Here is a 57,671-nt window from a genome sequence, read left to right on the forward strand (position 1 = left end):
ATTTTGTGCTTTGAAAAAATGATTTAATGACCTTTCTAATTTTTTACATTCTTGTTTTTTCACCTCCTTTTTTACGTCCTTTATGTTTTCATAATCTGACATTTTAAAACCCCTTAACTTTTTGTATCATTTTTAATTTCTTTAACTCTATTTCCCACTTTTCAACCATTTTGAAATAAACTGTATTTTCTTCATATTTGGCTTGATCTTGTTGGCTCAAAATACTTTCTAAAATCTCTATTCTATCCGTCATTTTTTACCGCCTTTTTTTTGATTGTAAAAGGGAAATTTTCATTGTCATTAGTATCACTCACAACTTGATTATCTTCTTTGTTGTTTTTTGTTTCTGCTTTAATATCTCTACCATTTTCTTTATAAGAAACACGTAACCCTTTGATGTTTTTTGACCAATCACCTTTTGCGAAAAGGTAAGGGTTTGCTAAATAGACACCTTGTCCAATTCTTTGGAAAATATCTTTTTTTACTAATTGTGTTAAGTAATTACCAATTGAACCAATATTTTTAATTTCTAACTTTGCACATATTCGTTCTTTCATTAATTTATTAACTGTTATTTCACCTTCGTAGTTCATATAGTTTAAAAGCTCAAAGAGAAGGTCTCCTGAGTTCTTTTTGAGGCGATAAAGTAGTTCAATGTCTGATATGTATAGTTTTACGAAAGGTGGTTCAATTTGACGACCTGAGAAGACCTTTACGTCTTCTGTGACGTTTGATTCTCCATTTTTATCTATTGATTCTTTTGTTGTTCTGCTTGTTAGTTTTTGTTTTCTTAAATGTTGATCACCATTGTATTCTTTTCTTGTTGTCATATAGTTACCTTTGAAGTTTGTTGTTAATTTCAAAGTATAGTCATTTTAATTAATGTCAATAGCTCACTAAAAATAATTATTTTTATCTTAAAAACATGAGCTTACCTTTAACTGATACAGTGATAATAGTTAATGTATTTTAATGATTAACTATTTAATATTATTCTTTATCACGCTTTCAGTGATAATTTATAACTCAGCAGGTGATAAGTTATCACTGACACAGTTATATTTTCTTTTATCAACTAAATCGAAAATCATTGGAATTTTAAGGAATTATTAAGATTTACTTAAATTGTTTTCCCTTTAGTTTTTTAAGCGGATAAATTATTGAAAAATATGAAAGGAAGTATTCAAAGATTTTTAAGATCTCAAAATTTATAGAATACTTATATTTTTAAGATCTCTTTATTTCAAAAATCAAAGATTTTTTATGTTATCGCTTCGCTCTACTGTTTGAATTTTTAATGGTGCTTTTTTACTGCTTAACCAATCTATAATTTTTTTATTCCAACCGTTTTGTAAATTATTACTGAAATTTATGACTTGTGAGTATTTCAAATTTTTGAACATTTTAAAATGTGGTTCGTCTCTTTCATACCAATTTATAGCAATAATATATTGATTATTTTCAACTAATAAGTGAATAGTTGTTACGGTTATATCTTCATTAATAATTAGGTTATTGATCGTATAATCTTCCATGATTACTTTTCCCTGAAATCGTTTGATTCACAGTAATTCGCTTTGCTGGGAATTGATAACCACAATTGATGATAGCGCTGCGCACCCGATCTTTTGATTCACGTACCGAGGTTTCTGGTAAACCAACAATATTCAATGCTGGATTATTCCCGTTAAGATTATGTTATGCTACTTAATGAAATAACAATAATCTAAAGAAAGCAACTTTATGGCTACAGCATATTCATACATTAGGTTCTCTAGTGATAAACAAGTCAAAGGCGACTCTTTAAGGCGTCAAGAGAAGCTAATTGCTGACTGGGTCAATAACAATCCTGAGATACCACTATCTTCAACTAGCTACAAGGATCTAGGCATCTCAGGCTATACAGGAAAGCATCTTGACCATGGTTTAGGTAAATTACTTGCAGCTATTAAAAGTGGTTTTATTAGCGCTGGGGACATTATCCTTCTTGAGAGTATCGACCGCGCAGGTAGGCTACCTATAGAAGACATGCTAACTATTTTATTGAGTATTGTTAAAGATGGCATAACGATCATTACCCTTGAAGATGGTGTTGAATATAACAAGAAGAGCATAGCTAATAGTGCTATTTTTATATTGGCAGGTAAGACCCAAGCAGCCCATGCTTACAGTAAACAGCTTTCAAATAGGTTGTTAAAAGCGAGAGCAGAAACACGGAACAATGTAATAGCTGGTAAGTTAAAAAAGATAAGCGTTCATTGCCCTTGGTGGATTAAGTGGGATGATGTTTCAAATGATTGGGTAGCGCTTGAAGATAAAGTTAAGATCGTTCAGCTAATATTTGATCTATATATCAAAGGTGATGGGATAAACAAGATAACTACGTATCTCAACCAACACTACCCTGAAGGTCATTCCACTGCTAAAAGTAACTCTATGGGCAGTTCAGCGAAGCAGAAATTAAATAAAGGTTGGTACAGTTCTGCCGTTAATAGATGCCTTTTTGATAGGCGAGCTATTGGAGAAGTTACTAGTAAAGACGAACAACTCCCTAATTACTATCCAAAAGTTATCAGTATATCAACCTATCAAACTGCTAAAGAAGTTAACTCAGGAAAGGTTTCTATAGCTAGTAGGAGCAATGATAAAGTTAAACCACCATTACATATGTTTCATGACCTTGTTTACTGTACTTGTGGCGAGCTTTGTACGCATCAAAATAAAGGAAGTGGTGTATTCATGTTTACGTGTAAAAAACGTGTGCGTGGACTCTGTAGTGCCTCTTCTAGCCTGAATACGCAACTTATTGATACGCATATCAGACCATTTATTCACGCAATAGAGTTAGACCAACTAGTAAAGAAAACAGCATATTTAAGCAATGAATCAAAGGTTGATGATGAAATTAAGCTAGTTCCTTTAGATAATGTTCTTAGTGAGAAAAAACAAGAATATAGACGTTCCCTTAAAGCCTTTACCTCTGGTCTGGTTATGGAAGAAGATGAAGATGAAGAGCTTGAAAGAATATCAAAGTTAAATTCTGAAATAAGGGATATAGAAGCGCAGCAGAAAGAAACGGTACAGGAGCAGTTTCTTGAACAGGATTTTGATATAAATGACCTCTTGAATACAAAGATATCAGGATTTACCTGTAATCTATTTTTGAAAGTGCAATCTTATCAAATTACCCTGCATGCTAATGGAATTTTTACACTACAGGGTAGCTATACTTTTAATGACGAAAGTATTGAATTGCTACGGATAAAGAAAAAAGGTAAGTCATTAAAAGGAAGTACATCTACAACAATATTCGAAACTAATCCTTATTCCAGTGGTGGTTTATATAACCCTTGTCTTGCTTCTGGTGAAGGTCGTATATTTATTAATGTTGATAACGAAGGAAAGCAATCATTTCATGGTGACTATTTAGTAAATGAGGCAGGCAAGCTAAAAACCTATAGATCGGCATTTACGAAAGAAATCATTTCACCTAGACGTATAGAAGGTTTTACTTATATTGATGGAATTGGTTACAGTAGTTCAGCGCTTCTCCAAAAAGATAAATCAAAGTGAAAATAATACTCACAATATTTTTAGTCTTTATATCACTATCAGTTAACGCTACACCTAACTTTAGTAAAGCTAAAAAGCTCATGTATTCGAAGGTCTTTGATAATAGCGGCACAACTCTTTACTGTGGCTGTACATGGAGCAAGAAAAAGGTAGATTTAAGTAGTTGTGGTTTAGATGGATACTTTCCTAAAAAGCACCGTAAACGTGCCAATAGGACAGAAGTAGAACATATAATCCCTTCATCTTGGTTGCTCAAAGTTAATAATAAAGTAAGACAATGTGTAATTGATTCTAAGCAACATAAATCATCCGCTAGAAAGTATTGCCAGAAGCATGATAAAGGCTTCAAAAAGGCTCATAATGATCTTGTAAATCTTTTCCCTACCGTTGGGCAGATAAATGCAGAACGTTCAAATAAGCCCTTTGTAGACACCTTGAAATCACTAAAGAATTCGTATGGTAAGTGTTCTGCTGAAAGTGGTTCTAAAAGCTTTGTGCCACCTAGCAATAAAAAAGGAGATATAGCTAGAGTTGCATTTTATATGAGTAAAACTTATGGAGTTGTATATTCTAAACGCCAGCAGTTACTATTTGAAAAGTGGGCAAAATTTGATCCTATTTCTGAAGAAGAGCGTGACCATAATAATAAGATTATTGAAGTACAAAAATTTGGTCTTAAACAATAGTATCCTCATATTTCAAAGGTATTTTAACTGTTTAGTTTCTACAGATAAATTCCAGTCATTCAGCAAAGCACTTAATTCTTCTAATTCATCAGGGGTTATTGTGTCATTGATGTTCTTGTCAGAAAGAAACTCCAAACGTTCTGTATCAACATTACTCATAGCCAAAACATTCCATTGTTTATTGATATGAAAAGTATTGTTGATGGATTTGAAATTGTCAAAGTCGGATATTTATTATTCTAATTTTTCAGATTTTTTTATAATTCCAGCATACCACCTTCTCTGTATATATTTTGAGCACCTAAAATTTGAAATTTATATTTGTCAGTGAAGGATGCTAGTGGGGGTCGGAATACCCCTATACCCCAGTATTAATAATTGAATGTTTATTTGTTCCAATGCTACTTCAGGGATGTATTACATATTACGAGTGATCACTTTTGCCACTTTGCGGAAGTTAGCAACAGTAAAGCATTGGAGTATTTTGTTTGTCGCTTTGTGAGCTTAAGAAGACATTACAAAATCACATACGTCGATTAACGCAGCTTTATGAGCCGCATAAAAACTGCTACTGCGTTTGTGGCATTCCCACTATCATGGCGATCAAAAAAGCATCAACCAAACTGGAAGATGCTTCTTGATGATTATCGACAACATTGGCTTACATGGGTTTATGTAGGCATACCGTCGTCGAAATTATATGTAGAATATGAAACGAACTTTTTAAGCTTATTTCTTAAATCGACGTGCTGCTAACCCCATCAAGCCTAATGCGAAAATTAAAACTGTTGACGGCGCAGGAACTTCTACCACCCGGACCAAAGCGATACCTGCTTCACTACTTACATAGCTTACATTAGCATAATAATCGCTGGCAATCTGTGCCTCATCCTCGTTGTTCCGACAACCATCCCGACAATATACATAATCACTACTTATATACACTGCTTTATAATACCCGTCGTCATCTAAATCGCTTCCGTAAAAAGAACTTATTCTACTACAAGTAAAACCACCGGCACCGCTACGTTCGCGGCATCGGCTATTCGTGGTGGTGCCAAATAACTCGATAAATTTGTCCATAGAAGAATCGTCCGTGCGTGCACTAAATGTCCCTCTAGTGTATATATGTCCATCCTCCTGTACCGAACTGCCCCATCCGAAATCCGAAAATAAACCTGCCATCTGGGAATTGCTAGCTAGCATCCATCCTTCACTCGCATACGTACCTAGTGCGCTACTAATAGACTCACCAATCGTTACATCCCATTGGAGCCACTCTGTCCCATTATTTGTTATAATATTGGTATCGGTATTGAGTGAATAATTGTTATGTGAAATAAGCCCTGCTTCTGCTAAACCACTAACTAACAGGAATGTACTAACTATAGTGGTTTTTAATATTCTAAATTTCATTTGATCTTTCCATATTACATAAATTGCGATGCCCCATAGCAGGACAACTTATTCCAGAGGTAAGGACTTCAAATTAGGAAAAACTTTACACGGCAAGTGCTTAGGATTAGAAAATGGGAAGAGACTACTGTCTATTAACGACATAGAAAGCACGATCCATGCCGGAACTTAATTGTTCTTATAATACAATTACCTAAATAATTTCATGTTTATTTAATTTGAAAAGATGTAAATAAACCTGACGATCCGCTTACTGCTAACTAGAGTCGTTCGTTTATTGGTTCGGCTATGACGGCTCTTGGCTAGCACTTGACCTAAAGAACAACCAGTAGCTAACGTCAGGAATGCGCACACAGAAGTCGTTAGCATTGATATGAATTTAGAAGCTCAAATTAAACGTTCATAATCGACATCATTCATGATTTACCAAAGGCAGATATTTATTTTTCAAAATTTGCAATTGTCGGTGAGACTCGTGGGTGGGTCACTTTAATAGGTGCTACCCCCTGTATGAATAATTGAATTTTACTTCTTGTTTAAGTATCTGTACAAGGTAGCAATACCGACACTAGAAGCCTTAGCTGCTTTCTCCTTACTCATTCCTTTTGCTATGTAACCCTCAGCCTCTTTACATTTTAAAACCGTCTTAGGATCAACCTTACGACCTTTAAACTTACCTTGTTCTTTAGCTAAGGTGATTCCAGCAGCTTGACGCTCTAACATAATATCCCTTTCCATTGTAGCAACGCTTGCCATAATGGTTAGTACCATCTTGCCAGTAGCGCTCGTAGAGTCGATCTGTAGGTTCTTAATTAGTACAGCTACACCTTTGCTTTCAAGTTCATCGAATAGCTCAAGAATTGCTTGTGTGTTCCTACCTAGGCGACTTAACTCACGAACAATGATTTTATCGCCAGCAGTTACAGTCTCAATCAATTCTTTAAACTTAGGTCGATCAGTAACATTCTTGCCACTGGCTTTCTCTTCAACAACTTCAGCGTTTGGGTAAGCACTAAGAAGGTCAGCAGTTTGGTGTTCTAAATTTTGTTCTTTAGTACTTACTCTTGAGTAGATGTAATCAGTCATATAAATATCTTTCATTGCCTATCTTAATTGAGCCTAATGATAATCCTATCTTTTGAGTTTGTAAAGTAACTTATGATAGTGCTTGATGTCTTTATCAATTCACCGTGGGTAAACGATAGGTATTCAAACTTCGTGTACAAGCCTTAAAAGGCTACTTTTATATTTGGATAGATAAGGAATAGTGGCCTAGTCAATAAGAATGTATGATATAGTCATTTTACTAAGTCGTTAAGTAAGATACTGATTTTACAAGGAAGTAGCATATGATAAACATATTGAAAATATTATTGGTAACTATGATAGTAATGATAGGTTGGACTGTTCTAACGGATAAATATAATTCTTTTAAAAACAAACCGACTTATTCGAAAAATAACTACGATGGAACATACAATATTGATTACGGTAATATCAAGTGTGGGCGCCTTGGATATCAATTTAAAAAGAAATACGAATATGCTTTTGATGATATGCAAGATGCGGGGCCAATTAGAAAATCGAACTGTAAAAATGTTGATGGCTTTTACCAAGGATACATTTACCCGTCCAATCACGTTTGGAATCTTATCCCGTGGCAAGAATTAAAGGGAGGTAAAGTTGATAAACTACCCCGAAGCGAGATGTAAAGGGAGGTAAATTGATAAACTATTCCGTGATTAATTATTTTTAAAAGCATTGGATCAAATATGAGTTACAACGGCTAAAGCTACTTTGCTCGTTTATACAAAATTATTTGGGTTGAGTTAATTGATAAGAGTATGATTGGCAAGGACAAAGGTTGGCAATTATTAAGAACCTATATAATGAAAAATTATAGCTTTATACTATGACTCTAATGAATAAAATCAATAGGATGCCAACTACAAGGCTTCATAGTGAGTATTTAAGCCATGAAAACTGATGTTCACCACGTGTTGGCAATAAGTACGAGTTAGTCACACAGGGCGACACAGGCAGTGTAAGCGACACATGCCAGCACAGCACAACTATAATCAAACTATACAGTTTTATATTTATTCATTTTAAATTGGTTTTAATTCCGTATTGGTAAATAACCCCCTACTTTTGATTGTAAGAGTTAATACTGTATCAATTACCCCTTATAAATTTTTTCTATCAATCTAATTGCTGTTGGCATTGATTTGTTATACTTCGTATCCTTTTCTTTGAATGCGTAACCACTGAAAACTTCAATATGTTTTATGTCTTCCATTTTAGTTATGATCTTCTTTAAGCCTTGTTTAGTTACTAGTACACCTGAAGAGCCAATGATACTTGAATCTATGCTGAGAACTTCAGCTGAGTCAAGTTGTAGTAGCTTCATGTATAGGGGCAATATAGCTTCCAATGTTGTATTATGTGTTTTTGGGTATGCCTTTTTAAATGCCGTGACATATTCTTGTGCTTTAGGCAGTAGCTCTAATATTGTCAATATCGGCTCAATGGATTTCAGTGAGATTTGTTTATCCTTGTTAAACTTATTAAGCCCTTTTCCTGTTGTCTTATGAACAATCCATTCATGACTATTATCAACTATCAAATTTCCACCTGTATACGACATTATTAACTATACATAATAGGGGTCACTATATCCTTTGTGGATTTATATTTGAACCATCATATTCAACTATCGCTACGCTACCGTCTCTATGATGGTCTTTAAAATTCAATTTGAAGTGTTTTTTGAATCCACACCAAACACAGGTGATTTGTCTATGCCGTTTTATCTGGCTAGCTGGCGAACAAACTATGCTCAATGACCAGACTTATATTCTTTGCAACATTATACTTTATGGATGTGGGTAGCTCGTGGGTACTTTTAGAAATACTACCCCTTATTTACTTTCCAATAAGTGGTCAAGGTATATGAACGTTTAGCTTGCCATACAATCTAAGGTAAAAGTCCAGCAATATTAAATACCGGTAGTCCATTGGCTAAATGCACTTCGACAGTGACAAGGGGAGATTCAAGCCCAACCCGGGCTCTGCTATAAATACAAGCTAAGCTCATAAAAATCCATTTAATTAGCATCCTGTAAGTTAAGTTTAGTCAGGATTTATCTAAAGTGCTAACGCATCATATAACTAAATTATTTATTTCAATTAAAAAACGATAGTAAAAAAACTTGCACTTAATATTAGAGCTATGGTACTAATTTAAATAGGAAGTGCAATAGCCAACAAATTTAAAAGTTTTTCATTTTGTTTTTATAAAGAATCAAGGTAATTGAATAAACATGCAAAAATTTAGTTCAGTGATTATTAACATTCTCGTCGTGGTGATTATTAAATCATCGCGAGGTTGTTTGTTGAGCTAAGAAAAACTAAAGCAAAAAACAAACCCTCGCTCCGAAAGGAACGGGGGTTTTTTTATAGATAAAGATGAAAGTAATGATAGTTAGTTTTAATATCAATATTTTATATCAATAAATCATACCAACTCAGCGCAAAGGAGAAAGCTCAAACTAACGGTTATGCAAAATGTATTCAGTTGGGTGGGTTAAAAAAAAGATGACAAGTGAAAATAAACAAACAGGCGGTTCATTACTTTTTGACGTACTTCAGCAGCACGGTGTTGAGCATGTTTTTGGTTATCCTGGTGGCGCTATAATGCCAATTTATGATGCACTTACCGACAGTGACATCCAACACTTCTTGTGTCGTCATGAGCAAGGTGCGGCATTTTCAGCAGTAGGCTATGCAAGAGCAGCCGGTAAAGTAGGGGTTTGTTTTGCGACTTCTGGACCGGGGGCAACTAATTTAATTACTGGTCTTGCTGACGCCCTTGCCGATTCAATTCCTATTGTTGCCATCACTGGACAAGTTGCTACCTCGGTGATGGGCTCTGATGCTTTTCAGGAAATCGATATTTTTGGTTTATCACTCGCCTGTACTAAGCATTCTTTTCAGGTAACAGATATTAACGATCTGGAAAAAGTTTTACATCAAGCCTTTGCTATAGCATTGGAAGGGAGACAAGGTCCTGTTCTTGTCGATATCCCAAAAGACATTCAAATTGCGCATGTGGTTAGCCAAGGCAGTGTGGTTTCAACCTTGAAAAATAAAGTTAATTTACCACCGGCTAATGTTGGTTCTGCAATCGCTATGCTTTGTCATGCAAAACAGCCTGTTTTGTATGTGGGTGGCGGTGTAGGTATGGCGAATGCGGTCGATGAATTACGCGATTTTATTGATATTACCCATATACCGAGTGTTTCAACACTAAAAGGTTTAGGTTCTATTTCGCCTGATAATGAAAATTATCTTGGCATGTTAGGCATGCACGGCACTAAAGCGGCAAACTTAGCGGTACAAGAAAGTGATTTGTTGGTGGTTGTTGGTGCACGTTTTGATGACCGAGTTACTGGGAAATTAACTGAGTTTGCGCCTCATGCGAAAGTTATTCATTTTGATATAGATACAGCCGAAATTAATAAACGCCGAGCCGCTGATTCAGCGATCTTAGGTGATTTGAAAACTAATCTACCTGCCTTATCGATTCCTTTAGAAATCAAAAGTTGGCAACAAAAATGTCAGCAAATGAAAGCTGATTTTGCTTGGGATTATAATCATCCTGGCAGCACTATTTTTGCACCAGCGGTACTTAAAGAGTTGAGCGATAAAATGCCGCTAAACAGCTGTGTTACCACTGATGTTGGTCAACATCAAATGTGGGCGGCACAGCATATGTCATTTGATCACCCTAGTAACTTTTTAACCAGTGCTGGCATGGGCACCATGGGCTTTGGCTTACCGGCAGCGATCGGTGCACAAGTTAGTCGACCAACAGATTGTATTATTACTGTTTCAGGTGATGGCTCTATCATGATGAATGTGCAAGAACTCTCAACAATAAAGCGTTTTCAGTTACCGGTAAAAATTGTCCTTATTGATAATGCCAAATTAGGTATGGTCCGCCAATGGCAAGATTTATTTTTTGACGGACGTTTAAGTGAAACAGATCTTTCTGATAACCCTGATTTTGTAATGCTTGCAAATGCATTTGACATTAAAGCTAAACAGATAAGCTCTAAGGCAGAGGTTTCTGAGGCGATTGAAGAGATGTTAGCGCATAACGGGCCTTATCTTTTACAAGTTAAAATAGATGCCGCAGATAATGTTTGGCCACTAGTTCCACCCAATACAGCCAATGATAAAATGATGGAGAGTACTTAAGATGAATCATTATCAATTACGTATAAAGGCTGATGATAAGCAAGTGGTGTTAGAGCGTATTTTACAAGTCGCCCGCTACCGGGGCTTCCTAATTGAAGGTATTAAGGCACGAGTTAATACCGGTACAAATATCGGTACTATAGAATTAATGGTGCGAAGTGAACGACCTATTTCACTTTTAGTTGATCAAATTAATAAACTGATTGATATCAAAGACGTCAAGGTAGACAAAAATACCACGCAGTAATGTCGCTCATAACCAGTTATAATAATTGCGCAACAAGCACCCATAAAAATTCAGAGTTGGTTGGGTAAGTAAACTACAGCTAACTCGTTAAAAATATTATAAATTAGGAAGAAAAATGGCTAAAGTAAATGCAGAACTAATTTGGTTTAATGGTGAACTCATGCCTTGGAAAAATGCTACCGTGCATGTAATGAGTCACGCTTTGCATTATGGTTCCTCGGTATTCGAAGGTATCCGTGCTTATGATACTCATAAAGGTACGTGTATTTTTCGCTTAGAAGAACATATTAAACGTTTATTTGATTCAGCAAAAATCTATCGAATGAATATCCCTTTTACCCAAGAAGAAATTGTTCAAGCCTGTAAAGATGCCGTTGCTGAAAATGGTTTAGCTTCTGCTTACTTACGTCCGTTGGCTTTTTTGGGTGATATCGGTATGGGTTTACGTCCACCTATTGATGCAAAAGCTGATGTAATGATTGCTGCATTTAGTTGGGAAGCTTACCTAGGTGCTGATGCTATTGAGAATGGTGTAGAAGTTGGAGTGTCAAGTTGGAATCGATTAGCACCTAACACTATGCCAACAGCAGCAAAAGCCGGCGGTAATTACCTTTCATCACAACTGATTTCAGCTGAAGCTGCTCGTCATGGTTATGCTGAAGGTGTCGCACTTGATATCAATAATATGGTCAGTGAAGGAGCCGGTCAAAACTTATTTTTGATCCGCAAAGGTATTCTTTATACCCCTCCTGGAACGGCTTCTATTTTACAAGGTTTAACCCGTGATACTGTCTTTTTCCTTGCAGAAAAATTGGGCTATGAAGTACGTGAAGAGCCAATTTCTCGTGAGTCATTGTACTTAGTTGATGAGTTCTTTATGTGTGGCACAGCAACGGAAGTTGTACCGGTAAAATCAGTGGACGGAATGCTCGTCGGTAATGGTACCCGTGGACCGATCACTAAAGCTATTCAAGAAGCATTTTTTGGTATTTTCAACGGAACGACTACTGTTCCAGATAATTGGTTAGACCCCGTTAAATAGCGGTAATAAAAGCAACTCGTTGTCATTATCACTTTATCGGTATCGGCAATACTCGCTTATTGCGACAAGCTCGGTACGTCCTCTTTGTTAAAGTGGCAAATGTTGAAGAGTTGCTATCACCGTAAATTATAAATAAAACCGATAAGGTTTTATTTTAAGAGCTTCTTGGAACAGTGGCTTTCAAAATAAAATTTTTCACAATATTAATTCACATTATTAATTGGAATGTAAATATCATGCCTAAATTAAGATCTGCAACTTCTACTCAAGGCCGTAATATGGCTGGGGCTCGTGCTTTATGGCGCGCAACAGGAATGACGGATAATGATTTTGGCAAACCAATTATTGCGGTTGTTAACTCTTTTACTCAGTTTGTACCCGGTCACGTACATTTAAAAGATATGGGGCAGCTGGTTGCTGGCGCTATTGAAAAAGCGGGTGGTGTCGCTAAAGAATTTAATACTATTGCGGTTGATGATGGTATTGCCATGGGACACAGCGGTATGCTTTACAGCTTACCTTCACGTGATTTAATTGCCGACTCGGTTGAATATATGGTTAATGCGCATTGTGCCGATGCTATGGTCTGTATTTCAAACTGTGACAAAATCACGCCGGGCATGTTAATGGCGGCTATGCGCTTAAATATTCCAGTGATTTTTGTTTCCGGTGGCCCAATGGAAGCCGGTAAAACTAAGCTTTCTAACCAAATTATCAAACTTGACCTTGTTGATGCGATGATCCAAGGTGCTGACCCAAAAATCTCTGACGCGCAAAGTGACCAAGTTGAACGTTCGGCTTGTCCTACTTGTGGTTCCTGTTCGGGTATGTTTACCGCTAATTCAATGAACTGTTTAGCAGAAGCGTTAGGTTTAGCACAACCGGGTAACGGTTCAATGCTTGCAACCCATGCTGACCGTGAACAACTGTTTTTAAACGCGGGTAAAGAAATAGTTAAATTAACTAAGCGCTACTATCAAGAAAATGACGAGTCGGCGTTGCCACGCAATATTGCTAACAAAGCGGCGTTCGAAAATGCCACTTGTTTAGATATTGCTATGGGTGGTTCAACAAATACCGTGTTGCATTTAATCGCCGCTGCGCAAGAAGCTGATATTGATTTCACCATGAAAGATATGGATCGCTTATCAAGAATTGTCCCGCAGTTATGTAAAGTTGCTCCTTCTACACCTAAATACCATATGGAAGATGTACATCGCGCTGGTGGTGTTATTGCAATTTTAGGTGAATTGGCTCGCGCTAATTTATTAACCATGGACATCAAAAACGTACTGGGTTTAACACTTGATGAAATGCTAGAAAAATACGATATAACGTTAACTAAAGACCAAAGCGTGATCGACTTTTTCCGAGCAGGCCCTGCAGGTATTCGCACCACTAAAGCTTTTAGTCAAAATTGTCGTTGGGATACTGTTGATGATGATCGTGAAAACGGTTGTATACGTTCACTTGAACACGCGTATTCATTAGAGGGTGGCTTAGCGGTATTAGCCGGTAATATTGCCCCTGATGGTTGTGTTGTTAAAACGGCGGGTGTATCAGATGATAATTTAGTCTTTACCGGCCCAGCTCATGTTTTTGAAAGCCAAGATGATGCGGTTTCAGGTATTTTAGCGGGCAAGGTTGTTGCTGGCGAAGTGGTTGTTATTCGTTACGAAGGCCCTAAAGGAGGCCCCGGTATGCAAGAAATGCTTTACCCAACTACGTACTTAAAATCTATGGGGTTAGGTAAAGAATGTGCTTTATTAACCGATGGTCGTTTCTCTGGTGGCACTTCTGGTTTATCTATTGGCCATGTTTCTCCTGAAGCCGGCAGTGGCGGTATGATTGCCTTAGTTGAGCAAGGTGACATTATTCATATCGATATCCCTAATCGCGATATTACATTAAACGTCAGCGAAGCAGTTTTAGCTGAGCGTCGCGTTAACATGGAAGCAAAAGGCAAGGATGCTTGGAAACCGCTTAATCGTGTACGCCCAATTAGCTATGCGTTGAAAAATTACGCGATGTTAGCAACAAGTGCTGACAAAGGTGCTGTACGTAACCGTGATTTACTTGACGGTTTAGTTGAGGCGTAAGGTGAATTTCTTGATGACCTTTTGGAAAAAATATAATGACTGAAGCTGAACAGCAAGCTTTAGTGCTTGCGAAAGAAACTCAAGAACAAGGGCTCGACTATTTACGAAGAATTTTATTGGCACCCGTTTATGATGTTGCTATAGAAAGTGAATTAACACCATTAACTAAGTTGTCATCACGTTTAGGTAATCAAATTTTCCTTAAACGTGAAGACCAACAACCGGTTCATTCTTTTAAGATACGTGGTGCTTATAATAAGCTTGTTAATTTAACTGAAGAGCAGTGTATTCATGGGGTGATTGCCGCTTCTGCCGGTAATCATGCTCAGGGCTTGGCACTTGCAGCAAATAAGCTTGGTATTAAAGCCACGATTGTTATGCCAATAACAACACCTGATATAAAAGTTGATAATGTACGTCGTTTTGGCGCAGAAGTGCGTTTAGTCGGTAAAAGTTTCAATGAAGCACAAGTTGCTTCATTAGATTTTGCCCGTGATGAAAATAAAACAATAGTTCCTCCTTTTGATGATATCGATATTATCGCTGGACAAGGCACGGTTGCCAAAGAACTTTTACAGCAGCACCCAAAAATGGACGTTGTTTTTGTTCCTGTCGGTGGCGGCGGTTTACTAGCAGGTATGTCGGTTTATTTAAAGCAACTACGACCCAATATAAAAGTCATCGGTGTTGAAGCAGAAGACTCTGCTTGCTTGAAAGCCGCGATGGAAGCCGGCAAACCGGTCGACTTAGAACAAGTGGGACTGTTTGCTGACGGGGTTGCCGTAAAAAGGATTGGTGAAAACACCTTCAATGTCATTAAACATTATTGTGATGACGTGATCACGGTAACAACCGATGAAATTTGTACTTCTATCAAAGACATCTTTGAACAGACGCGTGTTATTTCAGAACCGGCTGGTGCATTGTCATTGGCGGGTTTACAGAAGTATTGTAAAACCAGCGCTGGAGATGAAGCATTAGTTGCTATCCTTTCTGGTGCTAATATGAATTTTCATACGTTACGATATATTTCAGAACGCTGTGAATTAGGTGAGCAAAAAGAAGCGGTGCTTGCAGTAAAAATTCCAGAAAAGAAAGGTAGTTTTAGAACATTCTGTCATGCCTTAGATGGACGAGTGATCACTGAATTTAATTACCGTTATGCAAAAAAAGCCAATGGCAGCCATAAAAGTGCTAATATTTTTGTGGGTGTTAGAACCAGTGGTGAGGATGATCGAAATCACTTACTGTCACAGTTAACTAAAAAAGATTATCGAGCAACAGATTTTACTGATAACGAATTAGCTAAGCTTCATGTCCGTTATATGATCGGTGGCCAAAATTCTTCACCGACGCCAGAGCGTATTTTTCGTTTTCAGTTTCCTGAATATCCAGGTGCATTGGAAAAGTTCTTAGATACTTTAGGTGAGCATTGGAATATAACTTTATTTCATTACCGTAATCATGGTGCGGCTTTTGGTCAAGTATTAGCTGGCTTTGAAGTGAAAAATGATGATCAGCTTGCCTTTTTCAATCATCTAAAAGATTTAGGTTATGAGTGGCAAGAAGAAACCGAAAATAAAGCCTACCAAGCATTTTTAAATTAAATCGAGAAATTATTTAAATAACCTTTACTGATCATAGACTAAAGCCACTTTAATTGAAGTGGCTTCTTATATTTTATACTTTTCAATTACAGAAAAATTAGTTTATTCTATATCCATAAAAACTATATGGACATTTCATGATGCAAGTAAGCCAAGAAGATGAATCAGTAATCCCCCCCCCTAAGTTAAAACCCTTAGATAAACATAAACGTGTTGATGCCTTAGATATTTTACGTGGCCTAGCTCTCGTTGGTATTTTATTGATGAATATTGAATGGTTTAACCGTGCAATTATTTCTTTAGGTAGCCACGATACAACATTAACCGGTATTGACCATGCGGTTGGTTGGTTAATTCGTTGTTTTGTTGAAGGTAAATTTTATAAATTATTTGCCCTTATCTTTGGAATGGGCTTTGCTGTTATGTTGTTACGTGCCAAAGATGCCGGTCGACCCTTTGGTGCTTGGTTTGTTCGTCGTATGTTGGTATTGCTGCTCATCGGTATAGCCCATATGATTTTTTTATGGGGCGGTGATATTTTACACCAGTACGCTATCGCGGGTCTAATTCTATTAGCTTGGGTTACCTATAAAAAAACAGAAGACCCAAAAGCTTATTTAAAATTAGCCTTAATGTGGCTAATGATCCCTCTTTTTCTGGTGAGTTTTTTGGGTTCTATATTGGGCATGGTTTTTAACGAGTCTAAGTATCAAGAAATATGGCAAAACGAACTTGATATATATACAGCAGTTGAACAGCAATTACTGATAAATACTGATGTTATATTAGAAAAGAACGATGCTATTGATAGTGAAGAGTCTAGTGCTGAAGAAGCTATACTTACCGATGAAGAACTGAGAGAAATCACTATTGCTGAAACTATTGAACAACGTAAAGCATTACAGGCGGATATTGCTGAAGAAGATAGTGCCTTTATGCAAAATAGTTATTGGCAAGCTACAGAATACCGGCTTGGCTTTCTGGGATTTATGTTGATGTTTACGCCTATTATGTCGTTGGTCGTTTTAATACCAATATTTATCTTAGGTTTTTGGCTAGTGGTGACAGAAAAAATAACCAAACACCAAGAGCATCATAAATTTTTTAGTCTCTTGGCTAAAGTCGGTTTATGTGTTGGTATTCCATTAAATGTTGCTAGCATCTTAATTATTCAACACCCTGCCACAGCTATTTCAGTTGTACTGCAAGGTGTTGGGCAAACACTTTTTTATATCGGCCAATATTTACTATCAGCAGGATATTTAGGTCTTGTTGTTTGTGCCTTGAATAAACAAATATGGAAAAAATTCTTTGCTGCATTTTCACCCATGGGGCAAATGGCATTAACCAATTATCTAATGCATTCAGTTATTTTAACGAGTATCTTTTATGGTTATGCGGGAGGGCAATACGGTGAGATATCAAGAGCACCACAAATGCTTATTGTTATAGCCATTATAGTGACTCAAATAATATTATCTAAATGGTGGTTAAACCGCTACCGCTTTGGTCCCATGGAATGGTTATGGCGTAGCCTAACCTATAAACAAATGCAGCCAATGAAGTTGTAACCTGCGGTAAATTGAAGTGAGTTTACCTTTAAAAGTTAACAAGCAGCCATTGGCTGCTTGTTACCTAAAGAAGATAGATTAACTTTTTTATTATTGACTTTAATGAACGATAATTCTCTTTGTTTAGCCGAAGTAGACAAGCAAAGAAGAGCCACCGGGTAATATAAGTTTACTTAGTAAAACTCTCAGGTATAGTAATTTATAATTAAGTTTTACTAATTCGAGTGAGTTTTATATGACCAAAAAAAGATTGCTCGTTGTTGAGGACAGTAAGTCTACTGCGTTAGTCATTGAAAAGATTGCTGTTTCCTTAGGGTATTCCGTGACCATCGCTCACACCTTTGCTCATGTTAAAGTGTTGCTTGCCCAAGAACATAGTTTTTTCTTAGCGACGCTTGATTATGGTTTACCTGATGCGCCTAATGGTGAAGTTGTTCCCTATATTGTTCAGCACAATATTCCCAGTATTATCATGACGGGCCGAATTGATGACGCTACGCATAAGAAATTACTTAACCAACCCATTATTGATTACATTACAAAAACGAATGCTCAGGCTTATCATTACTTACTTCGAATCCTTCATGGCCAACTGCATAACCCAAAAATTGGTGTTTTAGTCGTTGATGACTCTTTAGCCTCAAGAAATCATGTTTGTCAGCTACTTAAACGAAGAAACTTCACAGTTTATGATGTTGAAGATGGTACCAAAGCCATTAAAAAGCTTGAGGAGCAACCAGATATAAAAATTGTGATCCTTGAGCAAGATTTAACCGGGGTGAGTGGTTTAGAATTAGTGCATAAAATTAGAGCCAAAAACCCGATTAATGAGTTAATCATTATAGCGGTAGCGAGTTTAGAAAAGAGTTTTCAATCAGCACGATTCATTAAAAATGGTGCCGATGATTTTCTACGAAAACCTTTTTGTCCCGAAGAATTCTATTGTCGCGTTATGCTAAATATTGAGAAGCTACAATATATTGAGAAACTAAAAGATATCAATTAAATTAAGTTTATCCTTAAAATAAAAAAGCAGCCGGTGGCTGCTTTTTTATGGGTAACCAATGACAATAAACATTTATGTCAAATAACCTTAACAACATTTCTATATTCAACAATATTCTTAAATATTCACCTTTATATTATTGCAGGAATAACCAAGAATAAGTCTGCTGTCGACGGCATTTTAATACTTAATCTAAAAAGGAAAAGCAAATGACGCTTGGTGAACAGTTAAAAAACTTAGAAATGAAAAAGCATTAAGTCAGCCTGATTTAGCTGATTTAACGGGAATAGAGCAATCTTATTTATCAAAGTTAGAAAAATGATAAGTCAATGCCATCAAATGATATTTTTAGAAGGTTATTAGCCGCTTATGAGTTATCTTTAGCTGATTTTATAGCTGCATTCGACAGACATTACGCTGAGACTCAGCTCAAGCAAATACCTGATATAGAGCATTGGTTAAGGCAGCAACAGCAATCACAAATGTTAAATCAAAGGTGTTATCTTTATATATGCAGTGCACTGATTGTCCTTGCGCTTACTTTATTCTATGTCGGGCAAAGTAAAATATTGTTTCCAGAGGTACAGTTTGGATATTATTCTCAAGGCGTTGTTTTAGTGGGAGAGCCAAAAGATATATTTGATTATTGTGAGAAGATGATCCCGCGAGAAAATGTAAAAAACCAGCTTTACTATAAAAAGAAGATGGAGATGACACAACGTAAGGATGAAAATTCATATTGTCTGAGAAATTCTTAGGGAAAAACTACGTCGTAACATTACCAAAAGGGCTTCGGCTTTATCGTGCTGATAGTGAAAAAATGATTGCTCAGCCAATAAATGCATGGCTACGAATAGCGGGTGTATTCTTGTTTTTCATGGGAATTATGGGCTTTATTTTAGAGCGACGTGTCTATAAAATAGTCACTTAGTCTACTCTTCGAAGCGATAAGTTAGTTGTACCGATAATAACTTATCGCTATTTATGGCTTTATTCAGCTAACTTAGCTTCGATTTCAGTGAGCTTATTTTCTAACTCAGCCAGTTTTTGACGCGTTTTTAATAATACTTGTGTTTGTACATCAAACTCTTCACGAGAAACTACGTCAAGCTGTGTTAATTTTCGTTGTAACACCACTTTGGTTTTTTCTTCAATATCTGCAGCTATATCTTTGAATTTAAGTGGAATTGCATCGGAAACTTGTTTGGCGATTTCTTCAATCTTTTTAGCGTTAAACATAATAATTATCCTTAGTTCATCAATGAGCTCATTGTAATGTATTTAATGGTTTTGCCAATGGCTAATTTATTAACTCTAAGATATTTAACAATGTAGAGTTTGACCTGTGCGCGGGTATATACGATATAGAGCAAACAAGGTAAAATCATCGCCCTGAAAATCTAATTATCTGAAAAACTGAACACTATGAAACTTAACCCCGGACAAAATGAAGCGGTAAAATATGTTACTGGCCCCTGCTTAGTCTTAGCCGGCGCGGGTAGTGGTAAAACAGGGGTTATCTGTAAGAAAATTGCTTATCTTATTGAAAAATGTGATTACAAAGCCCGTAATATTGCGGCAGTAACCTTTACCAATAAAGCCGCACGAGAAATGAAAGAACGTGTGATTAAGATGATGGACAAAAGTTTAACGCGAGGTCTCACTGTTTCGACTTTTCACTCGCTGGGTCTTGATATTATTCGTAAAGAAATTAAAACCTTAGGTTATAAACCCGGTTTTACCTTATTTGACGACCAAGACACGTTATCTTTATTAAAAGAATTAACACATGATGAGCTTGATGGTGATAAAGATTTACTGAGTAAATTACAGAGCATGATTTCCAATTGGAAAAATGACTTAATGTTACCTGACTCCGCGATAAAAATGGCTGGTGATGCAGACACCACGATGTTTGCTGAATTCTACCAGCTCTATCAAAAACATATGAAGGCTTATAACGCGCTTGATTTCGATGACTTAATCTTAATCCCTACCTTGTTATTAAAAAACTTTCCTGACGTTAAAACACGCTGGCAGAAAAAAATTCAATACTTACTGGTTGATGAATATCAAGATACCAATGCCAGCCAATATGAGTTAGTAAAATTAATTGCGGGTGAACGGGCCTTGTTAACGGTTGTTGGCGATGACGATCAATCTATATATTCATGGCGTGGTGCAAAACCGCAAAATCTTGTTTTACTCGGAGAAGATTTTCCGCAACTTAAGTTGATTAAGTTAGAACAAAATTACCGCTCAAGTGGTCGTATTCTTAAGTGTGCCAATACATTAATCGCGAACAATCCTCATGTTTACGACAAAGCGTTGTTTAGTGAGTTGGCTTACGGCGTTGAACTGCGCGTTATTCAAGCGAAAAATGAAGAGCATGAAATTGAGCGAGTGGTCGGTGAATTAATTGGTCATAAGTTCTTAAATAAAAGTAAATTTAAAAATTATGCGATCTTGTATCGTGGTAATCATCAATCACGCTTATTAGAAAAAGCATTAATGCTTAACCGTATTCCTTATAAGATCAGCGGCGGGACTTCATTCTTCTCACGCAGCGAAATTAAAGACATGATGGCATTTTTACGTGTTTTGGTGAACCCTGATGATGACAATGCATTTCTAAGAATAGTTAATGTACCACGCAGAGAGATTGGACCCACGACACTAGAAAAACTGGGTAATTACGCCAATATGCGGCAAATAAGTATGTTCGCCGCTAGTTTTGAGTTGGGGCTTGAACAGCATTTAACCGGTCGTGGTTTAGTGCATGTGCAAAGGTTTACTCGTTGGTTAGTTGAAACTGGCGATCACGCGGAGCGAGGTGATACACCTGCCGTGCTTAGAGCGATGATCCGTGAAATAAATTATGAAGATTGGCTGTACGACACTTCGCCTAGCCCAAAAGCGGCAGAAATGCGCATGAAAAACGTTACGCAACTTTTTAGTTGGGTAACTAATATGCTTGAAGGGGATGAAGAAGAAGAGCCTATGTTATTGCCAGCCATTGTAACCCGCTTAACCTTGCGCGATATGATGGAACGTGGCGAAGATGAAGACGATGCTGACCAAGTACAATTAATGACACTACACGCTTCTAAGGGGCTAGAATTTCCTTATGTCTTCTTGATTGGCATGGAAGAAGGTTTATTGCCACACCAAACAAGTATGGACGAAGGTAATGTTGAAGAAGAGCGTCGATTGGCTTATGTGGGAATTACCCGTGCACAACGTGAATTGATTTTTACTTATGCCAAAGAGCGCCGACAATATGGTGAAGTTTCTCGCACTGAAGCGAGTCGATTTTTACACGAATTACCGCAAGACGATTTAAGTTGGGAGCTAACAGAAACTAAAAAAAGCCAAGAGCACAAAGACAAAACCACTAAAATGGGTGTGGCGAATTTGCGTGATATGCTCAAGAATAAAAATAAATAAGTACTTTTTTATGTTTTGGCTAAAGATAACTAAAACAAAAAATTTCAATTAAGCCCGCCATTAATGATAATAAAATAACGCCTCTTTGCTTCAATGAGGCGTTATTTTTTATTAACAATTAGCCATGAAAATTAAAATAATCTTACAAAGTTAAACAAATGAAATACAAAAACTGAACAGTTTAATGTTTTGTATTTCATTATAATTAATCTACACAAAGTTTGACCTCTTACTTAATAAAAGCTGATAAGTCTTTTATTGGTCTCACTTTTAATGAAAAATTAATTATATGGATATCGCAGTTGATGAGTTTAAAGAAAGTGCTGTTGAGTTGTTTTATTTGTATTTCCGTCAGTTCATGTGCGTTCGTTCCTTCTTCTTCACCTGACCAGCCTTACTATTATGATTGCGATATGGTGACAAAAAAACTAACCTTAAAATCCACTCAAATGGGGGAGCTAGGAGATTGTGACGATGGCGGTATAGCGGAATGTATCATTATGACGGGTATTTTGAGTACAGCAATCTTGATTGTTTCTGGCAGTGTCGTTTTGTTAGGTAATACTTTGCATTGGTCAGAATATAAGTTGAAATGTTAGACATACAATAAGGTCATCTAAAATTAAAACAGCTCAACAGATATAATTTATTGTTGTTGGTTTTCCTAGTCATTATTTTACGGGTTTGTAAAAATAACTTACGCGCTTTATGAAGGCTAGTAACGCATAAATTATAACGTCCACTTTAAGTTCATTGCTGCCTTTGGTATTTCACCTATTAACGCTAACTAATGCCACAAAAGAGACCTTTCCTAACACCCTAAATCAGCACCAAAAAGGTCTTCTCTGATACGAAACCGGACATAAGCCTTTGCTTATTTAACTGCGACCATTTCGACAATTAATCGTAAAAAGGATAGGTTATGTATGGATTATTTTTTGTCAAAAACTATAAAAATCATACCAGTAGTGATGAATAATCAGTTAAAGTGTCTGAAGGCTTTTACACATGTGGCATAGCAAAGGATTAAGTATCCTATGGTAGTAATTTTTATTGAATACCACTACTAATAAATCAATAGGTATAGAATATTTTAAAGTGGTGTATTCATTAAGTGATAACCGAATTAGTATCTGAAGATTTAATAGATGAATCGTTTAGGTGGTTATGTAAACAACGAAAACACTTTCCTGATAACAGTGATGTATGGGATGTACGTTTTCATTGGAATAAAATTAAACCACAACTTATTGATGAATTAATATCAAATACATTTAACTTTCAACCATTGCAAAAGATAACTAAATCATCAGGTGAAGTTATTCACTTATGGACATCAATCGATAGTGTGGTGTTGAAGTTGTTATCACTGGTGTTACAGCGTTATTTACCTTCATCTAAGCTGTGTACACACTTAAAAGGGCATGGAGGTAGCAAACAAACGGTAACTTCAATACAACGTGAAATAACGAATAATATCTTTGTATTTAGAACGGATGTTAAATCTTATTACGAATCGATAAACCACGAGATATTGTTAGATAAGTTATCGGTTTACATCAAAGATAAAGCGGTAATGAACTTACTAGCACAGTATTTAAAAAGAAGTGTTGAATCAGGTGGATTATTTAAAGATATTAAACAAGGTATATCATCGGGTTGCCCGTTAAGCCCTATTATATCGAGTTTTTACCTAGTTGAGTTAGATAAAGAAATGGAAGGTAAAAACGTTTATTACCGACGATACATGGATGACATCATCGTATTATCACCATCAAGGTGGAAATTACGCAAAGCGATAAAAACGGTTAATCAACATTTTGAAAAACTAAAATTAAAACAACACCCTGATAAAACCACGATTGGTAGAATTAATAATCGTTTTGACTTTTTAGGGTATCAGTTTGGACAAGCAAAAATAACAGTTTCAAAACGAACATTACAAAATCACATACGTCGATTAACGCAGCTTTATGAGCAAAAGAAGCATCTACAAAATTGGAAGATGCTTCTTGATGATTATCGACAACATTAGGTTACATGGTTTTATTCAGGCATACCGTCGTCGATAATTAATTTTGATACTGAATCAGTTGAATTAAGATTGTTTCTTAAATCGACGTGATGCTAAACCAATCATTCCTAATGCGAAAATAGCAAGTGTAGATGGCTCTGGTACATCCGTGCGTGGTATATCCAAAGTGTCAACAGAAAGCCCCATTACATAATTGTATTTGATATCGATTTTTTCACCTGTTTTTAAACTCCCCAAATCAAAGCCTATACCTATAGCATTATCACCAAAAGCGCCGCTTTGTGGACCTCCAAGCCAATAACTAGGATCAGTTTCCCAATTACCGAGACCCACATTATGAACCAGTTTACTATCAGTTTGAATCCCTATCACTTTGTTTTCACAACCTTCTGTTGCAGTTACCAGATCACCACTATGCCTTGTATTTGTAGTATCAAAATTGGTACATGTACTTGTATGCCAATCAGGATCAAACTGTCTCGAAAAGAACACGTCACTTAAATCAACCAAAGCAGTTAAAGTTGTATTAAAGCCTACATAAGAACTATTATCATTAAAAAAAGTGTTGGTTGTTATACTAAAAAACGAACCATAATCAGCGGTAAAGGTTGCTGATGAATCATATATCGAAATTCCGGAAGTATCGGTAGTTACCCCTGATATTTCAAACGATGAACCATTAAGATTTGATAATAATCCAGTTTCGGCTGTCGAAATACTAAATCCCTCCCAAGGAGAACCTGGCAACATCCAATCATTATAGATACCAGTGGCAAAAGTACCTGTTCCAGTACTATCATATTTTAACTGTGGACCAGATGTTCCGTTACCTAACGTGCCATTATCAGAAACTTGAATTGATACAAAATTTCCATCCAACGAGATCAAACCGGCATGAGCTACATTAGCAAAACAGCCAACATAGAACATTGAACTTGCTAAAGCAGCATTCAAAAATCTAAATTTCATTTGTATTTCCTTTTAATCCCTTTCCATTAATTTTGGTAGGGTATGTGTTAAAATAGCAGTTTATTAATCTTTCGTATTTAAAGCAAAAATCACACCAGAGTTAAAATACCAAACAATTTCAACACAATAAAAGTCCATACGGAATTTAAAAAGTTATATTGTAAAATAACCTGACATAAAGCAGCTTATCAACCAGGTGAATTTATTATATAACAATCACAAACTGTGATTTAAATCAGTTTCAGCCTATAAGTATTATTAGGTGATTGAACTTCATTAACAATTACATATAAATCATCACAAAAATCACCTTAATCTAGCTAAAACACGTACTTTAGTAGTGTAGTTGATTGAAACTCAGTGGTGCTAATTATTGTATTTCAACACATCAACACCACTACAGATCAGTATATTCAAAACCTTAACACCATCTAGCAACTGACTTGTAATCAGTTGGTTTGACATGTCATCCGTTGATACAATTAAACCATCAAGACTTTGATTTATTTGATAAATTATATCTTCTTATATTAACGAATTTAGAATAAAATAAGATGATAAAATTTATTAAATGCGTACTAACGGAGTTTTATCCGTTGTTGTTAGCCAGTTTGAACTCAAGTCTCAAATCCGTCTTAAATCCGTCTTAAATCCGTCTTAAAGACGAATAGAAAATTCTGTCTAATATTCTTCTAGATATGATCAGGGATGCACAGAAGCTAATGTCGGCTATTGGCTCAGACTGTGTGAAAACGTTTTGATCACTTTTTCGAATAAGCACCGGATACTTATGATCAATCAATCTCAAAACAAGATAATATATCACTCAATATTTGCTATAATATTCATTAGGTTAATTGATTATATGTTGGCTGTATGTCACGTCATATTAAAGGTTCATCTCGCTCCCAAGCAACCCTCTTTCCAGAAATGCTTGAAGATTTTGTCGCTAAAGAAAATCCTGTTAGAGTAATTGATGTATTTGTCGATGGTTTAGATTTAGAAAACCTTGGTTTCAAAGGTGTTCAATCTAAAGCAACTGGCCGACCTGATTATCATCCCGCCATATTACTCAAGATTTATATCTATGGTTATTTAAACAGAATTCAGTCGTCACGCTGTCTAGAGCGAGAAACACAACGTAATGTTGAACTTATGTGGCTCACGGAACGTTTATCTCCAGACTTTAAAACGATTGCTGACTTTAGAAAAGATAACCATCGTGGAATTAAAAACACGTGTAAAACCTTCGTTCAAATGTGCCATAAATTTAATATGTTTAGTGAAGCGACCGTTGCCATTGATGGTAGTAAGTTTAGGGCGTCCAACAACAAAGATAAAAACTACACACCGAGCAAAGTGAAGTTTCATATAGAGCTAGTTGAAAAACATATTAATAAATATTTTAAGCAGCTTGAACAATCAGATTCACAAGAGAACTCACCAAAAGACATTACTAATATTGAATCTAAGTTAGATTTCCTAAAACAGCATCTCGTTGAACTAAAAGAGATGGAGCTAGCCGTTAATAATCATCCTGATAAACAGATATCAACGGTCGATCCTGATTGTCGCTTGATGAAAACACAGGGTATGACGCGAGCTATTTGCTATAACATACAAAGCGCTGTCGATACCAAACATCATTTAATTGTTGCTCACGAAGTCACCAATACAACAGATAGAGGCCAGTTGTGCAATATGACCAAACAGACACTTAAAGCATTGGGGAAAAGTGTTACAACAATATTGGCGGATAAAGGTTATTACAGCCGACAAGATATTAAAGATACTCAAGATCTAGGTGTATTGACGCTTGTACCTAAAACCGATACATCAGGCTCTGACAAGAAAGGGGTTTTTAACAAGTCACTGTTTCAATACAATCAAGATAGTGATGTTTATATTTGCCCTGCGGGAAATGAGCTTCAACATCGATTCAATGCGATAGAAGGAGGGTTAGATATCAAAATTTACTTCAATGGTATGGCTTGTAAAAATTGTACTATCCGAAGCCAATGTACCCGTTCTAAAAAAGACCCTAGAAGAATGAGACGTTGGATCCATGAAACTGATATGGAAAAAATGGACGCCTTGCTCAAAGCAACGCCTGATGCGATGCTTCAACGAAAACAAACGGTTGAACATCCCTTTGGTACGATTAAGTTGTGGGCAGGAGCCACGCATCTTTTAACAAGAGGGTTTAAAAATGTCAGTACAGAATTGAACCTGCATGTATTAGCGTATAATTTAAAAAGAACGCTCAATATCTTTGGAACAGAAAAGTTGATGAAGGAAGTGATGGTGGCCTAAGGGCTATGCTTCCCTTTAAAACACTGGAATATGTTCAAAACACGCGTCAATATAAGCAATTTTGAACTCATAAAAAATATAAAGCATGGATATTCATAAATATTGGCTTCGCTACGCGAAGCCTTATAAAGAGCTGATATAAACCCCCAATAATGAAAACTTACAATAATTAGTTTTCACACAGGCTGGGCTATCAGTTGACCTGAAGAATAATCAGTAGATAACGTCAGGAATGTCCGCAGAGTGATCGTTAATGTTGGTTAGCGGCCTTTATAACACTAGTAGTTAAGACCTCAAATAGTCACAAAATAATAATGCTTTGTCGTCTCAAAAAATTTATTTCGTCTCAAGCCGATAACGTCAACTTAGATTTAGTCCTCGAACGGATATCTCCGGAAGTAATTATCTCAGCTTAGATTAACGTGAGATAACCTCATTACTGATATCTACTCAGACAGTTGAAGCAGGTATTAGTGAAATATAATGGCTGCACAAATACATAAGGTACTAAAAAGCAAAGTACCAATAATAACTTTATGATTTTTGTGTTGCTGCGTTTTTAATTCAGTGAATAAGTGCATTTGCTTTTGACGGGTTACTTGAGTCGTTTTTAAATAATCATAAAGCAGGTCTGGCATTTCAGGCAGTTTTTCATTCCAAAAAGGCAGATTCTCTTTTATCTTTTTAAATACGGCTTTAACACCCATTTGCTGTTTTACCCAATTCTCTAAGAAAGGTTTAGCGGTTTGCCATAAGTCGAGTTGTGGGTATAGTTGTCGGCCTAAGCCTTCGATATAGAGTAAGGTTTTCTGTAATAAAACCAGTTGTGGTTGTACTTCCATATTGAATCGTCTGGCGGTGTTAAAAAGGCTTACCAGCACTTGCCCAAAAGATATTTCTGATAAGGGTTTGTTGAATATCGGTTCGCAAACAGTGCGAATAGCAAATTCAAACTCATCAACACTGGTCTCGCTTGGTACCCAGCCAGAGTCGACATGAAGCTCGGCAACTTTCCGATAATCTCTATTAAAAAACGCGACAAAATTTTCGGCCAAGTAGCGTTTATCTTCACGGTTTAACGTACCACAGATACCACAATCTATCGCTATCCATGTTGGATCGGCAGGGTTTGTTGCATCGACAAAAACATTGCCTGGATGCATATCAGCATGAAAAAAGCTGTCACGAAATACTTGGGTAAAAAACACTTCAACCCCACGCTCAGCAAGTAATTTCATGTCTACGCCAAGCCCTTGAAGTGTCGCTATCTCTCCAACGCCAATACCATAAATACGTTCCATAACCATTACGTTTTCATGGCTAAAGTCACTATAAACCTTGGGTACGTATAATACGCTATCGCTGGCATTACCCTGGGAAAAATTGTGCTTTAATAAGGTTGCATTCGCGGCTTCACGGTTGAGATCTAGTTCGTCAACAATCGTTTTTCGGTATTCATTAACGACCTCTTTTGGGCGTAGTCGTTTACCATCAGGTAAAAATTTAGCGACAACACCCGCAAATAGCGACATGACTTTTACGTCAGCTAAAATTGTCTCTGTAATGTTGGGGCGTAAAACTTTAAGGACTACTTCAAAGGGTTGTCCGTCTTGCAGCAAGGTGGCTGTATGCACTTGGGCAATTGACGCCGAAGCAAGAGGTTTACTATTAAAATCACTAAAATGCTGATTAAATGTTTCTTCACCTATGGCTTCTAAAACAATAGCCTTGGCTAATTCACCATCAAAAGCAGGTACTTGATCTTGCAGTAATGCCAGTTCGTTGGCAAAATCTTCAGGAAGTAAGTCACGACGGGTTGACAACATCTGGCCAAACTTTACAAACACCGGACCTAAAGATTCAATCGCTAGGCGAAGTCGCAAGGCTGAAGGCTTATCTTGGTGTTTATTACGTAACCAGAATAATGATAAGCGAATAAGTTTTGCATACCAAGGTATCATATGGCTTGGGATCAGTTCATCAAGACCAAACTGAAGAAGTGTTTTGATGATGCGATAAAGTCGTAAACTGCTCACAATGTTCCTTGAGAATTAAGTTAAGGGAGTTATTTTTTCAGCAAGTCGCTGAATACGTTCCGCTACTGTATTTGTTTGCTTAGTTAATTCAGTAACCTGTTCACTAAAGTTACCAAGTTGACTGGCTGTAACCACTAAGCGTTTTTCATGCACTAGCCATTCGCTGGCGTCGGCTTGTATCTGTTGTGTGGCAAAATTAATTTTTTTCGCCCAGCGCTTACTTAACTGCGACAACTTATAAGTAGGAATATCACCAATATGTTGAGCAATTTCGCTTTGCCAATCAATTTCTAATGATTGGGCAATATTAGCAAACTGTTGAGCAACTTTAATGTCACCTTGAACATCAAGTTTCTCTTGCTTGATTAACTCTGTAATTTGTTGCTCTTTCTTTAGTTCACGTAAGGTTTTTATACTCGTATTTATTGTACAGTCGCTACGTTCAGTTAGGCCAGTCACTAACACTTTGTTGTTATTAACAGAGAAACTTAGTGGAAAACCTAACTCAGATAATAAAATGGTCAATGTTTTTTCTTCTAAGGTCTGCAAAACACTGGCACCCTTAACACTGATTGCGAGTGCCTGATTAAAGGCAAACTCTACAGTTGAACAAAGCGTTTGTTGAAACATTAACTGACTACTGAAGTTTGTCACGATTAAAATTTATACCCTTTGTGTAGGGCAACAACACCACCGGTAAGGTTTTTGAAACTTGTCTGTTCAAAACCCGCTGAATCCATCATCTCTTTTAATGTTTCTTGATCAGGGTGCATGCGAATAGACTCGGCTAAATATTGATAGCTATCACCATCTTTAGCCACTAATTCGCCCATTTTAGGAAGAACATTAAAAGAATAAAAGTCGTAAGCCTTACTGATTAACTGATGTTCTGGTTTTGAAAATTCTAGCACCAATAAACGACCACCGGGTTTTAATACACGGTAAATAGATCTTAGCGCCATATCTTTGTCCGTAACGTTACGTAAACCAAAAGCTATGGTGACAATATCAAAGGTGTTGTCTTCAAAGGGTAAGTATTGTGCATTGGCTTGTACGTATTCAATATTTTGTACTAAACCTTTGTCACGTAACTTATCTCGACCAACATTGAGCATAGAGCTATTAATATCAGCAAGAATAACCTTACCTTCACGACCAACTAGCTGTGAAAATTTTGCGGTTAAATCGCCAGTACCACCGGCTAAATCTAGTACTTTGTTACCAGGACGTACGCCACTAGCATCTATGGTGAAGCGTTTCCAAAGGCGATGAATACCAAAAGACATTAAGTCATTCATTACATCATATTGCGCGGCGACAGAGTGAAATACACTGGCAACCTTTGACTCTTTCTCGTTTTTATCTACCGTTTGAAAGCCAAAATGTGTGGTGTTGTCACTTGAAGAATTTGATCCATTTTCTTGATGATTATCTTGTTGAGCGGCCATCTAACATTCACTTATCGCTAAAATTACTGACAGTTTACCGTATTTTTTCGCAATTATTAACACTTGAAATCAAGTGGAGGGGTTTTTTATTAAATGGACTGTGCTGGTCAAACTTTATCCACTAATTAATATGCTGTATTATGGTTAATATTATTGTTACATACGGTGGTGTTATGAAATTTTATTTAGGGGTCGTAATGACTTTATTACTGGGGTGTCAGCAAACAGCAGCACCACTAACCGCTAAAAATAGCAGTGAACAAGTTATTATAAAAAAAGTTGTTTGTCGCCAGTCAACGATACCACCACTTAAAAACACGCAAAAGTTAAAAGAGCGGTTAATTGCCAATGGTAAAATTGATGGTTCATTATCTAATGAAGAAATAGAGCATGCAGTTAATAACTATATTCGTAAGAAAAACGCGGCTTTGAAAAACTGTGCTAAATAACAAGTGACACGAGGAAAACTCATGAAGATACCCTATCTATTAGCTTTGTTGGTCTTGATAAGTCAGCTGCCTTTACGAGCAGAGAATACTGATGATATAAAACGTTTTTCAAAAAGTTCACCAGCAGATGCTGGTGTTATTAACAAAGAGCGTATTCTCTATTGGTTAGAAAAAAGAGGTGAATTGTCAATAAACGCCACTGACCAACAAAAAAAGCAAGCACTGTCTAACTATCTGATAAAAAAGTCATTTCAACCTAAATTTTTGCCTCAGGCCTTATCAAAAAAAGTGGTAGCCGCTGAACGTTTTAGTAGTGGAGAACGCCGTGAAAAGATGGGCTTCAATAGTCAATTGAAAAAAACGCAAATAGCCCATTATTTATTACAAGAAACAGCGGATACTGACGTTGAAACCACGGTTAATATTTTAGCGATACTGATCGATTTTAATGATTTAAAGCATAACGATAATGGTTTGTCAGCGAATGATACCGATATGTTTTATGAGAATTATTCGCCTGCTCATTATAATGAGCTCTTATTTTCTACGAGTGGATTTGATGGTCCATCAGGACAAAATATTGAATCGGCTTATCAATATTATCAACATGAGTCTGGTCAGAAATTCTTTTTTACCGGCCAAGTTAAGGGCTGGGTGACTGCAGAGAATAATGCCAGTTATTATGGTAGTAACGACGAAGAAACCGAAAATGATCAAAATGTTAAGGCGCTTGTTGTTGAAGCAGTTACACAACTTGTTGCTAATGGTTTAGATTTATCCCCTTACGACAAAACTGATTTATTTGATTTTGACGGAGACGGAAATGTTAATGAACCTGACGGTATTATTGATCATATTATGCTTTTCCATGCGAGTATCGGTGAGGAAGCCGGTGGTGGTAATTTAGCCGAAGATGCTATTTGGTCACATCGAAGTTTTGTGCTCAATGATGCGGGTGATCAACCAGCCACTATTCCTGGCTCTGAGATAAAAGCGTTTGGTTATACCATTAATCCGATTGATGCGGCTCCGGGCGTTGTTGTCCATGAATTTGGTCATGATTTAGGTTTACTTGACGAATATGATATCGATAGTAGTGATATTGGGGCGCCTGTTTCAGAATGGTCAGTTATGGCTTCTGGTACTTGGCTGGGCTCTCCAGCAGGAACTCGCCCATCTGCTTTTAGTCCTTTGGCCCGTGATTATCTACAGGAGCGTTATCAAGGCAACTGGATAACTCAACGGCAAGTTGATTTTGCGACATTAAACAATGAGAGTATCTCCTTGGTTAGTACGGTTGATCATACTGCGGTTAACCAGATTAAGGTGAACTTACCGCCCTCTGTATTAGATTTTCCAGCTGCTTACGCGGGAGAATATCAATTTTATTCTAATAAGGGTGATATGTTGGAAAACAGTATGTCGTTCTCAGTCGACCTGCCAGCAGGTACCCCGACATTGTCGATGAAAGCGCGCTGGGAAATAGAACAAGACTATGATTACCTGCAGGTATTAGTAAACAACACCGTAATTAAGGGAAATTACAGCCAAAATAGCAATCCATATTACCCCAGTATAGGTGAATATATCAGCGGAAATTCAGCGGATATTGCCAATGCAGAAGGTGATTTAAAATGGACTGATTTAACCTTTGATCTTGCTAGCTTTGCTGGACAAAGTGTTGTCATTAAAATTAATTATGTTACCGATCAAGCGGAAGGGGGTTATGGCTTTGTCGCAGATGAAATAAAAGTATTCAATGGTGCGAGTGAGATCTTTGCTATCGATGGCGAAGTAGAAAATCAAGCTACACTTGCGGGCTTTAGCCGTTTAGCTGATAAAATTGCCGGTTTACCCCATTACTATTATGTTCAATTACGCAGTCATACCAGTGTTGATAGCCGCTTAAAAAATATTGGCTACGATGCGGGTGTTTTACTTTGGTATCGTAATGAAAATATTGCTGACAATAAGGTAGATGAACATGCTGGCCAGTTATTTATCGGTGTGGTTGATGCTGATCAAAACTTAGTAAAGGCGTCTAATGGCAGTAACAGAAATTCGGCATATCAGATACACGACGCGGCATTTAGTTTATACGACCAACAACCTTTTAACGGTGATGTGCATAATGTTGCAAAGAGTTTCTTTAGCGATTCCAATGATTACTCTTCGCCAAGTCAACCTGAGTCTGGTGTTATCCTACCCAAACTCGATTTTAGCATGAAGGTCGACTTGCAAAGCTCTGATAGTACTTCGGCAACCGTAACACTTTCAAGCTCCTCGGAAGCGTCCGATTTAAGCGTTTCATTTTCTCATTCAGCTAATGATTTAGTGGTGACCTTTACTTCAAGTCCAGTCGGGGGGGATTCACAATATAGTTATGCTTGGGATTTTGATGATAATAGTACCAGTAACATACAAAACCCTAATCACACTTTTACTCAGGCTGGTACCTATAGTGTTGAATTAACGGTAATGGATAGCACAGGCCTTAGCGTTAAAACGACCAGAAGCATCACGGTTAGTAAAGCACCTGCTGTTGTTGTTACCGCACCAGCAAAAGTGAAAACCTCAGGTGGAGGAGCAATAAGCTTTGGTTTATTGTTGAGCTTGTATTTATTGAGAATAATAAGAAAGTAATTTGCGCTTTCGTCTTGGCTTAGCTGTTTTATTTCTATATAAAGCAGCTTAAGCATTGGTAAAGTATTCGCGATCTCCCATCCAACGCTGAATAATCGCTTGGGCATTTTGTGGGTGTTTTTTCCAAATAAGATAAGCATGTTGCTGTACTTCTGGAATTAAATGCGCATCTCTGAGCAAGTCTGCTATTTTTAGATCGGCGAGACCCGTTTGCTTGGTACCTAAAAATTCACCTGGACCTCGTATTTCTAAGTCTTTTTGTGCGATAACAAAGCCGTCATTACTTTCACGTAATACCGCTAAGCGTTTGGTTGCGGTTTTAGAGAGTGGGCTTTTATACATTAAGACACAATGTGAAGCGACTGTACCTCTTCCTACACGACCACGTAGCTGATGGAGTTGCGCTAAGCCTAACCGTTCAGGGTTTTCAATGACCATTAAGCTGGAATTGGGGACATCAACACCGACCTCAATAACGGTTGTCGCCACCAATAAGTCTAGTTCGCCTTTTTTAAACGTTTCCATTACTGACTGTTTTTCAGCGGCTTTCATTCTTCCGTGTATCAAACCAATTTTTAATTCTGCTAGTTGCTCTTGTAAATACACCGCCGTATCTTCTGCTGCTTGGCATTGTAATACTTCAGACTCTTCAATTAATGTACACACCCAATAAGCTTGTCGATTGTCTTCTACACAGCCTTTTCGAATGCGTTCAACTACATCTTCACGGCGTGTGTCAGGTAAGGCGATGGTATTTATCGGGGTTCTTCCTGGGGGAAGTTCATCAATAATAGAGGTGTCTAAATCGGCATAGGCAGTCATGGCTAACGTGCGAGGGATCGGAGTTGCTGTCATAATCAATTGATGCGGATAATTACCCTCAAAAGCGCCTTTCTCGCGTAGTGATAAACGCTGATGTACACCAAAGCGATGTTGTTCATCAATAATAATCAGTGTTAAATTATGAAAGATAACTTTATCTTGAAATAAAGCATGGGTACCAACAATCATCTGCATACTACCATTTTCGATATGCTCTAGTGCGCTACGTCTTGCTTTTGCCTTCGTTTTTCCAGCTAGCCAGCCGACGCTGATATCAAGCGGTTCAAACCAGTTTTTAAAATTAAGGGCATGTTGTTCTGCCAATATTTCTGTTGGCGCCATTAAGGCAACCTGAAAGCCTTTACTGATAGCGGTGAGTGCTGCAAGTGCCGCTACTAAGGTTTTTCCTGAACCCACATCACCTTGTACTAAGCGCATCATTGGCTGAGTTTTCATCAGGTCCTGACGAATTTCTTTTACCACTCTCACTTGAGCATTGGTGGGTGAAAAAGGTAATGAGGCTAAAAATTTATCACTGAGTACTTGATCATCGATTAAAGAGATTGAACGATGAGCATCACTAGACTGGCGTAATTTCAGCATACTTAAATTATGCGCCAATAATTCTTCTTTTATTAATCGCAACTGTGCTGGATGCTTACCCTCTTCCAGTTGTATCACTGAAGTTTCAGGGGGTGGACGATGAATAAGCGCCAAAGCTTGCGCAAGAGAATAATTTTGCAAATTAAACTCATCAGGTAATAACTCTTCAACTTGGCCTCGTTCTAATCTAATTAACGCTTGCTCGGTTAAGTTACGTAAAGTTATTTGCCGTAAGCCTTCAGTTGTTGGGTAAACGGGGGTTAGTGTTTCTTCTACCTCGGTTAAAGGCTGGTCTTCATCAAGGGATTTATACTCAGGATGAATTATTTCAAAACCACGAGCGCCACGTTTAATTTCACCATAACAGCGAATGTTCAGCCCTAATGCTAAGCTATTTTTTTGTGCAGCGCTAAAGCGAAAAAAACGTAAGGTGACTGTTCCTGAAGTATCTTGAACGGTAACCAGTAACATACGTCCCTTGCCATTAATGATTTGGCTACCAGTGATTTCACCAATAATATTAGTGAAAACACCAGGAAAGCAGTCTCGTATTGCGGTAACACGAGTCCGGTCTTCATAACGATTGGGTAAATGAAAAAGTAAATCTTGTAGTGAGCGCAAGCCAACTTTTTCAAGTTTTTCTGCCATGCTTGGACCAACACCTTTTAAGCTGGTGATGGCTATTTGTGCGAGTTTGGCTAGCCCTTTTGACACTAAGTTATTGTCCTTTTATCATATAGTCAAATCACCTAAATGGCATATTTAAGGGCTTAGCTATAAAATTTCAGCAATGCTGTCGATTAATTATCTAATGCTTTCCAAGCCGCTTGAGTCATTTGCATTTGTTCCCACCATGGTTCAGAGGCAATGATTTGTCCCTCTTCATCAATCACAGGATAAGGTAAGCCCTTACGTTTACATGCTTCAGCAAAAATAGGATGTCCACCTTCAAATAAGAAACGCTGACGGCGATTATCATCAATTCGAGCAGTGTCATACATTCCAGCTAATTGACGTTGACGTTGTGCTTCATACAAAACCACAGACGAAGCGACAGAAACGTTTAACGATTGCACCATGCCAACCATAGGAATAACAATATCTTGATCGGCCATTGCAAGTGCAATATCTGAAGCACCAAACTTTTCTTGGCCTAAAATAATAGCCGTTGGTTTGGTGTAATCGATCTCACGAAAATCTACAGCGCTATCAGAAAGGTTGGTTACCAATATTTGCATGCCTTGCTTTTTTAATTCATCAATAGCATCTTTAGTTGTCGTGTAGTTGTGCACATCAATCCAGTTTTGACTACCCGCAGCACTGCCGCCACGTACTTCCATTTCATCACTTTTCCAGATGGCATGTACATCACTAACGCCAACAGCATCGGCGGTGCGAACAACCGCGGCAAGGTTATGTGACTTATGAACACCTTCCATACAAACAGTTAAATCTGGTTGGCGTTTATCGAGCATCGTGTTTATTCTTTTTAATCTTTCAGGAGTCATTACACTTCACATCTACACTTTATGGTTCATCATCTAAAAATCGCTAAACAAATCTGTATACGAGATTGCTTACCTATTGTTGACAACTTGCTCTTAAATTTAATGGTTAGGTGCAACCGTTAAATTTAAGGGGGAGAATATACTTTACAGTTAACAGCGGAAATTAGCCGACGTTAGGTAATTCCATCACGCCATCTATTTCAATTAATACGTCTTTGGGTAAACGAGAAACTTGTACCGCAGCGCGTGCTGGGTAGGGTTGCTGAAAATATTGGCTCATTACTTCGTTTACTGTTGCGAAGTTGGCGAGATCCATCATGAAAATGTTTACCTTCACCATATCGTTAATATTACCGCCTGCGGCTTCACATACCGCAACTAAGTTCTTAAATACCTGATTAGTTTGTTCGGTAAAGTCTTCAGAAACAACAGTCATTGTCTCTGGAATAAGAGGGATCTGGCCTGAAAGGTAAACGGTATTATTAACTTTTACCGCTTGGCTGTATGTGCCGATTGCACTGGGTGCGTTATCTGTACTGATAATTGTTTTCATAGTATTTCCTACATAGTAATTTTGTTAAAGATGATTGACTACTTATTGCGCACAACACGCTGAACATCAATCATCACTTTTATTTTTCGAATAATATCGGCTAAATGAACGCGGTCTCGACAGGTTATTTCCATGTCAATCGCATATAATCCCGAGTCTTTTTCACCAGAATTTAACGCATGAACATTGGATTCACATTTAGCAATAACATTGGTCAATGCGGCGAGTGCACCTTGATGATTCATTATTTCAATACGTAATTTTGCAATGAAGTCTCGGTTAATGTCACTGTCCCATTTTACTGGAAATAAGCTACCTTGTTCATGGTTTTTAATGTTACGACAACCTTGTTGATGCACCATTAAACCTTTACCAGGACTCAAGTAAGCTAATATAGCGTCTCCTGGAATAGGACGGCAACATTTTCCGTAACTGACCAACATACCTTCGCTGCCTTTGATTGGCATTTTGGTTTTACTGTTTGGATCGGCGAAGCCACTTTCTGCACTATCTATAGTAAATTCATCGGTTAATCGTCTAGCAATACCTATGCTTAACGCATTACCTAAGCCAATATTGACGAGTAGACCATCAAGACTGGTATTACCGGTCTCTTTAACAACCTGATCAATTTTTGCTTGGTCAATATCTTCGATATGGACTTTACCTAAGGCATGACTTAATAAACGTCGTCCTAAACCATAAGATTCTGTTTGCTCTTGTGAACGTAAATAAGTACGAATTTGTAAGCGTGCTTTAGCAGTAACAACAAAGTTTAACCAAGTGGCATTCGGTCGAGCAGCAGAAGACGTAATAACCTCAATGGTTTGCCCTGAATCAATAGCTCGACTTAGTGGATAAGGTTTACGATCGACCTTAACCCCGACACATGAATTACCAACATCAGTGTGTACAGCATAAGCAAAATCGACAGCAGTTGCGCCCATGGGTAATTCAATAATGCGTCCATCTGGGGTAAAGACATAAATTTCTTCAGGAAATAAGTCTGACTTTACGTTCTCAATAAATTCAAATGAACTACCAGCACTTTGTTGCAATTCTAATAAACTTTGCATCCAACGACGAGCTTTCATTTGAGCTGTGGTGCCACTCTTATCGCCGTCTTGTTTGTACAACCAGTGAGCGGCTACTCCTTTGTCTGCCATTTGATCCATATCTTGTGTACGAATTTGAATTTCAACAGGGATGCCATGTGGACCAATCAATGAAGTATGCAGCGATTGATAACCATTTGTTTTGGGAATAGCGATATAATCTTTAAAGCGGCTTTCAATCGGTTTAAATAAGTTATGCACAGCGCCAAGTGTTCGGTAACAATTATCGATCTTATTCTCTACGATGACACGAAAAGCGTAAATATCCATAACTTCATTGAACATTAATTCTTTATTGAGCATTTTACGATAGATAGAATAAAGGTGCTTTTCTCGGCCAATAACTTGCGCTTCAATCCCACTTTCTTTAAGACGAGCCGCAATTTCTTCTTGAATGTTATTAATAATTTCTTTGCGATTACCACGGGCTTTTTTTACCGCTGACTTTAACGCACGTGCGCGCATCGGGTAAAGGGCTTCAAAACCTAAAACTTCTAATTCACTTTTAATATCGTGAATACCCAAACGGTTAGCAATGGGGGCGTAAATTTCTAATGTTTCACGGGCAATACGTCGACGTTTATCTGGACGTAAAGATTCGAGCGTGCGCATGTTGTGCGTGCGGTCGGCAAGTTTAATCAGAATTACGCGTATGTCTTGCACCATGGCAAGTATCATTTTACGGAAGTTTTCCGCTTGCATCTCTTCTTTGTTATCAAACTTTAATTTATCAAGCTTACTGACACCTTCAACTAATTCAGCAACGGTATAGCCAAATAATTCGGCTAATTCGTCTTTAGTTACCGGAGTATCCTCAATAACATCATGGAGTAATGCCGCCATTAAGGTTTCATGGTCAAGGTGCATTTTTGCTAGGTTTAAAGCAACGGCTACCGGATGAGTAATATAAGGCTCACCGCTTGAACGCATTTGTCCTTCATGCGCTTCACGCGCAACAAGGTAAGCTTGCTTTAATAAGTCAATTTGTACTTTAGAAAGATAGCTTGAAACAAGTTCTTTTAATGGTTCAAAAAGGTACACGCATTGAATCCTTGATGATTAAGCTGAACGGTCTTATTCCGCCAGTCAAAGCTTTAAGTCAGCATAACACAATACGTTATTCGTTAAATACTGACAATAAAAAACGCGTATCATTAACAATGATTACGCGTTTAGTTTATATCTCGTCGCTATAAGGCGACAAAAGATTTTATAGCTGTGGCTGAGCGCCACCAACAATGGCTGCAACAGCAGCAAGTTCTGCAGAGTCTTGCTGAACTTGTTCATGACGGTCGCTATTGTTCATTACTTCAGTAGTGATTAAACCGGCTTCAATTTCACGTAAAGCTATAACGGTAGGCTTGTCATTTTCAGGGTCAACTAAAGGATCTTTACCACCTGTGGCAATTTGACGAGCACGACGTGATGCGATTAACACCAAGTCAAAACGATTGCCTACTTTTTCTACAGCACCTTCAACAGTTACGCGAGCCATTTGGTCACTCCAACTTAAAATTTATAAAATAGTGCCGTAGTTTACTGAGCTACAGGCGATTAAGCAAGGTATATACCTATACTAGGTGAAAATACAGTAGAAATATTAGTCTTTTAATAATTCATCGAACATCAATTGATGCGTTATCGCTTGTTGCTGACATTTTAGGCGTTGGTTATTAACGATGGTGGTTAAGTCGCTCAGCGCCTGAGTAAAGTCGTTATTAACAATAATGTAGTCAAACTCAGTGTAGTGCGAGCATTCTGCTTTTGCTTGTGCCATACGAGATTTAATGGTGGCATCGCTATCTTGTCCGCGCTTTTTTAAACGGTTTTCAAGTTCTGCTTTTGAAGGCGGACTAATAAAAATTGTGGTGACACTGGGTTGTTTTATCCGTACTTGCTTGGCGCCTTGCCAATCGATATCCAGAAAAACATCAATACCTTGTGCAAGTTGTTTATCTATCGCAGATGCTGAGGTGCCATAATAGTTACCAAAAACTTCAGCATACTCATAAAACTCATTTTGTTTAATTTGCTTTTGAAATTGCTCAACATTAATAAAATGGTAATGTTCAGCGTTATTTTCACCCGGACGAGGTGCTCGTGTGGTGTGAGAAACCGACACTTGCATCGGTCTGGCCGACTCTTGAGATAATAAGGCTTTAATTAAACTAGATTTTCCTGCGCCGCTAGGTGCGGAAAGAATAAATAAATTACCGGGAGTTGTCACAATATTGCCTTATAAAAGAGGTGAAAAATAAATAATGTTTATTATAACGAATTGATGGGGTATTTCATCTCTAAACTTGCTTACCGATAGCAAGAGCAGCATTGTTAATAAAAAAGCCAGCTTTTTAGCTGGCTTTATATTTTCATTAACAGGTCAGTTGATTAAACCAAAAGGTTTAACTTTCCCAGTTTAAGATAACTTTACCAGAAAGGCCTGAACGCATGGTATCAAAGCCTTTTTGAAAATCATCAATATCAAAATGATGAGTAATAATCGGTGATAAGTCTAAACCTGACTGAATTAAGCTCGCCATTTTGTACCAAGTCTCGAACATTTCACGACCGTAAATACCTTTAATTGTTAAGCCTTTAAAAATAACTTGGCTCCAATCAATGGCCATATCTTGACCAGGAATACCGAGCATAGCGATTTTACCGCCGTTATTCATGTTTTCTAACATAGCCGTAAAGGCCATAGGTACGCCCGACATTTCCATGCCAACGTCAAAGCCTTCAGTCATCCCTAGTTCGGTCATCACATCAGTTAAACTTTCTTTACTGACATTAACTGCTCGAGTGGCGCCCATTTTTCGGGCCAAATCCAAGCGATATTCATTAATGTCAGTAATAACAACATGGCGCGCACCGACATGTTTAGCAACAGCTGCTGCCATAATGCCAATAGGACCTGCGCCAGTAATAAGTACATCTTCACCGACCAAGTCAAAAGACAAAGCCGTATGAACAGCATTGCCAAAAGGGTCGAATATCGCAGCTAAATCGTCAGATATTTCATCGGGTAATTTAAACGCATTATAAGCAGGGATCACTAAATATTCAGCAAATGAGCCTTCTCGGTTAACACCGACACCGACAGTATTTCGGCATAAATGTGTACGACCACCGCGACAATTTCGGCAATGACCACAGGTAATATGCCCTTCGCCAGACACCCGGTCACCTAAAGTAAAGCCTTTGACTTCTTGACCAATACCGACCACTTCGCCGGCATACTCATGCCCGACCACCATAGGAACGGGAATGGTTTTTTGTGCCCATTCGTCCCAGTTGTAAATATGAATGTCGGTGCCACAAATAGCGGTTTTTTTAATTTTAATTAATAAGTCATTATGACCCAGTTGTGGTTTTTTACTCTCAGTCATCCAAATGCCGGGTTCGGCTTTTAACTTTGCTAATGCTTTCATGGTATTTCCTTTAATCCTAACCTTAACCGATAATGTTCATTGCTTTGCCAATACGAATAAAGGCAGAGATGGCTTTATCAAGTTGCTCTTGGGTATGAGCGGCTGAGATTTGAGTTCGAATACGTGCTTGCCCTTTAGGAACGACTGGGAATGAAAAGCCAATCACGTAGATACCTTCCGCTAATAAGCGGCTCGCCATTTCGCTGGCTACTTTTGCGTCGCCTAACATCACTGGGATAATCGCGTGATCAGCGCCCGCACAGGTAAAACCTGCAGCTTCCATGTTCGTGCGAAAGTAATGGGCATTATCTTTTAATGTTTTACGTAATTTGCCGCCTTCGGCTAATAAATCAATCACGGTGATTGACGCATTAACAATAGCGGGTGCTAACGAATTAGAAAATAAGTAAGGGCGTGAACGTTGACGTAACCATTCAATCGTTTCTTTTTTACCTGAGGTGTAACCACCTGAAGCGCCACCCATAGCCTTACCTAGTGTGCCGGTTATAATATCAACACGGCCCATTACATCACAATACTCGTGGCTACCTCGGCCTTCTTCACCGACAAAACCGACAGCGTGTGAGTCATCAACCATCACTAAAGCATTATATTTATCAGCTAAATCACACACTGCTTTTAAGTTAGCGATAACGCCGTCCATCGAAAATACGCCATCGGTAGCAATTAATTTAAAACGTGCACCTGCGGCATCAGCTGCAATGAGTTGTTGCTCTAAATCGCTGGCGTCATTGTTAGCGTAACGGTAACGTTTTGCTTTACATAAACGCACACCATCAATAATTGAAGCATGGTTTAATGAGTCACTGATAATCGCATCTTCGGCGTCCAATAAGGTTTCAAATAAACCGGCATTAGCATCAAAACATGAAGAGTAAAGAATAGTATCTTCCATGCCTAAAAAGTGACTTAATTTTGCTTCAAGTGTTTTGTGAATGTCTTGGGTACCACAAATAAAGCGTACCGATGCCATACCAAAACCATGCTCGTCTAAGCCTGCTTTTGCTGCAGCGATAAGCTCAGGATGATTGGCCAAACCTAAGTAATTGTTAGCACAAAAGTTGACTACCGCTTCACCACTAGCTACGGCAATGTTCGGTTGTTGTGCCGTGGTAATAACACGTTCGGCTTTATATAAACCGTCTTCTTTAACTTGCTCAATTTGATCATTTAAATGTGCATAAAAACTTGCGTTGTTTGAAGAGTCGTTCACAACAATTCCTTATTAATAGGTTTGGATAATACTAGTATTATTATCCTAGATGAAGATTGAAAAAAGTGACACTAGTTAATTTTATGGTTATTTGATTAGTTAAATTGACATGTGAAACTATCAAATTGACTATTTTTAGTGTCTAATTGGTTTTTTGAATGGTTAACGGGTATAAATGATGATTACAGAAAAAGATGAAGAGCTACTCGCTATTTTACGATGCAACGCCCGAGCAAGCGTTTCTGACATTGCTAGAGCGACTGGCGTATCTCGCACAGCGATACAAAATCGTTTAACTAAATTAGAAAATAGTGGTGTGATAAAAGCCTACAGTATTGTTTTAGGCAGTGAATATAGTAATCAGTTGATTTCGGCGAATGTATCACTAAAAGTAAATCCTAATCTTAGGCGAAATATTTGTATCGCGTTAAGAAAAATACACAATATTAGTCATATATACTCTATTAGCGGTCAATATGATTTGTTAGCGACCATTCAGGCACAAACATTAAAAAAGTTAAATGAAATTCTTAATATAGTTTGTTCGCTAGAAGGGGTCGAACGGACAAATTCTTCTATTATTCTCGATACTGTTTTCGAAAAATAAAGCGTATTTACTGATCAGTTCAAAGTGGTGTTTAGCCATGAAGTCAGGTTAATTGCTAGGTACTTATTGCGGCGCAATAAGTTATGCCCTTGGTCAACGCCCTGAAAAACTTGGCTGGTTGAGTGACGGTCGCCATTCCATGAAAATAGCTCTTGGGCGGTTAAAAAGCTATCGGCATGATCTGCTGAACTGACGAAGTAAGCAGGAATATCAATTAAGTTTTTATAATGCTCTTTTTCTATATGATCCATAATAGGCGAAAGTATAACAAAGCTATTAATGCGAATCTTTTCTGCTAAGCGTACCGCTTCATTGACTGAGCAACCGCTGGCAACAAGAGAGATAGGTTGTTGCTCGCCAATTTTATTGCGTAAATAATTATAAGCTGCCAGAACATCTTTTTCCCAATAGGAGGTCAGCATGGCAACTTCAGCTTGGTAGCTAACAATGTCTTTTACTTGGTATTTTATCGTTTGGTGAGAAAAATCTTCAGATTCGCTTGCGCCATAGCCTCTAAAATCAATGGCTAATGCATTAATACCTTGCTCGGCTAGTAATTCACCCAGTACATTATAGCTTTCGCTACTGTGGGAGCAGTCATGGAGTAATAATACGCCGCCACCAAGCGTGTCTCCGAGATAATAATTAGCCGATAAAACAAAATCGTCGTCAGCGTGAAACGTTACTTTTTGTGGCATATCTTTTTTATTTACTTGGCTAACATCTACTTGATTATATGTCGGTTCTTTATATTCTTGTGCGGATAATAAAGGCGCTAGTAGTATAAAGCTAACCATGACGAAGCCATGGTTGAATATGTTCTTGATGAAATGAAATTTGCTCATTTTCCTGCGCTACTATTTTAGTTCCTTTAATATCACGACGATAACAAACTCCATCGACTTTGGGTATTTTTATTGTTTGCTTTAGTCGCTATACTGCGTTTATCAACAACTAAAGAGTTTTTTCTGTGCGTTATCAATTATCTTTAATGTTATATCGACTTGTTTTTCTTTGCTTACTCCCGATCGTTTGGTTGTTACTTCAGTTTCGCTCAATAAAACAAAAAGCTTATCGGCAACGTATCAGCGAACGCTTAGGGTTTTTACCTCGAGAATTTAAAGCAGGTGGCATTATAGTTCATGCGGCGAGTGTCGGTGAAGTTATTGCCCTAAAGAGTTTTATTAGCCAACTGCTGGAAACAAAACCTCATCGTGTTGTTACTGTTACTACTTTTACTCCAACGGGTTCAGAGCAAGTTAAAAAATTGTTTGGGGAACGTGTTCAACATTGTTATTTACCCTTAGACAGTACCTTTTGTGTGGCAGCATTTTTGAATAAATTGAAACCAAAGGCGATGGTTTTTATGGAAACTGAGTTGTGGCCAAACTTAATCGCGCAAAGTGCAGATCAAGGAATAAAATTGTTGTTGATTAATGGCCGCTTATCACAAAAATCGATGAACAATTATCGCAAGCTAGCTTGGTTAATCACACCGACAATTAACCGTTTTGATAAAGTGTTATGTCAAAGCCAAGTGAACTATGAGCACTTTTTAGCCTTAGGTGCCGATGCTGCTCGCTGCAAGGTTTCTGGAAATGTGAAGTTTGACATCAGTGTTAATCAAACAATAAAAGATAAACAGCAAGAGCTGGCTGAATTTGTGGTCACCGAACGATTAATCTGGGTTGTTGCCAGTACTCATAAAGGCGATGAAAGCATTGCGTTAAATGCGTTTGCTGAATTACTGAAAAGCTTGCCACAACTATTACTCATTATTGTACCGCGTCATCCCGAGCGCTTTAATGATGTTGCATCATTATGTGTAGCGCAAGGTTATAATATTGCCCGGCGCAGCACCCAAGAAAAAGTAACTCGTGATAAACAAGTTTGGTTACTCGATAGTTTAGGGGAGTTGTTACCAACGTGTGCTTTAGCTAGCGTTGTGACTATGGGGGGCAGTTTTTCTGATATTGGTGGGCATAATCCACTTGAACCTGCGCTATTTAAAAAACCGATTGTTGTTGGCCCTAATATGAGTAATTTTGTTGAGGTTATGCAGCAACTCGTTGCTGAAAAAGGCATTGTTGAGCTCACTGACCAAGACAATGCGAAGATGACTGATGAGCTAAGTAAAGTCATTGCTGATATTTTTTTATCAGAAAAAACGCAGCAAACATTGGGAGAAAATGCTTACCGCGTGGTAACACAAAACCAAGGGGCTAGTGCCCGAAGTGTAAAACAATTATTGACGTTACTTTAGTTTAATTAAGTTGTGCTTCAAATGTTAAAAAGACACTGCCCATTTGCTGGTCAGCTAAAGGAGAGTTTGGTGTGTCTTCTTTGTGCTCAGCAACTAATAAATATCGACCTGCCGCGCTCGGTGTGAAGGTGATTTCACCTTTTTCATTTGAGAGCAAAGTTAATGTTTGCGGGTTATTGCGGTAACGTGCGCCGTCGGCGGTAATTTCTACGGCAACATCTTTTTGTGCCTTACCATTAAATAAAAATTTGAAAGTTACCTTTTCATTTTCAGCAATATCTGATGGATGAGTAACCGGTAGCAATTCTAATAATTTACCCTCGGTTTTAAAGTTATCACTTGGTGCATTTAAAGTGACATAACTCTCTATTCTTGCATAACGATAAGTGGTTTTGATCGCTATAGCTTCGGTCGGTAATTTGCCAGCTAATTCTGTCTTATTGGCTGATAATCTTTTATGCTCTCCGTCGATAGTATAAGAGGTAATAAAGCTAGCCTCACTGTTATTGGTTATTTTATAGGTCCCAGAATCTTTTAAGAAGTAATCCGCGACACTTTTTCGATGACCTTTATAGCTTGATGAAGCCCTTGATGGCTTGCCATTAGGGGTAATAATTCTCACTAAATCTGCACCCATAGCTTTATCAACATTAAAAGTTTCATTTGATGCGGTTATATCAACCATGATCCATTCGCCTTGTTCCGCAGACAAATTAAAGTGGCTTGGTAAAACCCAGCGAGAATGAGCGAAAGCTTGTGTACTAATGGCACAAGTTAAGGTGAACGCGATTATTTTTTTTAAAGTCATTTTATATTCCAAGTCTAGTGTTTACGTTTTGAGTTAAGGGATTGAATACGTTTATTTTGGTAGCACAGTGAATTGTATTTCATCAGTTTCATGGCTTGCCGCTAAAGTAAATGTTGATTTTATGTTATTTAATACAAATGGTTGGCGTAAAATGACCCGTCCACCATTTTCTCTGACCACTTCAATAAATAACGTATATTGTCCTTTTATGAGTGATTTTTTCTGATCATCTTCAGCCAAGAAAGTCAGAGGATACTTGCCTGCTGCACGAGTAGCAGAAGTTATGCCGTCAACAAAGTCAGCATCTTTTTTGCCGACCTTACGCCACCAGCGTCGAATGTCCTTTAACCATTTAGTTTTTTCTCGCCAAAGTAATAAGGTACGTACTGGTTTTCCTTGTGAGTTTTCAATCCAGCTCGCAACATAGGGCGGATGATACTCGCCAAGTTGCTGTTTTAATGTCAGTTCAAGCTCTAATTGTGCTGGTGCTGAGTTGTTTGGATTGGCAATGGCATTAAAATTTATCAAGCTTAATAAAATAAGTGATAACCCGATTTTTTTTATCTTCATATAAGTTCCTTTTGTGCTCATACAAGCAGAGATCGTTAATAATGCTAATTGATTTAAACCCACCAGATAGCGGTGAAAATCATGGCGACAGTCACGGTTAAACTCAGCGTTAAAGTACGATTAAATCGTCTTTGTGGCATGGCTAAAATAAAACCACTTAGGGCAAACAGGATACAAAGTAAACTGGTTATATCAATAATCCACCCCCAAAAAACACTGGTATTTCTTCCCTTATGTAAATCGTTCATTAGCGCCCACCAACCGTAGTCAGTTTCTTCAAAAAACAACTCTCCACTGACTAAATCGAGGGTAATAGCGGTATTTTTTCCTGCTCGTTTTATACTGAAAAATAATTCGTCCTGGCTACTTTCGAGAATCGTGTTATTTAACGATACCGACAATTTTTGCTCAATAGCTGTCGAGACATTAACAATTTGTAGTGGTGTTAACGGCGGATTTTTAATCATAGATAAATCAATTATTAATGCTCTTTCTACAACGTCAGCTTTGCTGTCACGAAACCATTCAGGATGATTGAGGGTAATGCCGGTTACTGAAAAAAAGAGCAGTAAGCTCAACAATGTCATCGACACATAGACATGAATCAGGCGAGAAAAATTTAAGGTACTTTTATTTATTTGCATAACAGGTATCAGGGTCTTTAATTTATTAATGAGCAACAAATAACTATTTGTTGCTCATTATTTTTAGTCAATTTAGAATGATATCTGTGCGGCTAATCGGTAGCTAATTCCGTCTCCTGCGGTAACGCTAGATATACCACCACCAGCAAGGTATTCAGTATCGAGCAAGTTTTGTATGTTGCAGCGGAAATCAACACCTTGGCCACTTATTGTGGTCTTATAGGTTGCTCCAATATCGATACGGGTATAAGCATCTTTGGAAATCGTGTTATCGCTATCGGCAAAACGTTCACCTTGATAAAATGCACCCGCATTAAGAGCAAGTTGGTCCGTTAATTCATAACGAGACCAAATTGATGCTGACCACTCTGGAGCGTCAACAGGGGTTTTTCCTTGATAATTTTCATCTTTGTCGTATTTTGCGGCTAAGTTCATTAAGGATGCCATAACAAAGAGCTTATCGTTTATTGCGCCTTGTGCAGCAACTTCGAAACCTTTGTGGCGCTGCTCACCTGCCTGTTCAGTTTGCGTATCAAAATTAGGATCGCCGTTGATTGTTTCAGTGATTAACTTGCCTGTTTTGGTAATATCAAAAATAGCGGTCGTTACTAATAAACGTTCATCAAATAATTGCCACTTAGAGCCAATTTCAAGTTGTTTAGATGTCATGGCCTCGAGCTTCATGCCGTGATTAATATCTCGATCGTTTTCTAGTGTTTCGCTGCTCTGGGGTTCAAACCCTTCTGAATAACTCGCGTAGAAAGTGGTTTGGGCATCAGGATGAAATAAAAGCCCAGCTTTAGGTAAGAACGACTCATTGTTCGCACCTTCTTTACTTTGCTTGTCGTAACGTCCTCCGACCGATATTTGCCATTGATCATTTAAGGTGATTAAGTCTTGTAAATAAATGCCATAGTAATCATATGCACTGGTGTAAAGTGAATCGTCAGTTGTGTAGCTGATATCAGGTCGTGTTGGCTCTTCTTGGTCGCTAGAGTAGTCAATTGACTCGCCATTTACTTTACGTTGTCCGTAGTAATAGTCTAAAGAATTAGCGCCAATTAATAATTGATGATCGAGACCGGCGAGGGTAAATTCTCCAGTAAAATCGATAAAAGCAGTTTTAAACTGCCAGTCATCAAAACGGTCATAGGGTTTAGAGGTGTAGCTGTCGCCCTCTAAAAAAATTGTGGGTTTTTTAGGAGACGATTCAAATCGTTGACGTTTAAAGCTTTGTTCATTGTAGCCGAGTGCAACCTGCCACTGATTATTTAATGCATAGTTGATATCAACACCGATATTTTCAACAGTAATGTCAGTAAATGCCCAAGACATATCACGAATGGTTTTATCATGACCAATAACATCGCCTTTTTCATCTAACCAAGAACCTGTATCTAACCCTGCTTCATCGTCTGTTCGGTCATAATGAAGGCGCACCATGGCATCGTCTGAAATATCATAGTCAATGACTAACGCACCAAGAAAACGATCGCGCTGACGTTGTTCATTGTTTTGGTACTCATGTTGATATGTAGCATCTTGTTTAACCAGTACGCCTCTGTAACGTAATGACTCATCATCAGTTAACGAGCCACCAGCATCTAACGATAATCGGCTTGAACCTTCTTGGTCAACATCAAGACCTAGCGTAAATAATGTTTTAGCAGTTGGCTTTTTTGTCACCATATTCACTAATCCACCAGGCCCTGATTGACCATATAAAATACTTGAAGGACCTTTAATCACTTCGATATTTTCTAAGATTTCGATAGGTTGTTGGTAGTGTGACCAATGTTGGTGGCCATCTCTAAGGTAGCCATTTGAAGAACTTAGTTCAAAGCCGCGTAGATTGAATACTTCACGATTACGTTGTTTAGAGCCAGCAGTTAAACTTGCGTCATTCGTTAATACTTCGCCTAATGTTGTCGCTAATTGTTCTGTTATTACCGAGTTGGGAATAACGGTGACCGACTGAGAAGTTTCTAATAAAGAAACATTGGTCCGCATTGCGCCATGTGCTTGGTCAACTTTATAGTTATTAAAATAACTACCTTTGACTTCAATAACTTCAACAGAGTTATTATTGGTAGCGCCTTCATTGGCACTGGATGAAAAAGGCGTTAAGCCAACGAAAATTGCTAAGCAGACAGGTGAATACTTCATTGTTATTCCTAAAAGAAAATAGAGAGATAAATTACTTGGTGCGAATACTAATGATAACGATTATCATTTGCAACAAGTAAATTTGCTTTATTGTCTTTTCCCCGATAACTTTTATTCGTTTTTTTTGCTTGTTAAGTTAAATGTGTCGCAAGGATCCCTGGCATCGCTAGAATAATGCAAGGCCGTATTTTGAATTTATAGTTGATGTGAGGCAGTTTAACCATCTCTATTATTTGAGGAGAAACTCAGGGTAGTGTTCATCAAGAAGTAGGTGCAGTTTTTCTTTAACTTGGCTGAAAGTAATACCATTCATTAAATCACTACCTTTGGCGCGAATCCCCCAAGGTAGCTGATCAAGAGGCTGTCTATATTGTTCTTGGGCAGTATGTTCGTAGCAACTTACCACATAGTTTTGATATAAATATGGCCCGGTACGGCAAGGGTTACTGTGCGCGTACAAGCCAATAACGGGTGTGCCAACAGTGACTGCCATATGCGCTGGTCCAGTGTCAGGAGCTATCACCAAATGAGCTGTTTTAAGCACACCAAGTAGCTGTTTCAAATTGGTTTTGCCAACAAGATTAACAAGGTTGCATTGACTTAAACTGATAATTTCAGTGGCTAGTAATGTTTCTAGTGTGGTCGGTCCGCCACAAATAACCACTTGAAAACCTAACGCTGTTAAATAATCGGCTATTTTTGCATAACCTTCGGCATGCCAATTTCTCTCAGCTTTACTTGCTGCTGGCGAAATAACAGCAATAGGTTTATCAGATACTAACGATAGCCGCTCACTTGCCCAAAGTTCGTTTTCGTCACCAATGGGCATTTGCCAGCTAGGACTTTCGCTAGGAACACCAATAGCTTTTGCAAAACCAATAAAACCATCAAGTACATGTGGTTGATGTTGTGGCGCTATCTGATGATTGGTGAAAAGCCACTGGCCTTCTTTAGCTCGTTTGCGGTCGAAACCTATTTTTATTTTTGCTTTAATACACCAACTCGCTAAACTGGCACGCAAGGCAACTTGCATATGTAATAGCACATCAAATTTTTGATCGGTTAACTCAGTACGTAAATCCCGATAGCCTTTCAAGCCTGCTTTCTTATCAAATATGACAAATTTTACCTGTGGCAATCCTTGTAATAAGTTCGCCTCGACTTTGCCTATCACCCAAGTTATTTTTGTTTGAGGATAAAAACGTTGAATTTGTTGCACCATAGCTACGGCGTGACAAACGTCTCCGATAGCAGATAAGCGTAATAAACATAAATTTTTTGGCGCTGTTAATTGACCCAGCATAAAGGAATCACCACAATAGAGCATATAAAGTATTTGAATTGAGTCTATTATCTTGAAACAGTCAGCAATTGTAAAACCTTACCAAGAAAAAACTTACCAACAAGCTAATATTTATTGTTGCTATAACGCCAATGCAATCGATGACTTTTCTCCTGAAATGCTTAATAGTGATTTTTGGCATAAAAATAATGCCATTACCGGCAGTGCCCAAGGGCGTGGTACTACTTGGTTTGTTCAGTACGACTCTCCAGAAGTAAACACCATGGAAAAACAACAGTGGGTGTTACGTCATTATTTTCGTGGTGGTTTAATTGGCAAAATAATTAATGATAAATATTTTTTTACGGGACAAAATAGTACTCGAGCCGCCCAAGAATACCATTTATTAAATACGCTACAGGGGTTAGCACTGCCAGCGCCAAAGCCCATTGCTTTTCGGGTGATTAAGCAGGGGCTTTTTTATCAAGCTGATTTGTTATCTTCTCGAATTGAACATGCTCAAGATTTAGTGGCGGTTTTATCAAAAGCACTCTTAGCCGAGCAAGTTTGGCGAGAAGTGGGCAAGGTGATTCGTCGTTTTCATGATGCTGGCATTTATCATCATGATTTAAATAGTCACAATATCCTACTCGATGAAGAGAACAATGTTTGGTTGATTGATTTTGATCGCGGCGAACAACGAGCGGTTGCTCAATCATGGCAGCAAGCTAATATGGCAAGATTATTACGTTCTTTTGAAAAAGAAAAAGTAAAATTGCCAAACTTTAATTGGCAAAAATCAGACTGGCAACTTCTATTAGCAGGATATCTGCAGTCAAATGAGTGATTAACGGCATTAAAAATGCAAAATTTAATTGAATAATATTTTGATTTTCAACTAAACAGATGGTTTGGTGGTTAAGCGACTTCAGCGACTTCCATACAACGTTTACGGTACATGGTACGTGCTTCTAAAAACTCAGGCATTGCAGACTCAGTGATATAAGGTTGAATAATCACTAATATTTTTAAGACACCTTCATAAAAAACGGCATCAGTAATTTCAATATTTTTATTTTGAGTTTGATAAAAGCTTAACCAGAAGGTGTTCACTAAACGTAAAATACTGACAATATCAGGTAAGTCTTCATCAGCAAACTTCATCATATGAGTACTACGTAATGACAACAGCATCTCACTGACACGGGTAGCGATTGATGATTGCACATCAACATACTTTTCATGTAACAAAGGGTTTTTTGCTAACAATACCGGCAGGTTACTGTAGAAAAATCTAAACTTCATTAGTGCTTGAAAAACAGCATCCATATATAAAATGATGGTATCGAGGGGTTTTACTTCGGGTGTTACAAAAGGGACTGTATCTAATAATAGGTTACGTGCATATTCTTCGTAGATGGAAAGAATAATGTCTTCTTTATTGCGAAAATGATAATAGAGGTTACCCGGACTAATGCTTAAATGCGCTGCAATATGATTAGTTGTTACGTTGCGCTCACCTTGTTCATTGAAAAGCTCAATGCTGGCTTGAATAATTTTATCACGGGTTTTCATGTCAGTTACTTCTGTTTTTATTATTGTATTATTTTCCATCATACTATCAAAATTGAACTGACGGAAAGGCTTTTCGAGTAAATACTTTAACAAATTCGTCTTTGTAAGTTTCCATTCACTAAAAATAGCCTTTACAATGTTTTTAAGTTTATAAAGAAGATACAACTAATGACGATAAAAGCGATTTACCCAGGAACCTTCGATCCGGTCACTAACGGCCACACAGATTTAATTGAGCGTGCAAGTGCTTTGTTTTCTGAAGTTATTGTTGGTGTTGCTGCCAGCCCAAGTAAAAAGCCTCGTTTTGATTTAGCGCAGCGTGTTGCTATGATTGAAGAAGTGAGCCGGCATCTGCCCAATATCACCGTGGTTGGTTTTAGTGGCTTATTAGTCGACTTTGCTAAAAAAAATCAAGCCAAAGTACTGATCCGCGGCTTGCGCGCTGTGTCTGATTTTGATTATGAATTTCAATTAGCCAATATGAATAGACGTTTAGCCCCTGAACTTGAAAGTGTATTTTTGACACCATCAGAAGGAAATTCTTTTATTTCGTCAACCTTAGTAAAAGAAGTATCCTTGCATAATGGTGATGTGAGTCAATTTGTTCATCCTATTGTAAAAGCTGCACTCGACGATACTTAATCAGTTTGGCAGTTCGGACAGAACACCGAACTGCGATTCGATTGTCTAACTTCTTCAAGAATCGTTTGGCAGCTATTACATTGCTTGCCTGCCCGACCGTAAACTAATAATTCTTGTGCAAAATATCCTGGGCGACCATCTGCTTGAGTAAAATCTTTTAAGGTTGTGCCCCCTTGGGCAATGGCTGCAGTTAATACTTGTTTGATAATATCGGTAAGCTGATCAAAACGTGCTGCAGAAATCGTTCCGGCTAAGGCCGTTGGTAAAATACCGGCTTTAAATAATGCTTCATTTGCGTAAATATTACCGACACCGACCACAACAGGGTTTGACATTAAAAAGGTTTTTATCGGTACTTTGCGATTCTGCGCCTTAGTAAATAAATAGCCGTAAGTGAAGTCATCACTCAATGGCTCGGGTCCTAATTTACTTAATAAACCTCGCTCGTCAATATTGTCTTTAAACCATAATACCGCGCCAAAACGTCGAGGGTCATTCAAACGTAACGCTTTGCCGTGTGCGAAGACTAAATCAAAATGATCATGCTTGGCGATAGGTGTATCGGCTTCAATCACTCTAATGGTTCCTGACATGCCTAAATGCAAAACTAAGGTACCATGTGAAAACTTAATTAATAAATATTTTGAGCGGCGCTCAACAGCATGAACACTATGACCAATCATACTTTGTACTGTTTCAGGAATTGGCCAACGTAATTTTGCGTTACGTACAACAACTTGTGAAACGGTTTGCTTTAAAATATGGGGACTAATGCCTTGTCGGCAAACTTCTACTTCAGGTAATTCGGGCATAGTAGCTCTATATTGGGTTTATGGTAAATTACAGTGTTAGTGCTTGCATACGATGAACAAAAGCATCGGCAAAGCGTGTTGCTGATTGTTCATCCATATTAAAATATAATGAAGGCTCAATTAGTTCAGCCTCCATAAGAGCAAAACCCTGCTCACAACGCACAAAATCAACGCGAGCATACAGTGGCATGCCGATTTGCGTTTTTATCGCTTTAAGGGCTTGCTCTGCATGCTTTGTTAAGCTTGCTTCCGGTGTTATTGACCTTAAACGACCGCCATGTTCTTCCTGAACGCGAAAATCATCGTCTTTTGGTGTTTTTAAAATGGCGTGACTGTAGTGGCCATTAAAATAAAACAGTGAAAATTCACCTTCATCAATAACATTTTTCATAAAGGGCTGAACTAAAAACTCACTGGCTGAAAACGCTTGTGCAAGTTGTGGATAAAATGTTTGATGATTTTCTTTTGTTAACCAAAAGGTATTATCAGCATTTGCACTAATACGAGGCTTAATGACTAATTGATCAACATTTAATTCAGTAAAATATTGATCAAGCTGTTGCGGCGTTAAATTTTTCCGCCACAATGTTTTTACAATATTTACATCAAGGCTAACTAATTCACGTAAATATTTTTTATCAATATTCCACTCAACCGTTTGTAAACTATTTTCAAGGTGAGCACTAGATTGCTCAATATCAGTTAACACCTTTAAAAATTCAGCCGCATTGTCTTGGTAATCCCATGGCGAACGAATAATAACGGCGGCATAGTCGTTCCAATTAACACTTTTATCATGCCATGACACCATATGCATTTGCCAACCTAACGCGAGTAGTGGCTGTGCAAGTAAATGGTCGTAAGCCTCAAAATTTTTAAGGTTGTCCATGGTCAGTATCGCGCAGTCTTGTATTTTATGATTAGTCATCGACATGATCTTCTTTATGGTTTTAGTGAAAGGGGAAGTTAACTGGCTAATATTTCATTAGGAATGAGCTGTGAAAATATTGCCAGCGGAAAAGCTAACCATCTTTTTTGCTGAAGATTAAAGACCAGCAATTCATTATCAGTAATAAATAAATTAAGTAATTGAGCTTGCGCTTCATCGGCTAATTCAACCGTAACCACTAACGCCATTTGGTGGTCAAGCTTGGGTGGAACAGTAACTATGTCACCTGTTATCTCATGCCAGGTGAGCATCATTTGCTCTAATGCTTGTCCTGATATTTTTGCTGGTGTTGCTCGCCAAGTTCGTCCGATGCGTTCTATCGCCACTTGCTGGTTAACCGCTAGTGATAGAATAACAGCATGTTTGGCAAACAAGGTCTGTTGTTTATTATCTTGCTGCTCAGTTGATGAATATAATTTTTTATTAGTCACGTTAATCACCAGAATAAAAATCATCACTGAAAAAATGATAACGTTGTTCCAACCAGTACGAGAGAGCTTCATAAAAGACTCATTATTAAATATGATAATAGCGATGATACTAAATTTTAGGCAATAAAAAACCCAGCAATTGCTGGGTTTTTAAAAACTTGAATTAAATTACTTAATTTTAGCTTCTTTGTACATTACGTGCTGACGGATGCGTGGATCAAATTTCTTGATCTCCATCTTTTCAGGCATAGTCTTTTTATTCTTATCAGTAGTATAAAAATGACCAGTACCGGCACTAGAAACTAAACGAATTTTATCGCGCATAATAATTTCCTCTAAAAGTAGTTGTTAAACTTTTCCGCCACGGGCACGGATGTCAGTTAATACTACATCAATACCTTTCTTATCGATAATACGCATTCCTTTCGGAGTTAAACGTAATTTAACGAAACGATTTTCACTCTCCACCCAAAAACGGTGAGATTGAAGGTTTGGTAAAAAACGACGACGAGTCGCGTTTCTTGCATGTGAACGGTTGTTTCCAACCATTGGCACTTTGCCTGTTACTTGGCAAACTTTAGACATTCTGAGTACTCCAAAAATTAATTCCAGGTCGAACTATTATTCCCCAAGACCGTCGCCTCGAGATCCTGAAAAAGGTGGCATATTATAGTGAAACTGAAAAATGAAAGCCACCTTTAATAAGAAAAAACTATGTTAACTTAATATTGTATTACTTTACAATGGCTTATCTGTTTTTTGTGGCTGTATGACGCAAGGTTTGAGTGAAAATTGCACAGATAAATATCAAGTTGTTGTTAATTTATGCCTGAGTCGAGCAATTTTTTAAGTTTATTATGCTGTTCTTCGCCACAAAGTTCGTTAATTAAAATACGAATAATATGTGATTTGGCTAATTTAGTTTCTTTAGCGAGATCTTGTAATTGGATAATCGCTTGTTCACTGAGAGTGAAAGTGGCGTGACGAAAGGGCTTATTTCCTTTCATATTCTTACTCGCCAATTGCTGTTTTGCAGCAAGAATGGCTTGTTCAATAGAGACATTCTTGGTGTTGTCGCTATTAACAATTTCAGGGTGCCCTAACGCATAATTTTCTGCGTCAGCAATAAATTCGTCAACAGTAAATTCCCTTTTCTTTTTATTTCCTTGTGTGGTTTTCTTTAGGTCAGTTAAACTCATGTGAGTTGTCCGGTTTCATTGCTAATAATTCTTCAGCTATAGCGGTCATTTCTATTGCTGCTTTACCCTGAGGTTCTATTTCGAGTACTGAAGAGCCTTGTTCTTCGCTGTCATCATAAACATTACGACTAAAGGTTACCGCGTTTAATACGTTAATACCATATGAGCGGCAAACATCTTTTGCTTCTAATATTCGTTTACCTTGGTTGGGCAACGATGGGCATTGGGTGATAACAAAAGAGGCGAGCATTTTTGGGTTAACCATTTTACAGGTACTGAGCATATCTTCCATGTGTGGCACGGTTTTTAGATCTCGACGTTTAGGGCGCAGCGGAATAATAACATGGTCAGCAACTGACATTGCAGCACGAAGCGCTAAGTTATCTTGGCCACCACAGTCAACAATTACATAATCATAATGCTGTACTAAACTAAGCAAATCGTTACGAATTTTACCATACAATTGAATACAGTTTATCGCGGGTAACGACGGATCAGAATTTCTTGCTTGTATCCAGTCAGAGGTTGTTCTTTGTGGATCACAGTCAACCATCAACACGATAGCTTTTTTATCTCGGGCAAAATAAACGGCTAAATTCTGTGCTAAA

General features: G+C 37.8%; 57 protein-coding genes and 2 pseudogenes (1 of these 59 running past the window's edge). 23 read left to right on the forward strand and 36 right to left on the reverse strand.

The window, feature by feature from the left end; genetic code table 11:
* Positions 1 to 103: 103 nt before the first annotated feature.
* From H4J66_RS12000 to H4J66_RS12015, 4 genes are all read right to left on the reverse strand, one after another.
* Complete coding sequence (locus tag H4J66_RS12000) at positions 104 to 253, reverse strand: hypothetical protein (RefSeq protein WP_182174952.1); 150 nt, start codon at positions 251 to 253, stop codon at positions 104 to 106.
* Positions 243 to 830 (reverse strand): replication/maintenance protein RepL, encoded by a 588-nt coding sequence (locus H4J66_RS12005; RefSeq protein WP_182174969.1) that lies wholly within the window; start codon positions 828 to 830, stop codon positions 243 to 245. Before H4J66_RS12005 ends, H4J66_RS12000 begins: the two co-directional genes overlap by 11 nt.
* A gap of 420 nt (positions 831 to 1,250) precedes the next feature.
* Entirely contained in the window at positions 1,251 to 1,535 is a 285-nt protein-coding gene (locus H4J66_RS12010) for a hypothetical protein (RefSeq protein ID WP_182174972.1), read from the reverse strand.
* The gene (locus tag H4J66_RS12015) at positions 1,513 to 1,671 is read right to left on the reverse strand and encodes a magnesium chelatase domain-containing protein (RefSeq protein ID WP_409049363.1); all 159 of its coding nucleotides are present in this window, start codon (positions 1,669 to 1,671) and stop codon (positions 1,513 to 1,515) included. The genes H4J66_RS12010 and H4J66_RS12015 overlap by 23 nt, the downstream gene beginning before the upstream one ends.
* 72 nt (positions 1,672 to 1,743) lie before the next feature.
* On the opposite strand from H4J66_RS12015, the gene H4J66_RS12020 reads away from it, so the two are divergent.
* Positions 1,744 to 3,573 carry a recombinase family protein gene (locus H4J66_RS12020; RefSeq protein ID WP_182174975.1) on the forward strand — a complete coding sequence of 610 codons (1,830 nt, stop codon included), beginning with the start codon at positions 1,744 to 1,746 and terminating at the stop codon, positions 3,571 to 3,573.
* Positions 3,570 to 4,259: an endonuclease gene (locus tag H4J66_RS12025; protein ID WP_182174978.1), complete on the forward strand. Its 690-nt coding sequence runs from the start codon at positions 3,570 to 3,572 to the stop codon at positions 4,257 to 4,259. The genes H4J66_RS12020 and H4J66_RS12025 overlap by 4 nt, the downstream gene beginning before the upstream one ends.
* A gap of 12 nt (positions 4,260 to 4,271) precedes the next feature.
* Here H4J66_RS12025 and H4J66_RS12030 read toward each other — a convergent pair whose 3' ends face one another.
* The 3 genes from H4J66_RS12030 to H4J66_RS12040 all read right to left on the reverse strand — a co-directional run bounded on the left by H4J66_RS12030 (position 4,272) and on the right by H4J66_RS12040 (position 6,776).
* The gene (locus H4J66_RS12030; protein ID WP_182174980.1) at positions 4,272 to 4,418 is read right to left on the reverse strand and encodes a hypothetical protein; all 147 of its coding nucleotides are present in this window, start codon (positions 4,416 to 4,418) and stop codon (positions 4,272 to 4,274) included.
* A gap of 570 nt (positions 4,419 to 4,988) precedes the next feature.
* Positions 4,989 to 5,675 carry a PEP-CTERM sorting domain-containing protein gene (locus tag H4J66_RS12035; protein ID WP_182174982.1) on the reverse strand — a complete coding sequence of 229 codons (687 nt, stop codon included), beginning with the start codon at positions 5,673 to 5,675 and terminating at the stop codon, positions 4,989 to 4,991.
* 525 nt (positions 5,676 to 6,200) lie between these two features.
* Positions 6,201 to 6,776 (reverse strand): recombinase family protein, encoded by a 576-nt coding sequence (locus tag H4J66_RS12040; protein WP_259369114.1) that lies wholly within the window; start codon positions 6,774 to 6,776, stop codon positions 6,201 to 6,203.
* 248 nt (positions 6,777 to 7,024) lie between these two features.
* Between H4J66_RS12040 and H4J66_RS12045 the strand changes: the two genes are divergently transcribed.
* Entirely contained in the window at positions 7,025 to 7,387 is a 363-nt protein-coding gene (locus H4J66_RS12045; protein ID WP_182174985.1) for a hypothetical protein, read from the forward strand.
* 467 nt (positions 7,388 to 7,854) lie between these two features.
* On the opposite strand, the gene H4J66_RS12050 is transcribed toward H4J66_RS12045, so the two are convergent.
* Together H4J66_RS12050 and H4J66_RS12055 are read right to left on the reverse strand one after the other, a co-directional pair.
* Complete coding sequence (locus tag H4J66_RS12050; RefSeq protein WP_182174988.1) at positions 7,855 to 8,301, reverse strand: hypothetical protein; 447 nt, start codon at positions 8,299 to 8,301, stop codon at positions 7,855 to 7,857.
* A gap of 360 nt (positions 8,302 to 8,661) precedes the next feature.
* Positions 8,662 to 8,772 (reverse strand): annotated as a pseudogene (locus H4J66_RS12055) (ATP-binding protein); the annotation flags it as partial.
* 500 nt (positions 8,773 to 9,272) lie between these two features.
* Between H4J66_RS12055 and ilvG the strand changes: the two are divergent.
* The 10 genes and pseudogenes from ilvG to H4J66_RS12105 all read left to right on the forward strand — a co-directional run bounded on the left by ilvG (position 9,273) and on the right by H4J66_RS12105 (position 19,440).
* On the forward strand, positions 9,273 to 10,937 hold the full coding sequence (gene ilvG, locus H4J66_RS12060) for an acetolactate synthase 2 catalytic subunit (protein ID WP_182174991.1): 1,665 nt from the start codon (positions 9,273 to 9,275) through the stop codon (positions 10,935 to 10,937).
* Position 10,938: 1 nt separating this feature from the next.
* The gene (gene ilvM, locus H4J66_RS12065; RefSeq protein ID WP_182174993.1) at positions 10,939 to 11,184 is read left to right on the forward strand and encodes an acetolactate synthase 2 small subunit; all 246 of its coding nucleotides are present in this window, start codon (positions 10,939 to 10,941) and stop codon (positions 11,182 to 11,184) included.
* Positions 11,185 to 11,299: 115 nt separating this feature from the next.
* Positions 11,300 to 12,226 (forward strand): branched-chain amino acid transaminase, encoded by a 927-nt coding sequence (locus H4J66_RS12070; protein WP_182174996.1) that lies wholly within the window; start codon positions 11,300 to 11,302, stop codon positions 12,224 to 12,226.
* A 236-nt stretch (positions 12,227 to 12,462) separates the two neighbouring features.
* Positions 12,463 to 14,325: a dihydroxy-acid dehydratase gene (gene ilvD, locus H4J66_RS12075; protein ID WP_182174999.1), complete on the forward strand. Its 1,863-nt coding sequence runs from the start codon at positions 12,463 to 12,465 to the stop codon at positions 14,323 to 14,325.
* A 35-nt stretch (positions 14,326 to 14,360) separates the two neighbouring features.
* The gene (gene ilvA / locus H4J66_RS12080; RefSeq protein WP_182175002.1) at positions 14,361 to 15,932 is read left to right on the forward strand and encodes a threonine ammonia-lyase, biosynthetic; all 1,572 of its coding nucleotides are present in this window, start codon (positions 14,361 to 14,363) and stop codon (positions 15,930 to 15,932) included.
* A gap of 137 nt (positions 15,933 to 16,069) precedes the next feature.
* Positions 16,070 to 17,503 (forward strand): DUF418 domain-containing protein, encoded by a 1,434-nt coding sequence (locus H4J66_RS20400; RefSeq protein WP_259368509.1) that lies wholly within the window; start codon positions 16,070 to 16,072, stop codon positions 17,501 to 17,503.
* A 235-nt stretch (positions 17,504 to 17,738) separates the two neighbouring features.
* Entirely contained in the window at positions 17,739 to 18,509 is a 771-nt protein-coding gene (locus tag H4J66_RS12090) for a response regulator (RefSeq protein WP_182175004.1), read from the forward strand.
* A 238-nt stretch (positions 18,510 to 18,747) separates the two neighbouring features.
* Positions 18,748 to 18,831 (forward strand): annotated as a pseudogene (locus H4J66_RS20810) (XRE family transcriptional regulator); the annotation flags it as partial.
* A 7-nt stretch (positions 18,832 to 18,838) separates the two neighbouring features.
* Positions 18,839 to 19,267 carry a hypothetical protein gene (locus H4J66_RS12100; protein WP_182175007.1) on the forward strand — a complete coding sequence of 143 codons (429 nt, stop codon included), beginning with the start codon at positions 18,839 to 18,841 and terminating at the stop codon, positions 19,265 to 19,267.
* Positions 19,249 to 19,440, forward strand: coding sequence for a hypothetical protein (locus tag H4J66_RS12105; protein ID WP_182175010.1), 192 nt, complete (start codon positions 19,249 to 19,251; stop codon positions 19,438 to 19,440). Before H4J66_RS12100 ends, H4J66_RS12105 begins: the two co-directional genes overlap by 19 nt.
* A 59-nt stretch (positions 19,441 to 19,499) precedes the next feature.
* Here the strand turns inward: H4J66_RS12105 and ubiK are convergent, their stop codons facing one another.
* Positions 19,500 to 19,748 (reverse strand): ubiquinone biosynthesis accessory factor UbiK, encoded by a 249-nt coding sequence (ubiK, locus tag H4J66_RS12110; protein WP_182175012.1) that lies wholly within the window; start codon positions 19,746 to 19,748, stop codon positions 19,500 to 19,502.
* Positions 19,749 to 19,934: 186 nt separating this feature from the next.
* Between ubiK and rep the strand changes: the two genes are divergently transcribed.
* From rep to H4J66_RS12125, 3 genes are all read left to right on the forward strand, one after another.
* A complete protein-coding gene (gene rep / locus H4J66_RS12115) occupies positions 19,935 to 21,956 on the forward strand; it encodes a DNA helicase Rep (RefSeq protein WP_182175015.1) in 2,022 nt (673 codons plus the stop codon).
* Positions 21,957 to 22,369: 413 nt separating this feature from the next.
* On the forward strand, positions 22,370 to 22,555 hold the full coding sequence (locus tag H4J66_RS12120) for a hypothetical protein (protein ID WP_157470951.1): 186 nt from the start codon (positions 22,370 to 22,372) through the stop codon (positions 22,553 to 22,555).
* Positions 22,556 to 23,070: 515 nt separating this feature from the next.
* Positions 23,071 to 23,991, forward strand: coding sequence for a reverse transcriptase/maturase family protein (locus tag H4J66_RS12125; RefSeq protein ID WP_310650655.1), 921 nt, complete (start codon positions 23,071 to 23,073; stop codon positions 23,989 to 23,991).
* Positions 23,992 to 24,054: 63 nt separating this feature from the next.
* On the opposite strand, the gene H4J66_RS20405 is transcribed toward H4J66_RS12125, so the two are convergent.
* A complete protein-coding gene (locus tag H4J66_RS20405) occupies positions 24,055 to 24,960 on the reverse strand; it encodes a PEP-CTERM sorting domain-containing protein (protein ID WP_259368508.1) in 906 nt (301 codons plus the stop codon).
* An 876-nt stretch (positions 24,961 to 25,836) separates the two neighbouring features.
* Between H4J66_RS20405 and H4J66_RS12135 the strand changes: the two genes are divergently transcribed.
* Positions 25,837 to 27,273 (forward strand): IS1182 family transposase, encoded by a 1,437-nt coding sequence (locus H4J66_RS12135; protein ID WP_182175018.1) that lies wholly within the window; start codon positions 25,837 to 25,839, stop codon positions 27,271 to 27,273.
* A gap of 470 nt (positions 27,274 to 27,743) precedes the next feature.
* Here the strand turns inward: H4J66_RS12135 and ubiB are convergent, their stop codons facing one another.
* From ubiB to ubiE, 3 genes are read right to left on the reverse strand one after another with little or no spacing between them, the layout of a single operon-like run.
* The gene (gene ubiB / locus H4J66_RS12140) at positions 27,744 to 29,309 is read right to left on the reverse strand and encodes a ubiquinone biosynthesis regulatory protein kinase UbiB (RefSeq protein ID WP_182175021.1); all 1,566 of its coding nucleotides are present in this window, start codon (positions 29,307 to 29,309) and stop codon (positions 27,744 to 27,746) included.
* Between the two features lie 15 nt (positions 29,310 to 29,324).
* On the reverse strand, positions 29,325 to 29,963 hold the full coding sequence (locus H4J66_RS12145) for an SCP2 domain-containing protein (protein WP_182175024.1): 639 nt from the start codon (positions 29,961 to 29,963) through the stop codon (positions 29,325 to 29,327).
* A gap of 2 nt (positions 29,964 to 29,965) precedes the next feature.
* The gene (gene ubiE / locus H4J66_RS12150) at positions 29,966 to 30,757 is read right to left on the reverse strand and encodes a bifunctional demethylmenaquinone methyltransferase/2-methoxy-6-polyprenyl-1,4-benzoquinol methylase UbiE (protein WP_182175027.1); all 792 of its coding nucleotides are present in this window, start codon (positions 30,755 to 30,757) and stop codon (positions 29,966 to 29,968) included.
* A gap of 173 nt (positions 30,758 to 30,930) precedes the next feature.
* On the opposite strand from ubiE, the gene H4J66_RS12155 reads away from it, so the two are divergent.
* Both H4J66_RS12155 and H4J66_RS12160 read left to right on the forward strand, forming a co-directional pair.
* Positions 30,931 to 31,206, forward strand: a complete 276-nt coding sequence (locus H4J66_RS12155; protein ID WP_182175030.1) for a hypothetical protein — start codon at positions 30,931 to 30,933, stop codon at positions 31,204 to 31,206.
* Positions 31,207 to 31,227: 21 nt separating this feature from the next.
* Entirely contained in the window at positions 31,228 to 33,849 is a 2,622-nt protein-coding gene (locus H4J66_RS12160) for an immune inhibitor A domain-containing protein (RefSeq protein ID WP_182175043.1), read from the forward strand.
* Positions 33,850 to 33,897: 48 nt separating this feature from the next.
* Here the strand turns inward: H4J66_RS12160 and recG are convergent, their stop codons facing one another.
* The 8 genes from recG to H4J66_RS12200 form a co-directional block, all read right to left on the reverse strand.
* The gene (gene recG, locus H4J66_RS12165) at positions 33,898 to 35,988 is read right to left on the reverse strand and encodes an ATP-dependent DNA helicase RecG (protein ID WP_182175046.1); all 2,091 of its coding nucleotides are present in this window, start codon (positions 35,986 to 35,988) and stop codon (positions 33,898 to 33,900) included.
* A gap of 86 nt (positions 35,989 to 36,074) precedes the next feature.
* Positions 36,075 to 36,782: a tRNA (guanosine(18)-2'-O)-methyltransferase TrmH gene (gene trmH / locus H4J66_RS12170; protein ID WP_182175049.1), complete on the reverse strand. Its 708-nt coding sequence runs from the start codon at positions 36,780 to 36,782 to the stop codon at positions 36,075 to 36,077.
* 163 nt (positions 36,783 to 36,945) lie between these two features.
* Complete coding sequence (locus H4J66_RS12175) at positions 36,946 to 37,335, reverse strand: RidA family protein (protein ID WP_070375400.1); 390 nt, start codon at positions 37,333 to 37,335, stop codon at positions 36,946 to 36,948.
* 38 nt (positions 37,336 to 37,373) lie between these two features.
* Positions 37,374 to 39,491 (reverse strand): bifunctional GTP diphosphokinase/guanosine-3',5'-bis pyrophosphate 3'-pyrophosphohydrolase, encoded by a 2,118-nt coding sequence (spoT, locus tag H4J66_RS12180; RefSeq protein WP_070375401.1) that lies wholly within the window; start codon positions 39,489 to 39,491, stop codon positions 37,374 to 37,376.
* A 169-nt stretch (positions 39,492 to 39,660) separates the two neighbouring features.
* On the reverse strand, positions 39,661 to 39,945 hold the full coding sequence (gene rpoZ, locus H4J66_RS12185; RefSeq protein WP_070375402.1) for a DNA-directed RNA polymerase subunit omega: 285 nt from the start codon (positions 39,943 to 39,945) through the stop codon (positions 39,661 to 39,663).
* A 105-nt stretch (positions 39,946 to 40,050) separates the two neighbouring features.
* A complete protein-coding gene (gene gmk / locus H4J66_RS12190) occupies positions 40,051 to 40,677 on the reverse strand; it encodes a guanylate kinase (RefSeq protein WP_182175052.1) in 627 nt (208 codons plus the stop codon).
* A gap of 175 nt (positions 40,678 to 40,852) precedes the next feature.
* Positions 40,853 to 41,881, reverse strand: a complete 1,029-nt coding sequence (gene tdh, locus H4J66_RS12195; protein WP_182175055.1) for an L-threonine 3-dehydrogenase — start codon at positions 41,879 to 41,881, stop codon at positions 40,853 to 40,855.
* Between the two features lie 22 nt (positions 41,882 to 41,903).
* Positions 41,904 to 43,115 carry a glycine C-acetyltransferase gene (locus tag H4J66_RS12200; RefSeq protein WP_182175058.1) on the reverse strand — a complete coding sequence of 404 codons (1,212 nt, stop codon included), beginning with the start codon at positions 43,113 to 43,115 and terminating at the stop codon, positions 41,904 to 41,906.
* 175 nt (positions 43,116 to 43,290) lie between these two features.
* Here H4J66_RS12200 and H4J66_RS12205 point away from each other — a divergent pair, with 175 nt between their 5' ends.
* Complete coding sequence (locus H4J66_RS12205; RefSeq protein ID WP_404842490.1) at positions 43,291 to 43,722, forward strand: Lrp/AsnC family transcriptional regulator; 432 nt, start codon at positions 43,291 to 43,293, stop codon at positions 43,720 to 43,722.
* Positions 43,723 to 43,736: 14 nt separating this feature from the next.
* Here H4J66_RS12205 and H4J66_RS12210 read toward each other — a convergent pair whose 3' ends face one another.
* On the reverse strand, positions 43,737 to 44,519 hold the full coding sequence (locus tag H4J66_RS12210) for a serine aminopeptidase domain-containing protein (protein WP_182175061.1): 783 nt from the start codon (positions 44,517 to 44,519) through the stop codon (positions 43,737 to 43,739).
* Between the two features lie 173 nt (positions 44,520 to 44,692).
* Here H4J66_RS12210 and waaA point away from each other — a divergent pair, with 173 nt between their 5' ends.
* Complete coding sequence (gene waaA / locus H4J66_RS12215) at positions 44,693 to 45,985, forward strand: lipid IV(A) 3-deoxy-D-manno-octulosonic acid transferase (RefSeq protein ID WP_182175064.1); 1,293 nt, start codon at positions 44,693 to 44,695, stop codon at positions 45,983 to 45,985.
* A gap of 1 nt (position 45,986) precedes the next feature.
* Here waaA and H4J66_RS12220 read toward each other — a convergent pair whose 3' ends face one another.
* The 5 genes from H4J66_RS12220 to H4J66_RS12240 form a co-directional block, all read right to left on the reverse strand.
* The gene (locus H4J66_RS12220) at positions 45,987 to 46,793 is read right to left on the reverse strand and encodes a DUF4198 domain-containing protein (RefSeq protein WP_182175067.1); all 807 of its coding nucleotides are present in this window, start codon (positions 46,791 to 46,793) and stop codon (positions 45,987 to 45,989) included.
* Between the two features lie 51 nt (positions 46,794 to 46,844).
* The gene (locus H4J66_RS12225; RefSeq protein ID WP_182175070.1) at positions 46,845 to 47,363 is read right to left on the reverse strand and encodes a DUF2271 domain-containing protein; all 519 of its coding nucleotides are present in this window, start codon (positions 47,361 to 47,363) and stop codon (positions 46,845 to 46,847) included.
* A gap of 53 nt (positions 47,364 to 47,416) precedes the next feature.
* The gene (locus tag H4J66_RS12230; RefSeq protein WP_182175073.1) at positions 47,417 to 48,007 is read right to left on the reverse strand and encodes a PepSY-associated TM helix domain-containing protein; all 591 of its coding nucleotides are present in this window, start codon (positions 48,005 to 48,007) and stop codon (positions 47,417 to 47,419) included.
* Positions 48,008 to 48,079: 72 nt separating this feature from the next.
* Positions 48,080 to 50,173 (reverse strand): TonB-dependent siderophore receptor, encoded by a 2,094-nt coding sequence (locus H4J66_RS12235; RefSeq protein WP_182175076.1) that lies wholly within the window; start codon positions 50,171 to 50,173, stop codon positions 48,080 to 48,082.
* A gap of 229 nt (positions 50,174 to 50,402) precedes the next feature.
* Entirely contained in the window at positions 50,403 to 51,476 is a 1,074-nt protein-coding gene (locus tag H4J66_RS12240) for a glycosyltransferase family 9 protein (protein ID WP_182175080.1), read from the reverse strand.
* Between the two features lie 52 nt (positions 51,477 to 51,528).
* Between H4J66_RS12240 and H4J66_RS12245 the strand changes: the two genes are divergently transcribed.
* A complete protein-coding gene (locus H4J66_RS12245) occupies positions 51,529 to 52,302 on the forward strand; it encodes a 3-deoxy-D-manno-octulosonic acid kinase (protein ID WP_220463292.1) in 774 nt (257 codons plus the stop codon).
* Between the two features lie 71 nt (positions 52,303 to 52,373).
* Here H4J66_RS12245 and H4J66_RS12250 read toward each other — a convergent pair whose 3' ends face one another.
* The gene (locus H4J66_RS12250) at positions 52,374 to 53,123 is read right to left on the reverse strand and encodes a TetR/AcrR family transcriptional regulator (RefSeq protein WP_259368507.1); all 750 of its coding nucleotides are present in this window, start codon (positions 53,121 to 53,123) and stop codon (positions 52,374 to 52,376) included.
* 75 nt (positions 53,124 to 53,198) lie between these two features.
* Here H4J66_RS12250 and coaD point away from each other — a divergent pair, with 75 nt between their 5' ends.
* Positions 53,199 to 53,672, forward strand: a complete 474-nt coding sequence (gene coaD, locus H4J66_RS12255; protein WP_070375412.1) for a pantetheine-phosphate adenylyltransferase — start codon at positions 53,199 to 53,201, stop codon at positions 53,670 to 53,672.
* On the opposite strand, the gene mutM is transcribed toward coaD, so the two are convergent.
* From mutM to H4J66_RS12290, 7 genes are all read right to left on the reverse strand, one after another.
* Positions 53,669 to 54,484: a bifunctional DNA-formamidopyrimidine glycosylase/DNA-(apurinic or apyrimidinic site) lyase gene (gene mutM / locus H4J66_RS12260; protein WP_070375413.1), complete on the reverse strand. Its 816-nt coding sequence runs from the start codon at positions 54,482 to 54,484 to the stop codon at positions 53,669 to 53,671. The genes coaD and mutM overlap by 4 nt on opposite strands.
* 28 nt (positions 54,485 to 54,512) lie before the next feature.
* Positions 54,513 to 55,412 carry a RimK family alpha-L-glutamate ligase gene (locus tag H4J66_RS12265; RefSeq protein WP_220463293.1) on the reverse strand — a complete coding sequence of 300 codons (900 nt, stop codon included), beginning with the start codon at positions 55,410 to 55,412 and terminating at the stop codon, positions 54,513 to 54,515.
* A 38-nt stretch (positions 55,413 to 55,450) separates the two neighbouring features.
* Positions 55,451 to 55,936, reverse strand: coding sequence for a hypothetical protein (locus H4J66_RS12270; protein ID WP_182175083.1), 486 nt, complete (start codon positions 55,934 to 55,936; stop codon positions 55,451 to 55,453).
* Between the two features lie 96 nt (positions 55,937 to 56,032).
* A complete protein-coding gene (gene rpmG, locus H4J66_RS12275; protein WP_070375415.1) occupies positions 56,033 to 56,188 on the reverse strand; it encodes a 50S ribosomal protein L33 in 156 nt (51 codons plus the stop codon).
* Between the two features lie 24 nt (positions 56,189 to 56,212).
* Complete coding sequence (gene rpmB, locus H4J66_RS12280; RefSeq protein ID WP_070375416.1) at positions 56,213 to 56,449, reverse strand: 50S ribosomal protein L28; 237 nt, start codon at positions 56,447 to 56,449, stop codon at positions 56,213 to 56,215.
* Positions 56,450 to 56,682: 233 nt separating this feature from the next.
* Entirely contained in the window at positions 56,683 to 57,063 is a 381-nt protein-coding gene (locus tag H4J66_RS12285; protein ID WP_182175085.1) for a hypothetical protein, read from the reverse strand.
* Positions 57,050 to 57,671, reverse strand: partial view of an AAA family ATPase gene (locus H4J66_RS12290; RefSeq protein ID WP_070375418.1) — the 3' portion only. 47 nt of this gene lie beyond the right edge of the window; only the last 622 of its 669 coding nucleotides appear in the window; its start codon lies off the right edge, out of view; its stop codon occupies positions 57,050 to 57,052. Before H4J66_RS12290 ends, H4J66_RS12285 begins: the two co-directional genes overlap by 14 nt.

It is taken from the genome of Colwellia sp. MB3u-55 (assembly GCF_014076785.1).
In the GTDB taxonomy this organism is placed as follows: domain Bacteria; phylum Pseudomonadota; class Gammaproteobacteria; order Enterobacterales; family Alteromonadaceae; genus Colwellia_A.

Coding starts and splice junctions, on each gene's coding strand:
- H4J66_RS12135 (WP_182175018.1), top strand. CDS start 25,837: ATGTCACGTCATATTAAAGGTTCATCTCGCTCCCAAGCAACCCTCTTT.
- rep (WP_182175015.1), top strand. CDS start 19,935: ATGAAACTTAACCCCGGACAAAATGAAGCGGTAAAATATGTTACTGGC.
- H4J66_RS12270 (WP_182175083.1), bottom strand. CDS start 55,936: ATGAAGCTCTCTCGTACTGGTTGGAACAACGTTATCATTTTTTCAGTG.
- H4J66_RS12005 (WP_182174969.1), bottom strand. CDS start 830: ATGACAACAAGAAAAGAATACAATGGTGATCAACATTTAAGAAAACAA.
- ilvM (WP_182174993.1), top strand. CDS start 10,939: ATGAATCATTATCAATTACGTATAAAGGCTGATGATAAGCAAGTGGTG.
- H4J66_RS12240 (WP_182175080.1), bottom strand. CDS start 51,476: ATGCTGGGTCAATTAACAGCGCCAAAAAATTTATGTTTATTACGCTTA.
- H4J66_RS12035 (WP_182174982.1), bottom strand. CDS start 5,675: ATGAAATTTAGAATATTAAAAACCACTATAGTTAGTACATTCCTGTTA.
- H4J66_RS12160 (WP_182175043.1), top strand. CDS start 31,228: ATGAAGATACCCTATCTATTAGCTTTGTTGGTCTTGATAAGTCAGCTG.
- ilvG (WP_182174991.1), top strand. CDS start 9,273: ATGACAAGTGAAAATAAACAAACAGGCGGTTCATTACTTTTTGACGTA.
- H4J66_RS12235 (WP_182175076.1), bottom strand. CDS start 50,173: ATGAAGTATTCACCTGTCTGCTTAGCAATTTTCGTTGGCTTAACGCCT.
- rpmB (WP_070375416.1), bottom strand. CDS start 56,449: ATGTCTAAAGTTTGCCAAGTAACAGGCAAAGTGCCAATGGTTGGAAAC.
- ilvD (WP_182174999.1), top strand. CDS start 12,463: ATGCCTAAATTAAGATCTGCAACTTCTACTCAAGGCCGTAATATGGCT.
- H4J66_RS12010 (WP_182174972.1), bottom strand. CDS start 1,535: ATGGAAGATTATACGATCAATAACCTAATTATTAATGAAGATATAACC.
- H4J66_RS12175 (WP_070375400.1), bottom strand. CDS start 37,335: ATGAAAACAATTATCAGTACAGATAACGCACCCAGTGCAATCGGCACA.
- H4J66_RS12220 (WP_182175067.1), bottom strand. CDS start 46,793: ATGACTTTAAAAAAAATAATCGCGTTCACCTTAACTTGTGCCATTAGT.
- ubiE (WP_182175027.1), bottom strand. CDS start 30,757: ATGGCCGCTCAACAAGATAATCATCAAGAAAATGGATCAAATTCTTCA.
- H4J66_RS20405 (WP_259368508.1), bottom strand. CDS start 24,960: ATGAAATTTAGATTTTTGAATGCTGCTTTAGCAAGTTCAATGTTCTAT.
- mutM (WP_070375413.1), bottom strand. CDS start 54,484: ATGCCCGAATTACCTGAAGTAGAAGTTTGCCGACAAGGCATTAGTCCC.
- H4J66_RS12155 (WP_182175030.1), top strand. CDS start 30,931: ATGAAATTTTATTTAGGGGTCGTAATGACTTTATTACTGGGGTGTCAG.
- H4J66_RS12210 (WP_182175061.1), bottom strand. CDS start 44,519: ATGGTTAGCTTTATACTACTAGCGCCTTTATTATCCGCACAAGAATAT.
- trmH (WP_182175049.1), bottom strand. CDS start 36,782: ATGACTCCTGAAAGATTAAAAAGAATAAACACGATGCTCGATAAACGC.
- H4J66_RS12265 (WP_220463293.1), bottom strand. CDS start 55,412: ATGACTAATCATAAAATACAAGACTGCGCGATACTGACCATGGACAAC.
- H4J66_RS12000 (WP_182174952.1), bottom strand. CDS start 253: ATGACGGATAGAATAGAGATTTTAGAAAGTATTTTGAGCCAACAAGAT.
- H4J66_RS12205 (WP_404842490.1), top strand. CDS start 43,291: ATGATGATTACAGAAAAAGATGAAGAGCTACTCGCTATTTTACGATGC.
- H4J66_RS12020 (WP_182174975.1), top strand. CDS start 1,744: ATGGCTACAGCATATTCATACATTAGGTTCTCTAGTGATAAACAAGTC.
- H4J66_RS12225 (WP_182175070.1), bottom strand. CDS start 47,363: ATGAAGATAAAAAAAATCGGGTTATCACTTATTTTATTAAGCTTGATA.
- tdh (WP_182175055.1), bottom strand. CDS start 41,881: ATGAAAGCATTAGCAAAGTTAAAAGCCGAACCCGGCATTTGGATGACT.
- coaD (WP_070375412.1), top strand. CDS start 53,199: ATGACGATAAAAGCGATTTACCCAGGAACCTTCGATCCGGTCACTAAC.
- H4J66_RS12030 (WP_182174980.1), bottom strand. CDS start 4,418: ATGAGTAATGTTGATACAGAACGTTTGGAGTTTCTTTCTGACAAGAAC.
- rpoZ (WP_070375402.1), bottom strand. CDS start 39,945: ATGGCTCGCGTAACTGTTGAAGGTGCTGTAGAAAAAGTAGGCAATCGT.
- H4J66_RS12285 (WP_182175085.1), bottom strand. CDS start 57,063: ATGAGTTTAACTGACCTAAAGAAAACCACACAAGGAAATAAAAAGAAA.
- H4J66_RS12100 (WP_182175007.1), top strand. CDS start 18,839: ATGCCATCAAATGATATTTTTAGAAGGTTATTAGCCGCTTATGAGTTA.
- H4J66_RS12090 (WP_182175004.1), top strand. CDS start 17,739: ATGACCAAAAAAAGATTGCTCGTTGTTGAGGACAGTAAGTCTACTGCG.
- H4J66_RS12070 (WP_182174996.1), top strand. CDS start 11,300: ATGGCTAAAGTAAATGCAGAACTAATTTGGTTTAATGGTGAACTCATG.
- H4J66_RS12120 (WP_157470951.1), top strand. CDS start 22,370: ATGGTGACAAAAAAACTAACCTTAAAATCCACTCAAATGGGGGAGCTA.
- rpmG (WP_070375415.1), bottom strand. CDS start 56,188: ATGCGCGATAAAATTCGTTTAGTTTCTAGTGCCGGTACTGGTCATTTT.
- ilvA (WP_182175002.1), top strand. CDS start 14,361: ATGACTGAAGCTGAACAGCAAGCTTTAGTGCTTGCGAAAGAAACTCAA.
- H4J66_RS12045 (WP_182174985.1), top strand. CDS start 7,025: ATGATAAACATATTGAAAATATTATTGGTAACTATGATAGTAATGATA.
- ubiK (WP_182175012.1), bottom strand. CDS start 19,748: ATGTTTAACGCTAAAAAGATTGAAGAAATCGCCAAACAAGTTTCCGAT.
- H4J66_RS20400 (WP_259368509.1), top strand. CDS start 16,070: ATGATGCAAGTAAGCCAAGAAGATGAATCAGTAATCCCCCCCCCTAAG.
- H4J66_RS12230 (WP_182175073.1), bottom strand. CDS start 48,007: ATGCAAATAAATAAAAGTACCTTAAATTTTTCTCGCCTGATTCATGTC.
- H4J66_RS12040 (WP_259369114.1), bottom strand. CDS start 6,776: ATGAAAGATATTTATATGACTGATTACATCTACTCAAGAGTAAGTACT.